The 56958-nt window shown below is 73.7% G+C and carries 52 protein-coding genes and 1 tRNA gene (1 of these 53 only partly in view); 32 read left to right on the top strand and 21 right to left on the bottom strand.

Translation table 11 applies throughout. The features are described 5' to 3' along the window. Positions 1–72, bottom strand: the 5' portion of a protein-coding gene (ypfJ, locus tag ACPYO4_RS13115; RefSeq protein ID WP_425709693.1) for a KPN_02809 family neutral zinc metallopeptidase. The gene continues 825 nt to the left of window position 1, outside the view; only the first 72 of its 897 coding nucleotides appear in the window; the start codon lies at positions 70–72; the stop codon falls past the left edge of the window. A gap of 220 nt (positions 73–292) precedes the next feature. On the opposite strand from ypfJ, the gene ACPYO4_RS13110 reads away from it, so the two are divergent. From ACPYO4_RS13110 to ACPYO4_RS13070, 9 genes are all read left to right on the top strand, one after another. After that, positions 293–748, top strand: coding sequence for an ArsR/SmtB family transcription factor (locus ACPYO4_RS13110; RefSeq protein ID WP_425709692.1), 456 nt, complete (start codon positions 293–295; stop codon positions 746–748). After that, positions 745–1734, top strand: a complete 990-nt coding sequence (locus ACPYO4_RS13105; protein ID WP_425709691.1) for a cation diffusion facilitator family transporter — start codon at positions 745–747, stop codon at positions 1732–1734. Before ACPYO4_RS13110 ends, ACPYO4_RS13105 begins: the two co-directional genes overlap by 4 nt. A 160-nt stretch (positions 1735–1894) precedes the next feature. Further along, the gene (locus ACPYO4_RS13100; RefSeq protein ID WP_425709690.1) at positions 1895–3511 is read left to right on the top strand and encodes an ABC-F family ATP-binding cassette domain-containing protein; all 1617 of its coding nucleotides are present in this window, start codon (positions 1895–1897) and stop codon (positions 3509–3511) included. 187 nt (positions 3512–3698) lie between these two features. Further along, positions 3699–4631, top strand: coding sequence for a formate/nitrite transporter family protein (locus ACPYO4_RS13095; RefSeq protein WP_425709689.1), 933 nt, complete (start codon positions 3699–3701; stop codon positions 4629–4631). 1 nt (position 4632) lies between these two features. Next, positions 4633–7191 (top strand): nitrite reductase large subunit NirB, encoded by a 2559-nt coding sequence (nirB, locus tag ACPYO4_RS13090; protein WP_425709688.1) that lies wholly within the window; start codon positions 4633–4635, stop codon positions 7189–7191. A gap of 5 nt (positions 7192–7196) precedes the next feature. Next, positions 7197–7547, top strand: coding sequence for a nitrite reductase small subunit NirD (nirD, locus tag ACPYO4_RS13085; protein WP_425709687.1), 351 nt, complete (start codon positions 7197–7199; stop codon positions 7545–7547). Continuing rightward, on the top strand, positions 7544–8779 hold the full coding sequence (gene cobA, locus ACPYO4_RS13080; RefSeq protein WP_425709686.1) for a uroporphyrinogen-III C-methyltransferase: 1236 nt from the start codon (positions 7544–7546) through the stop codon (positions 8777–8779). The genes nirD and cobA overlap by 4 nt, the downstream gene beginning before the upstream one ends. Continuing rightward, positions 8776–9891, top strand: a complete 1116-nt coding sequence (locus tag ACPYO4_RS13075) for a uroporphyrinogen-III synthase (RefSeq protein WP_425709685.1) — start codon at positions 8776–8778, stop codon at positions 9889–9891. Before cobA ends, ACPYO4_RS13075 begins: the two co-directional genes overlap by 4 nt. After that, complete coding sequence (locus ACPYO4_RS13070) at positions 9888–10670, top strand: sirohydrochlorin chelatase (protein ID WP_425709684.1); 783 nt, start codon at positions 9888–9890, stop codon at positions 10668–10670. Before ACPYO4_RS13075 ends, ACPYO4_RS13070 begins: the two co-directional genes overlap by 4 nt. A gap of 50 nt (positions 10671–10720) precedes the next feature. On the opposite strand, the gene ACPYO4_RS13065 is transcribed toward ACPYO4_RS13070, so the two are convergent. Both ACPYO4_RS13065 and ACPYO4_RS13060 read right to left on the bottom strand, forming a co-directional pair. After that, positions 10721–11644 carry an SURF1 family protein gene (locus ACPYO4_RS13065; RefSeq protein WP_425709683.1) on the bottom strand — a complete coding sequence of 308 codons (924 nt, stop codon included), beginning with the start codon at positions 11642–11644 and terminating at the stop codon, positions 10721–10723. Further along, positions 11641–12057, bottom strand: coding sequence for a DUF3099 domain-containing protein (locus tag ACPYO4_RS13060; protein WP_425709682.1), 417 nt, complete (start codon positions 12055–12057; stop codon positions 11641–11643). Before ACPYO4_RS13060 ends, ACPYO4_RS13065 begins: the two co-directional genes overlap by 4 nt. Before the next feature lie 264 nt (positions 12058–12321). Between ACPYO4_RS13060 and fabG the strand changes: the two genes are divergently transcribed. The 3 genes from fabG to ACPYO4_RS13045 all read left to right on the top strand — a co-directional run bounded on the left by fabG (position 12322) and on the right by ACPYO4_RS13045 (position 14383). Further along, positions 12322–13047 (top strand): 3-oxoacyl-ACP reductase FabG, encoded by a 726-nt coding sequence (fabG, locus tag ACPYO4_RS13055; RefSeq protein WP_425709681.1) that lies wholly within the window; start codon positions 12322–12324, stop codon positions 13045–13047. A gap of 65 nt (positions 13048–13112) precedes the next feature. Continuing rightward, a complete protein-coding gene (gene fabI, locus ACPYO4_RS13050; RefSeq protein ID WP_425709680.1) occupies positions 13113–13880 on the top strand; it encodes an enoyl-ACP reductase FabI in 768 nt (255 codons plus the stop codon). After that, positions 13880–14383 (top strand): SixA phosphatase family protein, encoded by a 504-nt coding sequence (locus ACPYO4_RS13045; RefSeq protein WP_425709679.1) that lies wholly within the window; start codon positions 13880–13882, stop codon positions 14381–14383. The genes fabI and ACPYO4_RS13045 overlap by 1 nt, the downstream gene beginning before the upstream one ends. An 82-nt stretch (positions 14384–14465) precedes the next feature. Here the strand turns inward: ACPYO4_RS13045 and ACPYO4_RS13040 are convergent, their stop codons facing one another. The 4 genes from ACPYO4_RS13040 to glgC form a co-directional block, all read right to left on the bottom strand. After that, positions 14466–15287, bottom strand: a complete 822-nt coding sequence (locus ACPYO4_RS13040) for a phosphoenolpyruvate hydrolase family protein (protein WP_425709678.1) — start codon at positions 15285–15287, stop codon at positions 14466–14468. A 107-nt stretch (positions 15288–15394) separates the two neighbouring features. Further along, on the bottom strand, positions 15395–16624 hold the full coding sequence (locus ACPYO4_RS13035; protein ID WP_425709677.1) for a Tm-1-like ATP-binding domain-containing protein: 1230 nt from the start codon (positions 16622–16624) through the stop codon (positions 15395–15397). Between the two features lie 106 nt (positions 16625–16730). After that, positions 16731–17753: a phosphoserine phosphatase SerB gene (serB, locus tag ACPYO4_RS13030; protein WP_425709676.1), complete on the bottom strand. Its 1023-nt coding sequence runs from the start codon at positions 17751–17753 to the stop codon at positions 16731–16733. Beyond that, positions 17750–18991, bottom strand: coding sequence for a glucose-1-phosphate adenylyltransferase (gene glgC / locus ACPYO4_RS13025; RefSeq protein ID WP_425709675.1), 1242 nt, complete (start codon positions 18989–18991; stop codon positions 17750–17752). Before glgC ends, serB begins: the two co-directional genes overlap by 4 nt. A gap of 252 nt (positions 18992–19243) precedes the next feature. On the opposite strand from glgC, the gene glgA reads away from it, so the two are divergent. From glgA to ACPYO4_RS12990, 7 genes are all read left to right on the top strand, one after another. Then, positions 19244–20470, top strand: coding sequence for a glycogen synthase (glgA, locus tag ACPYO4_RS13020; protein WP_425709674.1), 1227 nt, complete (start codon positions 19244–19246; stop codon positions 20468–20470). 123 nt (positions 20471–20593) lie between these two features. Beyond that, the gene (locus ACPYO4_RS13015) at positions 20594–21379 is read left to right on the top strand and encodes an ABC transporter ATP-binding protein (protein ID WP_425709673.1); all 786 of its coding nucleotides are present in this window, start codon (positions 20594–20596) and stop codon (positions 21377–21379) included. Positions 21380–21539: 160 nt separating this feature from the next. After that, positions 21540–22079, top strand: coding sequence for an NfeD family protein (locus tag ACPYO4_RS13010; protein WP_425709672.1), 540 nt, complete (start codon positions 21540–21542; stop codon positions 22077–22079). 57 nt (positions 22080–22136) lie between these two features. Further along, positions 22137–23450 carry an SPFH domain-containing protein gene (locus ACPYO4_RS13005; protein WP_425709729.1) on the top strand — a complete coding sequence of 438 codons (1314 nt, stop codon included), beginning with the start codon at positions 22137–22139 and terminating at the stop codon, positions 23448–23450. Between the two features lie 177 nt (positions 23451–23627). Beyond that, entirely contained in the window at positions 23628–25367 is a 1740-nt protein-coding gene (locus tag ACPYO4_RS13000) for an ABC transporter ATP-binding protein (protein ID WP_425709671.1), read from the top strand. Beyond that, a complete protein-coding gene (locus ACPYO4_RS12995) occupies positions 25364–27304 on the top strand; it encodes an ABC transporter ATP-binding protein (RefSeq protein ID WP_425709670.1) in 1941 nt (646 codons plus the stop codon). Before ACPYO4_RS13000 ends, ACPYO4_RS12995 begins: the two co-directional genes overlap by 4 nt. 56 nt (positions 27305–27360) lie before the next feature. Then, positions 27361–28401: an LLM class flavin-dependent oxidoreductase gene (locus ACPYO4_RS12990; RefSeq protein WP_425709669.1), complete on the top strand. Its 1041-nt coding sequence runs from the start codon at positions 27361–27363 to the stop codon at positions 28399–28401. A 93-nt stretch (positions 28402–28494) separates the two neighbouring features. On the opposite strand, the gene ACPYO4_RS12985 is transcribed toward ACPYO4_RS12990, so the two are convergent. Then, positions 28495–30819 carry an FdhF/YdeP family oxidoreductase gene (locus ACPYO4_RS12985; protein ID WP_425709668.1) on the bottom strand — a complete coding sequence of 775 codons (2325 nt, stop codon included), beginning with the start codon at positions 30817–30819 and terminating at the stop codon, positions 28495–28497. A gap of 3 nt (positions 30820–30822) precedes the next feature. Further along, positions 30823–31794 carry a formate dehydrogenase accessory sulfurtransferase FdhD gene (gene fdhD / locus ACPYO4_RS12980; RefSeq protein WP_425709667.1) on the bottom strand — a complete coding sequence of 324 codons (972 nt, stop codon included), beginning with the start codon at positions 31792–31794 and terminating at the stop codon, positions 30823–30825. Positions 31795–31920: 126 nt separating this feature from the next. On the opposite strand from fdhD, the gene ACPYO4_RS12975 reads away from it, so the two are divergent. Together ACPYO4_RS12975 and ACPYO4_RS12970 are read left to right on the top strand one after the other, a co-directional pair. Further along, positions 31921–32202, top strand: coding sequence for a DUF6457 domain-containing protein (locus ACPYO4_RS12975; protein ID WP_425709666.1), 282 nt, complete (start codon positions 31921–31923; stop codon positions 32200–32202). Between the two features lie 76 nt (positions 32203–32278). Beyond that, positions 32279–33124, top strand: a complete 846-nt coding sequence (locus tag ACPYO4_RS12970; RefSeq protein WP_425709665.1) for a TrmH family RNA methyltransferase — start codon at positions 32279–32281, stop codon at positions 33122–33124. A gap of 90 nt (positions 33125–33214) precedes the next feature. Here ACPYO4_RS12970 and ACPYO4_RS12965 read toward each other — a convergent pair whose 3' ends face one another. From ACPYO4_RS12965 to ACPYO4_RS12945, 5 genes are all read right to left on the bottom strand, one after another. Then, the gene (locus ACPYO4_RS12965; RefSeq protein WP_425709664.1) at positions 33215–33613 is read right to left on the bottom strand and encodes a type II toxin-antitoxin system VapC family toxin; all 399 of its coding nucleotides are present in this window, start codon (positions 33611–33613) and stop codon (positions 33215–33217) included. Further along, a complete protein-coding gene (locus tag ACPYO4_RS12960; protein ID WP_425709663.1) occupies positions 33610–33882 on the bottom strand; it encodes a type II toxin-antitoxin system Phd/YefM family antitoxin in 273 nt (90 codons plus the stop codon). The genes ACPYO4_RS12965 and ACPYO4_RS12960 overlap by 4 nt, the downstream gene beginning before the upstream one ends. 106 nt (positions 33883–33988) lie before the next feature. Continuing rightward, a complete protein-coding gene (locus ACPYO4_RS12955; protein WP_425709662.1) occupies positions 33989–35908 on the bottom strand; it encodes a DUF222 domain-containing protein in 1920 nt (639 codons plus the stop codon). 229 nt (positions 35909–36137) lie between these two features. Further along, positions 36138–36551, bottom strand: a complete 414-nt coding sequence (locus ACPYO4_RS12950) for a tRNA (cytidine(34)-2'-O)-methyltransferase (RefSeq protein WP_425709728.1) — start codon at positions 36549–36551, stop codon at positions 36138–36140. Between the two features lie 190 nt (positions 36552–36741). After that, on the bottom strand, positions 36742–37269 hold the full coding sequence (locus ACPYO4_RS12945; protein WP_425709661.1) for a YbhB/YbcL family Raf kinase inhibitor-like protein: 528 nt from the start codon (positions 37267–37269) through the stop codon (positions 36742–36744). Between the two features lie 190 nt (positions 37270–37459). On the opposite strand from ACPYO4_RS12945, the gene ACPYO4_RS12940 reads away from it, so the two are divergent. The 10 genes from ACPYO4_RS12940 to ACPYO4_RS12895 all read left to right on the top strand — a co-directional run bounded on the left by ACPYO4_RS12940 (position 37460) and on the right by ACPYO4_RS12895 (position 50707). After that, positions 37460–38383: a hypothetical protein gene (locus ACPYO4_RS12940; protein WP_425709660.1), complete on the top strand. Its 924-nt coding sequence runs from the start codon at positions 37460–37462 to the stop codon at positions 38381–38383. Beyond that, positions 38380–40068: a DNA polymerase Y family protein gene (locus ACPYO4_RS12935; RefSeq protein WP_425709659.1), complete on the top strand. Its 1689-nt coding sequence runs from the start codon at positions 38380–38382 to the stop codon at positions 40066–40068. The genes ACPYO4_RS12940 and ACPYO4_RS12935 overlap by 4 nt, the downstream gene beginning before the upstream one ends. Before the next feature lie 155 nt (positions 40069–40223). Beyond that, positions 40224–40547, top strand: a complete 324-nt coding sequence (locus ACPYO4_RS12930) for a hypothetical protein (RefSeq protein WP_425709658.1) — start codon at positions 40224–40226, stop codon at positions 40545–40547. 100 nt (positions 40548–40647) lie between these two features. Continuing rightward, a complete protein-coding gene (locus ACPYO4_RS12925; protein WP_425709657.1) occupies positions 40648–41268 on the top strand; it encodes a hypothetical protein in 621 nt (206 codons plus the stop codon). A 105-nt stretch (positions 41269–41373) separates the two neighbouring features. Then, the gene (gene dnaE / locus ACPYO4_RS12920) at positions 41374–44886 is read left to right on the top strand and encodes a DNA polymerase III subunit alpha (RefSeq protein WP_425709656.1); all 3513 of its coding nucleotides are present in this window, start codon (positions 41374–41376) and stop codon (positions 44884–44886) included. A 125-nt stretch (positions 44887–45011) separates the two neighbouring features. Then, on the top strand, positions 45012–46307 hold the full coding sequence (locus ACPYO4_RS12915) for an MFS transporter (protein WP_425709655.1): 1296 nt from the start codon (positions 45012–45014) through the stop codon (positions 46305–46307). 32 nt (positions 46308–46339) lie between these two features. Continuing rightward, positions 46340–46849: a hypothetical protein gene (locus ACPYO4_RS12910; RefSeq protein WP_425709654.1), complete on the top strand. Its 510-nt coding sequence runs from the start codon at positions 46340–46342 to the stop codon at positions 46847–46849. Positions 46850–46965: 116 nt separating this feature from the next. Beyond that, on the top strand, positions 46966–48444 hold the full coding sequence (locus ACPYO4_RS12905; RefSeq protein ID WP_425709653.1) for a hypothetical protein: 1479 nt from the start codon (positions 46966–46968) through the stop codon (positions 48442–48444). A 179-nt stretch (positions 48445–48623) separates the two neighbouring features. Continuing rightward, the gene (locus ACPYO4_RS12900; RefSeq protein ID WP_425709652.1) at positions 48624–49934 is read left to right on the top strand and encodes a gamma-glutamylcyclotransferase family protein; all 1311 of its coding nucleotides are present in this window, start codon (positions 48624–48626) and stop codon (positions 49932–49934) included. 14 nt (positions 49935–49948) lie between these two features. Next, entirely contained in the window at positions 49949–50707 is a 759-nt protein-coding gene (locus ACPYO4_RS12895) for a hypothetical protein (RefSeq protein ID WP_425709651.1), read from the top strand. Between the two features lie 58 nt (positions 50708–50765). Here the strand turns inward: ACPYO4_RS12895 and ACPYO4_RS12890 are convergent, their stop codons facing one another. The 6 genes from ACPYO4_RS12890 to ACPYO4_RS12865 form a co-directional block, all read right to left on the bottom strand. Next, entirely contained in the window at positions 50766–51371 is a 606-nt protein-coding gene (locus ACPYO4_RS12890) for a response regulator (RefSeq protein WP_425709650.1), read from the bottom strand. Continuing rightward, positions 51368–52570, bottom strand: a complete 1203-nt coding sequence (locus ACPYO4_RS12885) for a sensor histidine kinase (protein WP_425709649.1) — start codon at positions 52568–52570, stop codon at positions 51368–51370. The genes ACPYO4_RS12890 and ACPYO4_RS12885 overlap by 4 nt, the downstream gene beginning before the upstream one ends. Continuing rightward, entirely contained in the window at positions 52567–53331 is a 765-nt protein-coding gene (locus ACPYO4_RS12880) for an ABC transporter permease (protein ID WP_425709648.1), read from the bottom strand. Before ACPYO4_RS12880 ends, ACPYO4_RS12885 begins: the two co-directional genes overlap by 4 nt. Continuing rightward, positions 53328–54332 (bottom strand): ABC transporter ATP-binding protein, encoded by a 1005-nt coding sequence (locus ACPYO4_RS12875; RefSeq protein ID WP_425709647.1) that lies wholly within the window; start codon positions 54330–54332, stop codon positions 53328–53330. Before ACPYO4_RS12875 ends, ACPYO4_RS12880 begins: the two co-directional genes overlap by 4 nt. A 144-nt stretch (positions 54333–54476) precedes the next feature. Next, positions 54477–55256 (bottom strand): hypothetical protein, encoded by a 780-nt coding sequence (locus tag ACPYO4_RS12870; protein ID WP_425709646.1) that lies wholly within the window; start codon positions 55254–55256, stop codon positions 54477–54479. Between the two features lie 137 nt (positions 55257–55393). Beyond that, positions 55394–56065, bottom strand: a complete 672-nt coding sequence (locus ACPYO4_RS12865) for a TetR/AcrR family transcriptional regulator (RefSeq protein WP_425709645.1) — start codon at positions 56063–56065, stop codon at positions 55394–55396. A gap of 321 nt (positions 56066–56386) precedes the next feature. Between ACPYO4_RS12865 and ACPYO4_RS12860 the strand changes: the two genes are divergently transcribed. Continuing rightward, a tRNA-Leu gene (locus ACPYO4_RS12860) sits at positions 56387–56471 on the top strand. A 53-nt stretch (positions 56472–56524) separates the two neighbouring features. On the opposite strand, the gene ACPYO4_RS12855 is transcribed toward ACPYO4_RS12860, so the two are convergent. Continuing rightward, positions 56525–56958, bottom strand: a 434-nt coding sequence (locus tag ACPYO4_RS12855; protein WP_425708139.1) for an integrase core domain-containing protein, incomplete at its 5' end; no start/stop codon positions are given.

Raw genomic sequence — 56958 nt, 5'->3', positions numbered from 1 at the left:
GCCGCGGCCACGACCGCGCCGCCGGACGCCCTCGCCACCACCGCTGCCGCTCGCCGAGTCCCGGAACGTCATCGCGGGCTCCTTCCCGTCGTCGCACCTACCACCGGGCGGGACCTCCCCGTCCGGGCCGAGCGAACCTCCGAACAGTAGCGGGGGGCGGCCCGACCGGCGCGCCGTCGGTGTCCGACACGGCCGGTGGGATCGCACGGCCGGCGACCTCAACCAGCACGTCGGTCCGACGGCAGCGAGCCCGGGCATGGCTTTCATCGCCCCTCAGCGGTATCATCGCCATATGACGATGAATGGTGCGGGGGTCGGCGCGCACGCCGCCCTCTTCCACGCCCTGGCCGAGCCCGCGCGGCTCGCCCTCCTCACGCACCTGCGCAGCGGGGAGCATCGCGTGCGGGACCTCGTCGAGCACATGCACCTCGCGCAGTCCACCGTGAGCAAGCACCTCGCGTGCCTGCGCGACTGCGGCCTCGTCACGGTGCGGGCCGAGGGGCGCGCGTCGTGGTTCTCGATCAGCGACCCGGGCTCGCTGGAGGATCTGCTCGCGAGCGCCGAGCGCCTGCTCTCCGCCTCGGGCGCGGCGCGCACGCTGGCGGACCACACCCACGACGACGACGCGAACCACGCGACGACCGACGACGGGACCCCCGACGGGAGCCCGGACGACAGGAGCCCGGGTGACACCGCGCCCGACCGCGAGGCGTCCGGGGCGGAGGTCGGGTCGGGGGTGGCGTCGTGAGCCGGGCCCGGGGGGACGGCGTGCGCGCGCCCGGCGAGCGCGACCGCGACCAGGGCCACGACCACGGCATCGCCTCGGCCGCCGCGGCCGCCGACCCGGCCCTGCGGCGCCGCCTCGTCGTCGCGCTCGTGCTCACGGCCGGCATCGTGGTCGTCCAGCTCGTCGGCAGCGTGGTCACGGGCAGCCTCGCGCTGCTCACGGACACCGCCCACGCGGTGGCGGACAGCGTCGGGCTCGCGGTGGCCGTCGTCGCGGCAACGCTGATGGCGCGGCCGACGACGAAGATGCGGACCTGGGGGTTCGCCCGCGTGGAGGTCGTCGCGGCCCTCGGGCAGGCGGTCCTCCTGCTCGCCGTGGGCGTCTACGCGGCCATCGAGGCCGTGCGCCGCCTGCTCGAGCCCACCGAGGTGGCGGCCACCGAGCTGGTGGTGTTCGGCGTCGTCGGGCTCGCGGCGAACCTGGCCGCGCTCGCGGTGCTGATGGGTGGGCGCGCCGCCAACCACAACATGCGGGCCGCGTTCCTCGAGGTGCTCAACGACGCGCTGGGCTCGGTGGCCGTCATCGTGGCCGCGGTCGTCGTGCGCACCACCGGGTTCGACCGGGCCGACGCGATCGCCGGGCTGTTCATCGTCGCCCTCATCGTGCCGCGGGCGTTCCGGATCGTGCGGGACACCGGCCGGGTGCTGCTGGAGTACACGCCGCGGGGCGTCGACCTCGACGACGTGCGCACCCACCTGGTCGCCCTGGAGCACGTGCGCGAGGTCCACGACCTGCACGCCTCCGAGATCGGCACGGGCATGCCGGTGATCTCGGCGCACGTCGTCGTCGACGACCACTGCTTCGTCTCCGGCCACGCGCCCGAGATCCTGCAGAGCATCCGGGAGTGCGTGCGCGAGCACTTCCCGGTGTCCTTCGACCACGCGACGATCCAGCTCGAGACGGCCGCTGCGCGCGAGCGCTCGTGCTCCGGGATGCAGCACGCCTGACCCCTGACGTCACCGAGGGGGCGGGTCGGGGGTGCCGCACGGAACAGGGACCGACCGATATCCGGTGGAGCCCGCCGTTACGATGGTCTGCGGCCATGCGTCCGGCACGTCGCGCTCGATCAGGACCTCCGCCGGCACGCCCGCACCACGAAAGGCCCCCATGATCACCGCCCGAGACGTCTCGGTGTCCATCGGCGCCCGCGAGCTCCTCCACTCGGCGACCTTCCGCATCGACACCGGCATGAAGATCGGCCTCGTCGGCCGCAACGGCGCCGGCAAGACCACGCTGACGAAGATCCTGGCCGACGCCGGGGCCACGAGCGAGACCATCGTCCACACCGGCGACATCACCCGCGGGGGAACCGTCGGCTACCTGCCGCAGGACCCCCGCACCGGCGACCTCGACGTCCTCGCGCGGGACCGCGTGCTCTCCGCCCGCGGCATCGACACCCTGCTCGGCCGCCTCCGCAAGGCCGAGCGCGAGATGGGCGACCTCGACAACCCCGACCGGGCCGCGAAGGCCACCGAGCGGTACGTCCGGCTCGACGCCGAGTTCGAGGCCCTCGGGGGCTGGGCCGCGGAGTCCGAGGCCGCCGCCATGACGTCGGCGCTCGCTCTGCCCACCCGCATCCTCGACCAGCCCCTGCACACCCTGTCCGGCGGGCAGCGGCGCCGCGTCGAGCTCGCCCGCATCCTCTTCTCCGGCGCGGACACGCTCCTGCTCGACGAGCCGACCAACCATCTCGACCACGACTCGATCGTCTGGCTGCGCGAGCACCTCAAGAGCTACCAGGGCGGGTTCGTCGTCATCTCCCACGACGTCGAGCTGCTGCGCGACACGGTCAACACCGTGTGGCACCTCGACGCGAACCGCGGCGAGCTCGACATCTACAACCTCGGCTGGGACGCCTACCTCAGGCAGCGGGAGGTCGACGAGAAGCGTCGTCGCCGCGAGCGTGCCAACGCCGAGAAGAAGGCGTCCACCCTGCTGGCCCAGGCCGACAAGATGCGCGCCAAGGCCACCAAGGCCGTCGCCGCGCAGAACATGATCCGCCGCGCCGAGCGACTCACCTCCGGCCTCGAGGCCACCCGGGCGAAGGACCGGGTCGCCGCCCTGCGGTTCCCGGACCCCGCGCCGTGCGGGCGGACCCCGCTCACGGCGAAGGACCTGTCGAAGTCCTACGGGTCGCTCGAGGTGTTCGCGGGCGTCGACCTGGCGATCGACCGCGGCTCCAAGGTCGTCATCCTCGGCCTCAACGGCGCCGGCAAGACGACGCTGCTGCGCATCCTCGGCGGCGTCGAGCAGCCGGACACGGGCCAGGTGGTGCCCGGGCACGGCCTGAAGATCGGCTACTACGCGCAGGAGCACGAGACCCTCGACACGGACCGGACCGTGGTGGAGAACCTGCGCAGCTCCGCGCCCGACCTCACCGACACCCAGGTCCGCTCGGTGCTCGGCTCGTTCCTGTTCTCCGGGTCCGACGCCGACAAGCCGGCCGGCGTCCTGTCCGGCGGGGAGAAGACCCGGCTCGCGCTCGCGGTCCTCGTCGTCTCCTCGGCGAACGTCCTCCTGCTCGACGAGCCCACGAACAACCTCGACCCCGCCTCCCGGGAGGAGATCCTCGGCGCGCTGTCGACGTTCACGGGCGCCGTCGTCCTCGTCACCCACGACGAGGGCGCCGTGGAGTCCCTCGGCCCGGAGCGGGTGCTGCTCCTGCCCGACGGCGACGAGGACCTGTGGTCGGCCGACTACCTCGAGCTCGTCACGCTCGCGTAGGCGGGCACGGCCCGCGCGCGCCGCAACGGGCGCGGCGCCCGCGCGCCGAGCGGCGGCCTCACCGGACGGCGGTCGGGTCTGAGCGCACTCCGTAACGCGCCGTCGATCGTCCGTGACACGGGCGAAACCTGCCCTCCATAGCCTCCAGACCACCTCGGACCGTCCGGGAGACTGTGGAGGCGTTCGGATGTCGTACGTAAGACCTGCTGAACTGATCGTCTCGCTGGCGGACGCCGGCGAGTCGAAGATCAGGATGAGGACGTCCGACACGGTCGTCAAAGCCGTGATGGGCGGCGCGTTCCTCAGCCTGGGTGCCGCGTTCGCCGTCACCGTCACGGTGATGACCGGCAGCTCGTTGCTCGGTGCCCTGCTGTTCCCGATCGGATTCGTCCTGCTCTACCTGCTGGGCTACGACCTGCTGACCGGGGTGCTCGTGCTCGGCCCGATCGCCTGGCTGGACCGGACACGCGGCATCACCGCCCGCGCCGTGCTGCGCAACTGGGGACTGGTCTTCGTCGGCAACCTCATCGGCGCGCTCATGGTCGCGGTCCTCATGGGCATCGTCGTCACGTACGGCTTCGCCGTGCCGCCGAACGAGGTCGGTGAGGCGATCGGCGACATCGGCCACGGGCGGACCGTCGGCTACTCCGAGCACGGCGGCGCCGGCATGCTCACGCTCTTCGTCCGCGCGATGATGTGCAACTGGATGGTCTCCACCGGCGTCATCGGCGCGATGATGGCGAAGGACCTGCTCGGCAAGGTCGTCGCGATGTGGCTGCCGATCGCGCTGTTCTTCTTCATGGGCTTCGAGCATTCCATCGTCAACATGTTCCTCTTCCCCTCGGGGCTCCTGCTCGGCGGCGACTTCACGCTCAGCGACTACCTCGTCTGGAACGAGATCCCCACCCTGCTCGGGAACCTCGTCGGGGGACTGCTGTTCTCCGTCGCCCCCCTGGTCCTGCTCTACGGGCGGGCGCCGACGAACCATGCCACCGAGCCGACGGACGGGCTGGACGTCCTGCCCGCACCCGCGCCCGCCGCTTCCCGGGCACCCATGAGCACGACCGCCGTGGCGCCCGAGCGGACCCGCTCGCCGGTGCTCGTCACCGAGGAGGTCTGATATGCCCCGCCACGTCGTCGTCATCGGCGGTGGAATGGTCGCCCACCGCTTCGTCGAGGCCCTGCGCTCCCGCGACGAGGCCGGTCGGTGGGCGGTGAGCGTCTTCGCCGAGGAGCCGAGACGACCGTACGACCGCGTCCAGCTGACGAGCTACTTCTCCGGCCGCGACCCCAGGGACCTGGAGCTCGGCGACGACCACCTGTGGGAGGACGAGCGCGTCACCCTCAGGCGCGACTGCGCGGTCGTCGAGATCGACCGGGAACGGCGAACGGTCACGGACCGGCTCGGCCGCGTGCACCCCTACGACGAGCTCGTCCTCGCCACCGGAGCCGCGGCGGCCGTCCCCCCGATCCCCGGGGCCGACCTGCCGGGCGTGTTCGTGTACCGCGGGCTCGACGACGTGGCGGCGCTTCGGGGGTGGACGGAGGCCGCGCGGGACGGGGCCCCGGTCGCCCGGGGCTGGCAACGCCCCGTGCGCGGGGCCGTCATCGGGGGCGGGCTGCTCGGGCTCGAGGCCGCCGGGGCGCTCACCGCCCTCGGCGCCCAGGCGACGGTCCTGCAGAGTGGCACTCATCTCATGAACGCGCAGATCGACCTCGGCGGCGGCGAGGCGCTGAAGCGGATCCTGCAGGGCATGGGAATAGCCGTGCGGGTCGACGCGAGAACGACACGCCTGCGCGAATCGCGCCGCACGGGCGCGGTCGGCCACGTCGAGCTCGCCGATGGCCGGCTCGACGCCGATGTCGTCGTGTTCGCCACCGGGAACCGGCCCCGGGACGGGCTCGCCCGCGCGGCGGGCCTCGACGTCGGCACGCGGGGCGGCGTCGTCGTCGACGAGACGTGCCGGACGACGGACCCGCACGTCTGGGCCGTCGGCGACGTGGCGAACGTCGACGACGGCGGCTGCGTGGGTCTGGTGGCGCCGGGATACGCGATGGCCGAGGTCGTCGTGGATCGGCTCCTGGGCGGTCGGGCGACCTATCCCGGCGCGGACACGGCCACCAAGCTCAAGCTCCAGGGCGTCGACGTGGCGAGCTTCGGGGACGCGTTCGCGACCACCGAGCGCGCGATGGAGGTCGTGCACGCGAACCCGGTCGCCGGCACCTACGCCAAGCTCGTCGTCTCGGACGACGCCCGCACCCTGCTCGGCGGCGTGTTCGTCGGGGACGCCGGCCCCTACGCCACGCTGCGGCCGCTGCTCGGCACGGAGCTGCCGGCGGACCCCGGGCAGCTCCTCGCCCCCGAGGGCGGCGGCGCGGTGAGTCTCGACCTGCCCGCCGAGGCGGCGGTGTGCTCCTGCAACAACGTGACGGCCGGCGAGATCCGGTCCGCCGTCACCGAGCACGGGTGCACGGACCTGGCCGGCGTCAAGGAGTGCACCCGGGCCGGCACGAGCTGCGGCTCGTGCCTGCCGCTCGTCAAGAAGATCACGTCGGCGGAGCTCGCCCGCGCGGGCCTCGAGGTCTCCGGCGCCCTGTGCGAGCACTTCGAGATGTCGCGCGTCCAGCTCTACGACGCCGTCCGCGTGGCGGACCTGCACACGTTCTCCGACATCCTTGCCCGCTTCGGCGCCCCCGGGGCACGAGGCTGCGACATCTGCAAGCCCGTCGCCGCCTCCATCCTCGCCTCGCAGGGCAACGGCCACATCCTGTCCGGCGATCAGGCCGGCCTGCAGGACACGAACGACCACGTCCTGGCCAACATGCAGAAGGACGGCACCTACTCGGTCGTTCCCCGCATCCCCGGGGGGGAGGTGACACCGGAGCAGCTCGTCGTGATCGGCGAGGTGGCGATGGACTTCGGGCTGTACACGAAGATCACCGGCGGGCAGCGGATCGACATGTTCGGCGCGCGCATCGAGCAGCTGCCCCACATCTGGCGGCGACTCGTCGACCACGGCATGGAGTCCGGCCACGCGTACGGCAAGTCCCTGCGTACCGTGAAGTCCTGCGTCGGCTCCACATGGTGCCGCTTCGGGGTCCAGGACTCCGTGGGCATGGCGGTCGAGCTCGAGCTGCGCTACCGCGGGCTGCGCTCGCCGCACAAGATCAAGCTCGGGGTCTCGGGATGCGCCCGCGAGTGCGCGGAGGCGCGCGGGAAGGACGTCGGAGTCATCGCCACCGACAAGGGCTGGAACGTCTACGTCGGTGGGAACGGCGGATTCACCCCGCGGCACGCCCAGCTGCTCGCCGAGGACCTCGACGACGCCGCCCTCATCCGCACGATCGACCGATTCCTCATGTACTACATCCGCACGGCCGACCGGCTCCAGCGGACGGCGGCCTGGCTCGAGGAGCACGAGGGCGGGCTGGAGGCGATCCGGGCGGTCGTCCTCGAGGACTCCCTCGGGATCGGGGCCGACCTGGACGCCGCCATGGCACGGCACGTCGAGAACTACGCCGACGAATGGCGGGAGGTCCTCGACGACCCCGAGAAGCTGCGCCGGTTCGGGTCGTTCGTCAACGCGCCGGACGTCGCGGACCCCACGCTCGCGTATGTCACCGAGCGGGGGCAGATCCGGCCCGCGACGGCGAACGACCGGCAGGGGGCGGCGCTGTGATCCGCGTGTGCACCCTGGACGACCTGCTGCCCGAGCGCGGGGCCGCCGCGCTGGTCGACGGGGAGCAGGTCGCGCTGTTCCGGCTGGCGGGGGACACCGTGCTCGCGGTCCAGCAGCGCGACCCCTTCTCCGGTGCGAACGTCATGTCCCGAGGCGTCGTGGGCAACCGCGGCGGCCGCATCACGGTCGCCTCCCCGATGTACAAGCAGGTCTTCGACCTGGAGACCGGCGAGTGCATCGACGATCTCGGCTCCCTGCCGGTCCCGGGCGCCTCGCCCCACCTGATCGCGTGGAGCATCCGGGTCGACGGCGGCGCCGTCCACGTCGGGGAACCCGTCGAACGGAGGGTCACGTGACGTCACTGCTGGGAATCGACCTCAGGGGCCGCGACGTGCTCGTCGTCGGCGGCGGTCGCGTCGCCGCCCGCCGCGCACGAGCGTGGTCGGATGCGGGCGCGCGGGTCCACGTCGTGTCGCCGTGGACGGTCCCGGAGATGCGTGAGCTCCTCGAGGTCTCCGGCCGTTGGACCGACCGGGACGCACGCGAGGAGGACCTCGACGGGGCGTGGCTCGTGCTCGCCGCGACCGACGACAGCGAGGTCAACCGGATGATCGCCCGCTCGGCCGAACGCCGCCGCGTCTGGTGCATCGTCGCCGACGACGCCTCCGCAGGGACGGCGCGAACTCCCGCCCTCGCGCGCAGCGGCGACCTCGTGGTGGGCGTCGTCAGCGACGGGAGCTCGGATCCGCGGAGGGTGGCCGCCGTCAGGGATGTCCTCGCCGACCGGCTCCGGTCCGGAGTCGACCAACGACGACGCCGGTCCGGGCCCGGGAGGGTGACGCTCGTCGGTGGGGGTCCGGGGGCGGTCGACCTCCTGACCGTCCGCGGCCGACGGGCGCTCGCGGAGGCAGACGTCGTCGTCGATCGGCTGGGGCCGGTCGCCGTGATCGACGAGCTGCCCCCGGACGTCGAGGTCATCGACGTCGGGAAGGAGCCCGGCCGGCACGCGGTGCCCCAGGAGGAGATCAACGCGCTGCTCGTCGAGCACGCGCGCGCGGGCCGCAGCGTCGTTCGGCTGAAGGGCGGGGACCCGTTCGTGTTCGGCCGCGGTGGCGAGGAGGTTCGGGCCTGCCGGGCCGCGGGCATCGACGTCGAGGTGGTCCCGGGGCTGTCGAGCGCATGGAGCGGACCGGCGCTGGCGGGGATTCCCCTCACGCACCGTGGCGTGGTCGGGGCCGTCCACGTCGTCGCAGGGCACGACGGCCTGGAGCCATCGACGCTCACGTGCCTGAGGGAGAGGACCGCGACCGTCGTCGTCCTCATGGGGGTTGCGGCACTCGGCCGGATCGCCGGACAGGCCCTCACCGCGGGGGCGGACCCGGGGCTCCCGGTCGCCGTCGTGGAACGCGCCTCGATGGTCGACCAGCGCGTCACCAGGGCGCCCCTTCAGGACATCGCCGCGCGGGCTGCGGCGGCGGGCGTCACCTCGCCCGCCCTCATCGTCCTCGGCGATGCCGTCGCGACACTCGAGGAGTCGCGGGCAGCCGGGCGACCCGAGCTCGTCGCGGAGTCGGAGGCCGCCGGATGAGCCGGCCCGAGCTCGGCCCCGTGCTCGCCGGCTGCACGATCGTCGTGACCGCGGACCGCCGGGCGAACGACCTCGCGGCGGCACTCGGGCGCCGGGGCGCCGACGTGCGCCACGCCGCCGCCCTGTCGATGATCCCCACCTGGGACGACGACGAGCTCCGCGCCGCCACGGAAAGGCTCGTGGCGCGACCGCCGGACGTCGTGGTCGTCACGACCGGCATCGGATTCCGGGCCTGGCTGGAGGCTGCCGACGCGCACGGGCTGGCGGGCCGGCTCACCGCAGTGCTCTCGTCCACGAGGCTGATCGCGCGCGGGCCGAAGGCGCGAGGAGCGATCCAGGCGGCGGGACTGACGCCCGACTGGGTCACCGAGTCGGAGACCTCGGCCGAGATCACGGAGGTCCTCACGCGGGAGGGGGTGGCGGGCCTGAGGATCGCCGTCCAGCTGCACGGCGCCGGGGCCGACGGGCTGGACGCGGCCCTCGCCGCCGCGGGAGCCGAGGTGGTCCTGCTGGCCGTGTACCGGTGGGGCCCCTCGCCCGACCCGCGAGCCCTGGAGGACTCCGCGCACGCCGCGGCGAGCGGCGACGTCGACGCCGTGGTCTTCACCTCCGCGCCGGGGGCCGAGGCCTGGCTCTCCACCGCCGAACGGCTGCCGACCTGGGAGGCGGTCGAGGCCCGGTACGCGAGCGGCGACCTCGTGGCGGCCGCCGTGGGGGAGGTGACCGCCGGTCCGCTGAGGGCCCGCGGCATCACGCCCTTGATCCCCGACCGCGGCCGACTCGGAGCACTGATCCGCGGCCTCGTCGCCCACTTCTCCCCGCCCTCGCCCCGTGCGGCCGCCACGATCGCCGGTCCGCTCGAGGTGCGGTCGGGCGGCGCCGTCCTCTCCGGCGAGCTGGTGCCCCTGACCTCCGGCGGGCGGGAGCTGCTCCGGCTGCTCATCGCCCACGGCGGCCGGACCGTCGACCGGGCCGCACTGCTCGAGGCCCTCCCGGCCGCGACGAGCGCTCATGCGGCGGAGGTCGCGATCGCGCGCCTCCGCGAGGCGCTCGCCGCCCCTGGGCTCATCTCGACCGTCGTCAAACGTGGCTACACCCTGGAGATGGCATGACGTCCACCGTTCTCATCGGGTGTTCGCACGGCACGAGCGACCCGGCCGGCCGTGCGGCGATCCGCGCGATCCTCTCGGGCGTGCGATCCGCGCGCCCCGGCCTCGCGGTTCGCGAGGCGTTCGTCGACGTCCAGCGCCCCGAGGTCTCGGACGTGGTGCGCGACGTCGTCGCGCCCGTCGCGGCCTCCACCCCCGCCATGTCCGTCGGGTCTCCGGCGCGGGGCCGCGTGCCGGCCATGGACGCGGTCGTGGTCCCCCTGCTCCTGTCGGGCGGGTACCACGTGAACGTCGACGTGTCGGAGGCGGTGCGTGCGCGGCCGAACTGGGCCGGTCGCGCTGCCGCCGCGCCCGCGCTCGGCCCGGATCCCCGTCTCGTCGAGATCGCACTCGACCGCATCGCGGAGGCCGGCGCCCGGCCCGGAGACGCGATCGTGGTCGCCGCCGCGGGGTCGAGCCGACCCGAGGCGGCCCGCGACGTCGACGCGCTCGTCCGCGAGGTCGGCAGGAGGCACGCGGGCCCCGTGAGCGTGGGCTACGGGGCGATCGCGACGCCGAGCGTGGCGGGCGCCGTGCGGGACGCCCGGTCGGGTGGCCGCCGGGTGGTCGTGCTCGCCTACCTGCTCGCGCCCGGGTTCTTCTACGACCGCGTCGCGGAGGCCGGGGGTGACGTCGTCACCGCGCCCCTCGGGCCCGATCCTCGCCTCGTCGACATCGTCCTCGACCGGTTCGACCGCGAGGTCGCGGCACGTGTGCCTGACGCCGAGGCCGTCGAGTCGTAGGCGCGCGGTCACACACGGCGCCCGACGGTCCGGCCGGGCCCGCGCCGGAACTATCGCGCGGCGTCGAGGAGCGCGTCCTCCTCCTCGGCGTCGGAGACCTTCCTCCCCGGCCGCGACGAGAGCTCGCCACCGCGCGCGTAGGGCGTCCCCGCGAGCAGCTCCTCGTCGGCCTCGTCCACCTCGCGGCGCGCCAGCAGCGGCACGATGAGGAGCGCGCCGATCGCGAAGATCCACCACTGGAACGCGTAGCTGAGGTGGTTGCGCAGCGAGACGTCCGGCGCGGGGAGCGCGCGGAGCTCCGTGGGCGGCGCCGGGTCGGCGTCGAGCAGCTCGCCGTACCCGGCGAGGACGACGCCGCCCCCCTCCGCGAGCTCCCGGACCGGCGGCGGGGGGTCGGGCAGCGCATCCAGCGAGGTCCGCAGCGCGTCCTCCTCGATCGCGTAGAGCCACCCCGCTGCGGGCTCCCGGTCGCTCGGCCCCTCCGCCGGACGCAGGCGGAGCGTCACCGTCACCTCCCCGTCGGCGGGGCGCGGGAGGTCCGCCGGCGACATCGAGATCTCCGACGGCACCCACCCGCGGTCGACCGGCACGACGACGTCGCGCCCGTCGAGCTCGGTGGCGAGCAGGTCGACGACGTGGACCGCGGGGGTGCCGTCCACGGGCCGGTTGCGCAGCCCGAGCGTCGTGCCGTCGACCCACTCGCCGGTCACGGTGACGTACCGCCACGTGTCGGACCCGTCGACCAGGAGGTCGCCGAGCAGGTCCTCGGCCTCCACGGCGGGCGTGGCCTCGGCCTGCTCGACGGCGTCGCGCCGGTCCACCTTCTCCTCGTGCCGGTCGAGCTGCCAGGTGCCGAGCCACACGCACGCCAGGGCCGCGAGCACGCTCATCGCCATGAGCCCCAGCCAGCGCGGCGTGCGCAGGAACGCCCAGCGGCCGGCGCCCGGGGCGTCGGCCCTCCCGCCTCCGCTCATCGCAGGAACTCCCCGGGACGCACGTGGTAGGTCGGCCGACGTCGGGGCTCGCCGGTCTGCTCCGGGCCGTCGTCCGGAGCGCCCAGGCGCACGAGGCCTTGACCCGCGTGCTCGGCGGGGGTCGGGCCGCCACCCTCCCGGCCGGCGTTGGCGACGAGGACGGCGAGCAGCGGTGCGGTGAGCGCGCAGACGATGCACAGCCACCACCACTGGCGCGGCACGACGGCCATCGAGGCGAGGAACGCGACCCGCAGCCCCATGAGCAGCCAGTAGCGGCGCATCCGCCCGCCGAGGTCGTCGTGCAGGGACGGTGCGGCGGCCGTGATGGAGACGGACTCGGCGCGGCGGCCGCCCCGCAGGCGCTTCGAGACGTGCGTCGCGGGTGCGGCATCGGTGCGCCGGACCCTGGTCATCCCACCAGGCTACGCCGGGCCGGCGGCGGGTGGCCGCGGCGCCGACGGGTGGACGGGACGGGCGGTCCGCCGGACGGGACGGGGCGGTCGGCCGGACGGGGCGGTCGGCCGGACGGGACGGGCGGTCGGCCGGAGGGGTCAGGCCGTCGGACCGACGGGGGGTGGACGGCCGGGACAGGCCTGCCGGCCGGACCGCTGTCGGGACCGTCGGGGTCGATCGGCTAGCGTGGCCCGCGTGCGTACGCCAAGCATCGGGGAGATGACGTGACCGCGACCAACGGGTACGAGCCGCGCAGCATCCTCGTCACCGGGGCCTCCCAGGGCATCGGGGAGGCGATCGCGCGGCGTTTCGTCGACCTCGGCGACAAGGTCGCGGTGCTCTCCCGGTCCGGCCGCGGGCCCGAGGGGACGCTCGCCCTCGCGGGCGACGTGGCGAGCTCCGACGACGTCGACGCCGCCTTCGCCGCCGCGGAGGAGGCGCACGGCCCGGTCGAGGTGGTCGTGGCCAACGCGGGTGTCACCCGCGACCAGCTGCTCATGCGGATGAGCGACGACGACTTCGACACCGTCCTGCAGACGAACCTCGGCGGCGCCTTCCGGGTGGCCCGCCGCGCCTCGAAGGGCATGATCCGCCTGCGCCGCGGCCGGATCGTGCTCATCTCGTCGGTCATCGGCATGTACGGCGGACCGGGGCAGGTCAACTACTCCGCCGCCAAGGCCGGGCTCGTCGGGATGGCGCGCTCCATCACCCGCGAGCTCGGTAAGCGGTCGATCACCGCGAACGTCGTGGCGCCGGGCTTCATCGACACCGAGATGACCCGCGTGCTGCCCGAGGCGCAGCAGGAGACCTACCTCGGCGCCATCCCCGCCGGACGGTTCGGCGAGATCGACGACGTCGCGGGCGTCGTCGAGTTCCTCGCCTCGCCGTCCGCGGCCTACGTCTCGGGCGCCGTCATCCCCGTCGACGGCGGTCTCGGCATGGGGCACTGACCCCGACCCACCCTCGCGCCGGCGGCGCGGATCCCCCCGAACGAAAGACACAGAGAAGAGGACTCATGGGACTGCTGGAGGGCAGGACGGTGCTCGTCACCGGCGTGCTGAAGAACAACTCCATCGCCTTCCACGTGGCTCGGCTCGCACAGGAGCAGGGTGCCCAGGTGGTGCTGACCTCCTTCGGCCGGCAGATGCGGCTCACCGAGGTGACCTCCCGGCGCCTGCCCACCGAGGCGCCGGTGGTCCAGCTCGACGTCACGGACGCGGGAGACCTCGAGGCGCTGGAGGGCCGCGTGCGCGAGCACGTGGACCATCTCGACGCCGTGGTCCACTCCATCGGCTTCGCCCCCCAGTCGGTCATGGGCGGCAACTTCCTCAGCGGCCAGTGGCCCGACGTCGCCACCGCGCTGGAGGTCTCGGCGTTCTCGCTGAAGTCGCTCGCGGTCGCGGCGAAGCCCCTCATGGGCCCGGGCTCCGCCGTCGTCGGCCTCACGTTCGACGCCTCCTACGCGTGGCCGGTCTACGACTGGATGGGCGTGGCCAAGGCGGCGTTCGAGTCCACCGCCCGCTACCTCGCGCGGGACCTCGGCCCGGACGGCATCCGCGTCAACCTCGTCGCGGCCGGCCCCGTCCGCACCACCGCCGCGACCTCGATCCCCGGCTTCGATCAGATGGAGTCGACCTGGGACGCGCGCGCACCGCTCGGCTGGGACAACACCGACGCCGGACCGACGGCCCGCACCGTGCTGGCGCTGTGCTCGGACTGGCTGCCCGCCACCACCGGCGAGATCGTGCACGCGGACGGCGGCGTGCACGCCATGGGCCAGTGATGTCGAGGACGCTCGTCCTCCTCAGGCACGCGAAGGCAGCCCAGATCGGCAGGGCCGGTGACGCCTCGCGCGAGCTCTCGGGGCGCGGTGAGCGTCAGGCGCGCGCGCTCGGCCCGCTGCTGGCGGACCAGGTGGGCGCGATCGACGTCGCACTCGTCTCCACCGCCGCCCGCGCGGCGAGCACCGCCACGCTGCTGGCGCAGGGCGCCGAGGTCCGTGAGCGCCGCGACGTCCCGGAGATCTACCAGTACGCCGCCCGCGGCCTGCTCGACCTCGTGCGGGACACGGACGGTGACCCGGGCGTGCTCCTCGTGGTCGGCCACGAGCCGACGATCTCCTCGCTCGCCGCGTTCCTGCACGACGAACGCAACGACTCCCTCGCCCTGCAGGTCTCCCTCGGCGTGCCGACGGCCACGGCGTGCGTGCTCGACGTCCCCGGCCCGTGGGCCGAGCTCGACGGCGGGTCGGCGCACCTGCGCGCCCTCGTGCGTCCTTCGGCCTGAGGTCCTGGGAGCCGCGCGCCGGCGACTACCGCCCGGCCCGCCAGCGCTCGCCGGCCGATCGCAGGCCGACCGCCGGCACCCGTCAGAGGCGGATGCTCGTGAAGTCCTCGGTCTGCTTGCGGATCGCCACCTCGGTGGGGAGCCGCTCGATCGACGAGGCGCCGAAGAACCCGACGACCCCCTCGGTGTGGTCGAGGATGTACTGCGCGTCCTCCGGCTCCGCGATCGGGCCGCCGTGGCACAGCACGAGGATGTCGGGGTTGACCGCCTTCGCGGCGTCGTGCAGCTCCTGCACGCGCGTGGCGCACTCCTCGAGGGTCAGCGCGGTGGTCGCGCCGATCGTGCCCTTCGTCGTCAGCCCCATGTGGGGCACGAGCACGTCGGCCCCGGCGCGCGCCATGTCGGCCGCCTGCTCCGCCTCGAACACGTAGGGGGTCGTCAGCAGGCCGCGCTCGTGGGCCGCGGCGACCATGTCGACCTCGAGCCCGTACCCCATGCCGGTCTCCTCGAGGTTCTGCCGGAAGACGCCGTCGATGAGGCCGACCGTGGGGAAGTTCTGCACGCCCGTGAAGCCGACGCGGGCGATCTCGTCGAGGAACGGCCCCATGAGGCGGAAGGGGTCGGTGCCGTTGACCCCGGCGAGGACGGGGGTGTCCCGCACGACGGGGAGCACCTCGCGGGCCATCTCCATCACCACGGCGTTCGCGTCGCCGTAGGCCAGGAGGCCGGCGAGCGAGCCCCGGCCGGCCATCCGGTAGCGCCCCGAGTTGTAGATGATGACGAGGTCGATGCCGCCGGCCTCGGCGGACTTCGCCGACAGTCCGGTGCCGGCGCCGCCGCCGATGATCGGTCGGCCCGACTCGACGGTGGCTCGCAGGCGGGCGAGGGCGTCCTGACGCTTCATGGTGCGGGTGCTCCTTCGTGGGTGGGGGCCGGGTGTCGTGGTCGTCGCGGAGGTGGCGGCCGCCGTGGGTGGTGGCGCCGTCCCGGGCCGGGTCGGTGCGCTCCGCCTCAGCGGGCCGAGCGGATGAGCTCGTGCAGGGCGTCGGCCGCCCCTGTGCCGAAGCCCGGGTCGTTGACGGCGAGGTCGACCTCGCGCACCGCGACGTCGGAGCCGGCAAGGCCCGCCCGGATCGCGGCGAAGCACGCCGCGTCGGCCTCGGGGTCGTGGAACGGTCCGCCCTCGACGTCGATGCCGGACACGCCGCGCAGCGGGAGGTGGACCTCGACCGGGCCGCTCGCTGCGCGCAGCCTGGTGGCGATGCGTGTCCCGAGCTCGGCCATCTCCTCGGCCGTGGTGCGCATGAGCGTGACGGTGGGGTTGTGGACGACGAAGCTGCGGCCGGCGTACCGCTCGGGGACGGTCGCCTCGGGCCCGAAGTTGCACATGTCGAGCGCGCCGACGCTCACCACCTGCGGGAGGCCGGCCGCCCCGGCGGCCTGGAGCCGGTCGGGCCCGGCGGACAGCACGCCGCCGAGGAGGTCGTCGACGAGCTCGGTGGTCGTGAGGTCGAGGACGCCGTCGAGGAAGCCGTCGCGCACGAGGGTCTCCATCGCCCGGCCGCCCGCCCCGGTCGCGTGGAAGACGAGCACCTCGTAGCCGAGCTCGGACAGCCGGGCCCGGGCCTCGTCGACCGCGGGCGTGGTGAGCCCGAACATGGTGGCGCCGATCAGGTGCGCCTCGTCGCTGCGCTCGGCCGCCGCCCGCTCCTCGAAGCCGCGCGCCATCGCCGCCGCGGCGGCCACCGCGTTAGACAGGACCTCTCGCGAGATGCGGTTGATGCCCGCGACGTCGACGACGGACGGCATGATCGTCACGTCCGTGGCGCCCACGTAGGGGCTGACGTCGCCGGCCGCCATGGTCGTCACCAGGAGCTTCGGCACACCGACGGGGAGCGCCTGCATCGCGCGGGAGGCGACGGACGACCCGCCGGACCCACCGATGGCGAGCACGGCGTGGAGCTCGCCCGCCGAGTACAGGCGGGAGACGACCGCGGCCGCGCCCTCGCTCATGGCGGCGATGGCGGCGCCCCGGTCGTCGGCGCCGCGCAGGGTCTCGACGTCCGTGCCGGCGGCGGCCGCGACCTCGTCCGAGCCGATGTCGGCGATGCCGCCGCCGTCGGAGAACGTGCCGACGTCGATCAGGCGGGTCTCCACGCCCGCCGCGTGCAGCCGCTCGCGCAGCCAGGTGTGCTCGTCCCGCTTGGTGTCCAGCGTGCCGACGAGGACCACTGTGGTCATCTCTCGCTCCTTCGCGCAGATCGGTGTCCCGCACCCAGCCTGGCGCACCTGCCGGTGGGCCGCCAGGCCGGAGGCCCTGGAGCCGGTCGTCGCTCCTTGCGGGTCGCTACTCCTCGCCGGCTGCCTCGTCCGCCACGCCGGTGAGCGCGAGGGCGGTGTCGAGGCGGTCGCCCGTGATGAACGCGTCGGCGTTCTCCCGGACCACCGGGCGGCCCCCGTACCCGACGCCCAGGCCGGCCGCACCGAGCAGGTCGAGATCGTTCGCGCCGTCCCCGACGGCGAGGACCCGCGCCATCGGGACGCCCACCTCGCCCGCCCACCGCCTGGCGCGGTCGGCCTTGGCGGCCCGGTCGACCACCTCGCCGACGGTCCGGCCGGTGAGCCGGCCGTCGCCCGCGACCTCGAACGTGTTGGCCGCGACGAACCGCGTGCCGAGCGGCTCGACCGTGGGCGCGACGATCTCGACGAACCCGCCCGAGACCACGCCGGTCGGCACCCCGGCGTCCCGGGCGCGCAGGAACATGTCGGCGGCGCCGGGGGAGAGCTCGACCGCCGCCCGGACCGCGTCGAGCACCGCCGCGGCGTCGAGGCCGGCGACGAGGGCCACGCGCTCCTCGAGGGAGGCGCGGAAGTCGAGCTCGCCGCGCATCGCGCGCTCCGTGACGGCCGCGACCTCGTCCTCGACCCCGGCGTGCGCCGCGACGAGCTCGATGACCTCGCCCGCGAACAGCGTGGAGTCGACGTCGGTGAGGATCAGCCCGGGGCCGAGCTCGGCCAGCTCGCCGGTGGTCACCGCGACGTCGACGCCGAGCGCGGTCGCCGGGCCGCGGATCTCGTCGCGCAGCTCCCTGGCCGTGCGGGTGAGGGGCATGGGTGCGTCGTCGGGGGCCGTCTCCGCACCCGAGGAGCCGGGCAGGCGCAGCGCCCAGCCGACGGTGCGCAGCGGGCCGAGCGTGCCGTGGGCGGCCGCGACGTCGTCGGACCGGCCGGCGAGCAGGTCACCGACGTGCGTGACGAGCGAGACCGGCACGGGCCGCGGGGAGACGAGCGTGACGCGCAGCGCCGTGCCGCCCCCGGCGGGGACGGTCGGAACCGGCCGCAGGCCGGCCGACGAGGGGCCCGCCGTCACCTCGTGACCGTCATCCCCTTGGGGACGACGGTGATGCCCCCCGGGGTGATGGTGTAGCCGCGCGCACGATCGTGCTCGTGGTCGACGCCGATGGTTGCGCCCTGCTCGACGACGACGTTCTTGTCGAGGATCGCCTTGTTCACCGTGGCGTTGCGGCCGACCTGGACGCCGTCGAAGAGGACGGAGTCCCGCACCGAGGACCACGAGTTCACCCGGACGCCGGGGGAGAGGATCGAGCCGACGACCTCGCCGCCGGAGATGATGACGCCGGGGGAGATGATCGAGTCGAGCGCGTGGCCCAGGCGCTCCTGGTGCCCGTAGACGAACTTCGCCGGGGCGAGCCCGTGGTAGCCGGTGTGCAGGGGCCACTGATCGTTGTAGAGGTTGAACACCGGGACCACGGAGATGAGGTCCATGTTGGCCTCGTAGAACGCGTCCACGGTTCCGACGTCGCGCCAGTACGCCTTGTCCCGGTCGCTGGCCCCGGGGACCTCGTTGAACGTGAAGTCGTACAGCCCCGCCCGGCCCTCGGCGACGAAGCTCGGCACGATGTTGCCGCCCATGTCGTGGTTCGACCCGGAGTCGTCCGCGTCGGCGATGACGGCCTGGCGCAGGGCGTCGGCGTCCATCACGTAGTTGCCCATCGACGCGAGGATCTGGTCGGGCGCGTCGGGCAGGCCCTCGGCGTCCTTCGGCTTCTCGAGGAAGCTCTCGATCTTGTGCGGGTCGTCGGCCGAGGCCTGGATGACGCCGAACTGGTCGGACAGCGACAGCGGCTGCCGGATCCCGGCCACCGTGAGCGGGAACCCGGACTCGATGTGCTGGTCGACCATCTGGGAGAAGTCCATGCGGTAGATGTTGTCGGCACCGACCACCACCACGATGTCCGCCCGCTCGTCGTCGATGAGGTTGAGCGACTGGTAGATCGCGTCGGCGGAGCCGAGGAACCAGTTCTTGCCCTTGCGCTGCTGGGCGGGTACCGGCGCCACGTAGTTCCCGAGCAGGTTCGACATGCGCCAGGTCTGGGTGATGTGGCGGTCGAGCGAGTGCGACTTGTACTGCGTGAGCACCACGATCTTCAGGTACCCGGAGTTGACGATGTTCGACAGCGCGAAGTCGATGAGCCGGTAGGTGCCCCCGAAGGGGACGGCCGGCTTGGCCCGGTCCGCGGTGAGCGGCATGAGCCGCTTACCCTCGCCGCCGGCCAGGACGATCGCGAGCACGCGTGGGGATGCCATGGGCTCAGCCTAGGCGGTACCTGTGATCCCGAGCACGCGGTCCGACGGGCGGAGCGCGATCGTCCGGCACGCGGACCTCGACGGTCGGGGTCGCGCACCCCGGTCGGGCGCACCTCGGGCGCACCTCGGGCGGCCCGGTGGCGCGGCCCCTGGCCCGCACGACGTGGTGCGTTGCCGTGGCTTGGCGTTGTCGGCAGAGTGGGGCCGTGCGCGGACGCGCGCCCCGATCGTGCCGCAACGAGGAGGCCCACCGTGAGAGTCGACCTGATCACCCGCGAGTACCCGCCGCACATCTACGGCGGCGCGGGCGTGCACGTCTCGGAGCTGGCCCGCGTCCTGCGCCCGCGCATCGACGTGCGGGTCCACGCGTTCGACGGCCCCCGCAGCGAGGACGGACCCGGCGGCGTGCCCGTCACCGGCTACGGCGAGCTGCCCGAGCTTGAGGGCGCGAACGCCGCGCTGCGCACCTTCGGCGTGGACCTGCAGATCGCCGACCGGCTCGCCGGTACCGACCTCGTGCACTCCCACACCTGGTACGCGAACCTCGCCGGGCACCTGGGCGGGCTGCTCAACGGGGTGCCGCACGTGCTGTCCGCGCACTCGTTGGAGCCCATGCGCCCGTGGAAGGCCGAGCAGCTCGGCGGCGGGTACGCGCTGTCGAGCTGGGCCGAGCGCACCGCCTACGAGGGCGCGGCGGGCGTCGTCGCGGTCTCGAACGGTATGCGGGAGGACATCCTGCGCGCGTACCCGGGCGTGGACCCGGGCAAGGTCCACGTGGTGCACAACGGCATCGACCTCGACGAGTGGGCCCGCCCCACCGGCCCCGACGGCGAGGCCGCGATCGCCGCTGCCCGCGAGCGCCACGGCATCGACCCGGACCGGCCCGCCGTCGTCTTCGTCGGTCGGATCACCCGGCAGAAGGGCCTGCCGCACCTCCTGGCCGCCGTCGAGCGGCTCCCGGAGGAGGTGCAGGTCGTCCTGTGCGCCGGCGCCCCGGACACCAAGGAGATCGCCGCCGAGGTCTCCGGCGCCGTCGCCGAGCTCGCGCAGCGTCGCACCGGCATCGTGTGGATCGAGGAGATGCTGCCGCGCGAGCAGCTCGTCGCCGTCCTGGCCGCCTGCGACGTCTTCGTCTGCCCGTCCGTGTACGAGCCGCTCGGCATCGTCAACCTCGAGGCCATGGCGGTCGGCCTGCCGGTCGTCGGGTCCGCCACCGGCGGCATCCCGGACGTCATCGTCGACGGCGAGACCGGCACGCTCGTGCCCATCGACCAGCTGCAGGACGGCACGGGCACGCCGACGGACCCCGAGCGGTTCCACGCCGACCTGGCCGCGGCGCTGACCGATCTGGCGACCGACCCCGGGCGGGCGCGCGCCCAGGGTGTCGCCGCCCGGCGCCGGGTCGAGGAGCACTTCGCCTGGAGCGCCGTCGCCGAGCGCACGATCGCCGTGTACGAGCAGGTCCTCGCCGGGCGGTAGCCGGGCCGCGGCGGGGGTCCGGCCGGGCGGCGACGCCGTGGGCGCCCGCCGGCAGCCTCGCGAGGCCGAGCGGCCGGGCGGGTCGGGCCGCCCGCCCGACGGCGGCGACCTACGCTGGGTGCCATGGGTGATGTCCTGACGCTGTCCGACGTCCGTGTGCGCCGCGGGCAGGCCGAGCTCCTCAAGGGGGTCGACTGGTCGGTCGACGACGGTCAGCGCTGGGTGATCGTCGGACCCAACGGCGCCGGCAAGACGACGCTCGTCTCGCTGCTGGTCGGCCAGGTCTTCCCGACCACCGGCACGGTCGACGTCATCGGTGAGCGCCTCGGGCGCGTCGACGTCGCCGAGCTCCGCCAGGTCGTCGGGTTCGCCTCCTCGGCGGGCGAGCGGCGCGTGTACGCGTCGGAGACCGTGCTCGACGTCGTGCTCACCGGCGCCTACGGCATCCAGGGGCGGTGGCGCGAGAGCTACGAGCAGCTCGACACCGGCCGGGCCCGCGCCCTGCTCAGCTACGTCGGCATGAAGGACCTGCGCGACCGCACGTTCGGGACGCTGTCCACGGGCGAGCGCAAGCGCGTCCAGATCGCCCGTGCGCTCATGCCGGACCCCGAGGTGCTCGTCCTCGACGAGCCCGCCGCCGGCATGGACCTCGGTGGTCGCGAGGACCTCGTCGCCTCGCTCGCGCGGCTCGCGCGCGACCCGCGAGGCCCGGTGATGATCCTCGTGACCCACCACCTCGAGGAGATCCCGCCCGGCTTCACCCACGCGATGCTCATGGACGAGGGGCGGGCCGTCTCGGCCGGTCCCATCGAGGAGGTCCTCACGGCCGAGGCGATCTCCTCGCTCTACCGCATGCCGCTCACCCTCACCGTCGACGAGGGGCGCTACCACTCCCGCCGCAGCGTCTAGCACCGTCCGCGGCGGCCCGACCAGCCCGCGGCCTCGGACCCGCCGGCAGCGGCTCGCACCGCCGGCTGCCCCGGACCCGTTCCGTCCGGGTCAGATCTGCCCCCGTGGCGCGGACGTCGCACCGGTAGACTGGCCGTACCTACAGGGAGGAGGTCGGACCATGTGGTGGATCTGGCTGGTCACGGCGATCGCGCTCGGCATCGTCGAGATGCTCACCGTCGACCTCATCTTCCTCATGCTGGCCGGCGGCGCCGCCGCCGGCACGCTCGTCGCGCTCACCGGCGCCCCGATCTGGGTGCAGGCGGTCGTCGCCGGTCTCGTCGCGCTCACGCTGCTCTTCGTGGTGCGCCCCTGGGTCAAGGAGATGCTCGCGCGCTCCACGCCCGACACGCCGATGAACATCCGCGGCCTGGTCGGACAGATCGCGCACACGCTCACCGAGGTCACCGACCGGGAGGGTCGCGTCAAGCTCCACGGCGAGGTGTGGTCGGCCCGCACCGCCCCCGACGTCCTGCCCCGCCCGGCCGACGAGGACGTGCGGGTCGTGGAGATCGACGGGGCGTTCGCCGTCGTCGCGCCGCTCGACGTCGTCGGCGACCCCTACGGCACCGCGCCGCCGGCGCGACCCTGGAACGCCGGCTTCGGACCGGGTGACCAGGTGCCACCCACGTACCGGCCCGGGCCCGCCCCCGGCTACTAGACCCGTCGGCCGGCCGCGGCCGTCGTTCCCACGACACAGGAGAGATACGTGGACAGCATCACCGAGTGGATCATCCTCGGCGTCATCGTCATCGCGGTGGTGGTGATCCTCAGCAAGGCGGTCGTCATCGTCCCGCAGGCCGGCGCCCTCATCGTCGAGCGGCTGGGCAAGTACCACTCGACGATGTTCGCCGGGTTCCACGTCCTCATCCCGTTCTTCGACAAGGTGCGCGCCCGGGTGGACCTGCGCGAGCAGGTGGTCTCGTTCGCGCCGCAGCCCGTGATCACGTCGGACAACCTCGTGGTCTCGATCGACACCGTCATCTACTTCCAGGTGACCGAGCCGGGCGCGGCCGTCTACGAGATCGCGAACTACATCACCGGTATCGAGCAGCTGACCGTCACCACGCTGCGCAACGTCATCGGTTCGATGGACCTCGAGCAGACGCTGACCTCGCGCGACCAGATCAACAGCCGGCTGCGCGGCGTGCTCGACGAGGCGACCGGCCGCTGGGGCATCCGCGTCAACCGCGTCGAGCTCAAGGCGATCGACCCGCCCCAGTCCGTCCAGGGCGCGATGGAGCAGCAGATGCGCGCCGAGCGCGACCGCCGCGCCGCGATCCTCACCGCCGAGGGTGTCAAGCAGTCCGCGATCCTCACCGCCGAGGGTGAGAAGCAGTCCCAGATCCTGCGGGCCGAGGGTGAGGCGCAGTCCGCCGTCCTGCGGGCCCAGGGTGAGTCCCGCGCGATCCACGAGGTCTTCCAGGCCATCCACTCCGCCGACGCCGACGACAAGGTGCTGTCCTACCAGTACCTCCAGACGCTGCCGGAGATCGCGAAGACGCAGTCGAACAAGATGTGGTTCATCCCCGCCGAGGTCACCGGTGCGATGGCCTCCCTCGCGAGCGCCTTCGGCCCCGAGGGCGGCAGCGGCGGCGGGTCGTTCCGCGCCCCGACGCCGCCGCGTCCCCCGCGGCGCGGCGACGGCGACAGCGCGGAGAGCGGGCCCTCGACGTCGACCCCGCCGCCGTCGACCGCGTTCGACGCGCCGAGCCTGCAGGACCCGCAGGAGGCGCTGCGCGAGGCGCGCGCCGACGTGGCGAGCGCCGAGAGCGAGGTCAGCGAGGAGCCCGGCATCGGCGGTCGCCGGGCGACCCGGTCCCGGGCCGCGGGCGACGCCGGCGCTCCGCCGGTGGGCGGTGCGGCGCCGGGTGGTCCGACGACCGGTGCGCCCGGTGCGCCCGCGGGTGGTGCGCCCACGGGTGGGCCCGCGACCGGCGGCCCCGCGACGGGTGGCCCCGCCCACGGGCAGGGCCCGGCCGGCACCACGCGCGCCTGGAACCCGGGCGGCCAGCCGCCGTCGCGGGCCTGACCCACGGCCCGCCAGGCTCCCTGACGACGGAGCCCTCGCGGTACCGACCGACCGCCGGCCCCGGCAGCCCCCGCGCTGCCGGGGCCGGCGTCGTTCGTGGCGGCTGCCCGCTGCGCGCACGGCCGGTCGCTGCGCACCGATGACGACGAGCGGTCGGTGCAGTGCCAGGATGTCCGGGTGCTCCTGCGCCTCCTGAGGTACTACCTACGTCCGCACGCCCGCACGCTCGGCGCGATCCTCCTGCTCCAGCTCGTCTCGACGCTGGCCGCGATGATGCTGCCCAGCCTCACGGCGGACGTCATCAACGACGGGCTGCTGGCGGCCGACTCCGGCGCCGTGATCCGCATCGGGCTCGTCATGCTCGGCATCTCGGCGATCCAGATGGCCGCCCAGATCACGACCGCGTTCCTCGCCGCCCGCATGGCGGCCCGCGCGGGCGGCGCGATCCGCCGGTCGGTCTTCGCCAAGGTCCAGCGACTCTCGGTGGCCGAGGTGTCCACCGTGGGCGCGCCGTCGCTGGTGACCAGGTCGACCAACGACGTCCTCCAGGTCCAGATGCTCACCCTCATGGGCTCGATGTTCCTCGTCATGTCGCCGATGATGATGGTCGGCGGCATCGTCATGGCGGTCCGCGAGGACCCGCCGCTGTCGTGGCTCATCGTCGCCGCCGTACCGGCGCTGCTGCTCGTCATGCTCGGCGCGATCCTGCTCGCCCGGCCGATGTTCGAGGTCGTGCAGAAGCGCATCGACCGCATCAACCGCCTCATGCGCGAGCAGGTCTCCGGCGTCCGCGTCATCCGGGCCTTCACCCGGCAGGGCACGCAGCGGGCCACGTTCGACGTCGCCTCGAACGAGCTCGCCGGCACGCAGCGGCGCATCGGCGTGATCTTCGGGATCACCTTCCCGCTGGTGCAGCTGCTCATCATGGGCGGCCAGGTGCTCGTCGTCTGGTTCGGCGGCCTGCGCGTCGACGCGAACCAGATGGAGATCGGCTCGATCGTCGCCTTCCTCAGCTACCTGATGTTCATCTTCATGTCCGTGATGTTCTCGGTGATGCTGCTGATGATGGTGCCGCGCGCCGCGGTCTGCGCCCGGCGCATCGTCGAGGTCCTCGACATCGCCCCCGCGATCGCCCCGCCGGCGCAGCCCGAGCCGATCGGCGACCGCGCGGAGGGGCGCCGCGTCGATCTCGTCGACGTGACCTTCGGCTACCCCGGCGCGGACGAGCCGGTCCTCGACCGGATCTCCCTCACCCTCGAGCCGGGCACGACGACGGCGGTCGTCGGCTCCACCGGGTCCGGCAAGACGACGCTCGTCAACCTGCTGCCCCGGCTGCTCGACGTCTCCTCGGGCTCGGTGCGGATCGGCGGCGTCGACGTCCGCGCCGCCGCCCTGCCGGACGTGCGCTCGCGCATCGCGCTGGTCCCGCAGCAGGCCTACCTGTTCGGCGGGACCGTGCGGTCGACGCTCTCGCTCGGCTCGGGCGAGGTGCCTGAGGAAAGGCTGTGGCAGGCACTCGAGGTCGCGCAGGCGGCGGAGTTCGTCTCGGACCTCGACGACGGCCTCGACTCCGCCGTCGAGCCGGGCGGGCAGAACTTCTCCGGCGGCCAGCGCCAGCGCCTGGCGATCGCCCGAGCCCTGGTCCACGGCGGTGAGATCTACGTCTTCGACGACGCCTTCTCCGCCCTCGACATGGCGACCGACGCCCGCCTGCGCGCCGCGCTGCCGCAGATGACGACGGGAGCGACGGTGCTCGTCGTCGCCCAGCGCGTCTCCACCGTCCGGGACGCCGACCAGATCGTGGTCCTCGACGCCGGTCGCGTCGTCGGCCGGGGCACGCACGAGGAGCTGATGGGGGCCAGCGAGACCTACCGCGAGATCGTGCTGTCCCAGATCTCGGCGGAGGAGGCGGCATGAGCCGGCAGGACCGGCCGATGCCCGGGGAGAGGCCCGCGAACTTCGGCGCCACGATCCGGCGGCTCCTCGCCGAGATGCGACCCGAGCGGCTCGCCCTGGTCGCGGTCGTGCTGCTCGGCATCGTCTCCGTCACCCTCTCCGTGCTCGGCCCGCGCTACCTGGGTGAGGCGACCGACGTCGTCGTCGAGGGCTTCGCGAGCCGGCTCGTCCCCGAGGGAGTGACCCTCGACCAGGCCATCGCCGGCCTGCGGTCGTTCGGGCAGGACGAGATGGCCGACATGCTCGCCGCCATGCCCGGCCTCGAGCCCGGAGCCGGCCTCGACCGCACCGAGCTGGCCCGCTCGCTCGGGATCGCGCTGGGCGTGTTCGCCGGCGGTGCCATGGCGATGGCCGCGAACATGCTCATCCTCAACGTCGTCGTCCAGCGGGTCGGCGTCCGGCTGCGCGCCAAGGTGCAGGCCAAGGTCGACGCCATGCCGCTCGCCGAGCTCGACCACCGCTCGAGGGGCGACCTGCTCTCCCGGCTGACGAACGACATCGACAACATCACGCAGGCCCTCAACCAGACGCTGTCCCAGCTCATCACGTCCGTGCTGACGATCGTCGGCGTGCTCGCGATGATGGTGTGGATCGACTGGCGCCTCGCGATCGTCGCCGTCGTCACCGTGCCCGTCTCGGCCGTCATCATGGGGATCGTCGCCAAGCGGGCGCAGCCCCACCACGTGGCGAACTGGACGGCCACGGGCGAGGTCGGCGGCACCGTCGAGGAGGCCTTCAGCGGACACCAGCTCGTCCAGGCCTTCGGCGCGGAGGACGAGTTCGGCACGCGGTTCGTCGAGCAGAACGACCGGCTCGTCGCCGCCGCCGACCGCTCCCAGTTCCTGTCCGGCACGATGATGCCGCTCATGCAGTTCGTCTCGAACATCTCCTACGTCCTCGTGGCGGTGTTCGGCGTCCTGCGCGTCTCGCAGGGCGGGGTCACCATCGGTGAGGTCCAGGCCTTCGTCACCTACTCGCGCCAGTTCGGGCAGCCCATCGGGCAGCTCGCCGGCATGGCCGCGCTCGTCCAGTCCGGCGGGGCATCGGCGGAGCGGGTCTTCGAGCTGCTCGACGCCGCTGAGATGGAGCCCGATCACCGGGACCCCAGGCGGGTGAGCGACGTGCGCGGCGACGTGCACTTCGAGGACGTCGACTTCCGCTACGTTGACGACGTGCCGCTCATCACCGGCCTCGAGCTGCGGGCGAGGCCGGGGCAGACGGTCGCGATCGTCGGGCACACGGGTGCGGGCAAGACGACGCTCGTCAACCTGCTCATGCGCTTCTACGAGGTGCGCGGCGGACGGATCCTCGTCGACGGCATCGACACCCGCGAGATGACCCGCGACCACCTGCGCAGCCACATCGGCATGGTCCTGCAGGACACGTGGCTGTTCGAGGGGACCGTCGCCGAGAACATCGCCTACGGCCGCGACGGCGCGACGCGCGAGGAGATCGAGGCGGCCGGCGAGGCGGCGGGGGTGGAGCGGTTCGTCCACTCCCTGCCCGACGGCTACGAGACCCTCATCGAGGAGGACGGCGGAGGCGTGTCCGCGGGGGAGCGGCAGCTCATCACCATCGCGCGCGCGTTCCTCGCCGACCCCGCGATCCTCGTCCTCGACGAGGCGACGAGCTCGGTCGACACCCGCACCGAGGTGCTCGTCCAGGAGGCGATGAGCCGGCTGCGCGAGGGACGTACCGCGTTCGTCATCGCCCACCGGCTCTCCACCATCCGCGACGCCGACGTCATCCTCGTCATGGACAAGGGGGCGATCGTCGAGCAGGGCACCCACGAGGAGCTGCTCGCCGCCGAGGGACCGTACTTCCGGCTCTACCGGTCCCAGTTCGTCGGCGCCATGGTCGGGGACGTCAACGAGGTGGGGCAGGACGCGGGGGAGTAACGGGCGAGGGGTAGTCGCGGGGGAATACCTCGCGGAGTGATCGCGCTGTCCCGACAGTGAGCACCGATTCCGCCGCGCAGCGTCCCGATCTGTCCGTCCTCGAGCTCGTCGGCCGTCCGGAGGGGTCCTCGCCGGCGCAGGCGGTCGAGAACGCCATGCGCGCCGCCGAGGAGGCCGACCGGCTCGGTTACTCGCGGTACTGGTTCGCCGAGCACCACAACACGGCCACGTTCCTGTCCTCGGCCACCATGGTCCTCATGGCGCTCGCCGCCCAGCGCACGAGCCGCATCCGCATCGGCTCCGGCGGCGTCATGCTCCCGAACCACCCGCCGCTGTCGGTCGCGGAGCAGATCGGCACGGTGGCCCAGGTGGCGCCGGGCCGCGTCGACCTCGGCCTGGGCCGTGCTCCGGGCACCGACCAGCTGACGGCCTCGCTCCTGCGCCGCGGCGAGGCGGACCCGCAGTCATTCGCCCGCGAGATCCTCGCCCTGCGCGGCTACTTCTCCGAGGCGAACACGGCTCCCAGCTCCCGGGTCCGCGCCGTCCCCGCCGGCGGTACCGAGGTGCCGATCTGGGTGCTCGGCTCCTCCCTCAACGGCGCCTCGATCGCCGGCCAGCTCGGTCTGCCGTTCTCGTTCGCCTCCCACTTCGCGCCCCAGGCGCTCGCCGAGGCCGTCGGCGTCTACCGCGCCCAGTTCTCCACCGAGGCCCCGACCGCGCAGATCGACGCCCCGCGTCTCATGGTGGGCGTCAACGTCGTCGTCGCGGACACCGAGGCCGAGGCGCAGCGGATCTTCACGACGCACCAGATGATGGCCGCCGGGATCGTCACCGGCGCCCGCGAGCTGCTCCAGCCGCCGGTCGACGACATCACGAGCGTGGTGCCGCAGCGCGTCCTCGACGCGACGTCGAACATGCAGGCCGTCTCCGCGATCGGTACCCCCGACCAGGTGCTCGAGAAGCTCGACGGCATCGCGGAGGCCACGGGAGCCGACGAGATCATCACCGTCACCTACGCGTACGACCCCGAGGTACGCCTGCGCTCGATGCGGATGCTCGCCGAGGCGTGGGGGCTGGACGCCGCAGCCGCGGCCTGAGCGCCGGCCGCGGGACACCCTCGCCGAGATCGACGGATCCCGTGCGACCTCGGCGCGTCGACGTCGATCGTGGTGGGTCGACGTCGCCGGCGGTCAGACGGTGACGGGGCGGCCGACCCCGACCGGGGTGCTGGACGGCTCCATGCGGATGATGATCGCCTTCGACACGGGGGTGTTGCTGCCGAGCGCCACGGAGTCCAGCGGCACGAGCGCGTTGGCCTCGGGGAAGTAGGCGGCGGCGCAGCCCCGCGCCGTCGGGTAGGCGACGGTCCGGAAGCCCCGCAGGACGCGGTCGGGCTGGCCGGGCCACTCGCTGAAGATGTCGACGATCTGGCCGTCGGCCAGTCCGAGCTCGGCGAGGTCGTCCGGGTGCACGAAGATGACCGACCGCCCCTTCTTGATGCCGCGGTAGCGGTCGTTCAGGCTGTAGATCGTCGTGTTGAACTGGTCGTGCGAGCGGACGGTCTGCAGGATGAGCCGGTCCGGCGGGCACTCGATCGGCTCGAACGTGTTGACCGTGATGCGTGCCTTGCCGGTGGCCGTGTCGAACCGCCGTTCGTCGCGCGGCCCGTGGGGGAGCACGAAGCCGTCGCGGCTGCGGGTCCTGGCGTTGTAGTCGGCGCAGCCGGGCACGACCCGGGCGATGTGGTCGCGGATGACGTCGTAGTCGTCGATCATGGCGAGCCAGTCGATGTCGTGACGGTCACCGATGGTGGCGTGCGCGATGCCGACGACGATCGCCACCTCGGAGCGCACGTCGTCGGAGATGGGTGGGATCTTGCCGTGCGAGGCGTGCACGGCACAGACCGAGTCCTCGACCGTGACGTACTGCGGACCGGTGGCCTGCAGGTCGACCTCCGTGCGTCCGAGGACCGGCAGGATGAGTGCCTCGTCGCCGGTGATGACGTGGCTGCGGTTGAGCTTCGTGGACAGCTGGACGCTCAGGCGGGTCCTGCGCATGGCCGACTCGGCGAGATTCGTGTCCGAGATGGCGCCGAGCAGGTTGCCGCCGAGCGCCATCCAGACCTTGATCCTCCCCTGGTCGAGCGCACGGATGCCGTTGACGGCGTCGACCCCGTGCTCGCGCGGCGCCTCGAAGCCGAACTCGTCGCCGAGGGCCTTGAGGAACGACTCCGGCATCTTCTCGGCGACGCCCATCGTGCGGTCGCCCTGCACGTTGGAGTGCCCTCGGATGGGGGAGGCGCCCGCGCCGGGCCTGCCGATGTTGCCGCGCAGCAGCAGAAGGTTGATCATCTCCTGGATCGTGGCGACGCCCTGGCGGTGCTGGGTGATGCCCATGGCCCACGCGATGATGACCTTGTCCGCGGCGATGTAGCGGTCGGCGAGCTCGTCGATCTCCTCGGCGGAGAGCCCCGTGACCCGCTCGACCTCGAGGTCGTCCACGCTCGCGATGTGCTCGGCGAAGGACGTGAAGCCGTCGCAGTACGTGTCGATGAAGTGGTGGTCGAGGACCGTCCCGGGCGCTGCGGCCTCTGCCGCGAGGACGCGTTTGGCGACGGCCTGCATGAGCGCCATGTCGCCGCCCGACCGGATCTGCAGGAACTGGTCGGCGATCTTCGTCGCCTTGCCGAGGTAGCCGCGCACCCGCTGCGGGTCCTTGTAGCCGATGAGGCCGGCCTCGGGCAGCGGGTTGATCGCGACGACCTGCGCCCCGTTCTCCTTGGCCTCCTGCAGGGCCGTGAGCATCCGGGGATGGTTGGTCCCCGGGTTCTGCCCCATGATGATGATGAGGTCGGACTCGGCGAAGTCGTCGTAGTGCACGGTCGACTTGCCGATCCCCACCGAGTACGTCATGGCCGTGCCGGTGGACTCGTGGCACATGTTCGAGCAGTCCGGCATGTTGTTCGTGCCGAACGCGCGGGCGAAGAGCTGGTAGGCGAACGCGGCCTCGTTCGAGGCGCGGCCGGAGGTGTAGAAGGCGGCCTCGTTCGGGTCGTCCAGCGCACGCAGGTGGTCCGCGACGATCCCGTAGGCCCGCTCCCAGGTGATCGGCGCGTAGTGGTCGGAGTCCGCCGCCTTGTAGTACGGCTCGGTGAGTCGGCCCTGCATGCCGAGCCAGTACTCGGTCTTGTCCTCGAGCGACGTCAGGGAGTTGTTCGCGAAGAACGACCTCGGCACCGTCAGCGGCGTCGCCTCCCACGTCACGGCCTTGGCGCCGTTCTCGCAGAACTCGGCGACCTTGCGGTGCGCGGGGTCCGGCCACGCGCAGCTCATGCAGTCGAAGCCGTCCTTGTGGTTGATCGCCGCCATGAGCCGGGCCGTGCGGGCAGGTCCCATGGTGCGGATCGCCGGCTCCATCGAGTGCCGGACGCCGTCGAACCCCGCCGCGAAGTCCTTCGGCTCGGAGATCTCCAGGTCGGCGTCGGAGAAGTCCTCGATCGGTGCCTTCGGCGTCATTGCTCAACCACCTTGTCTCATGCTCGAGCGCTGAGGCTCGACAACGCTGGTTCCCGACGATACCGCCGTCCGGGCAGGGGGCTCCGGTTCGTCGTCGGCGGACTCGGCCAGGGGTTCGGCCACGGGTTCGGCCTGGGGTTCGGCCACGGGGTCGTTCGTGATCCGGTCCGGCCGGGCGTAGACGACCATCGAGTCGCCGCGCAGGAAGCCGACCAACGTCAGGCCGGCCTCCTCGGCGAGCTCGGCCGCGAGCGAGGAGGGGGCCGAGACGGCCGCGAGCACGGGGGCGCCCGCCATCAGGGCCTTCTGCGTGAGCTCGAAGCTCGCCCGGCCCGAGACCATGAGGACGAGTCCTCTGCCGGGGATGAGGCCCTGCAGGAGGGCCCAGCCCATGACCTTGTCGACCGCGTTGTGGCGGCCGACGTCCTCGCGCAGGACGAGCAGCTCGCCGGTCGCGCCGTCGAACAGCCCCGCGGCGTGCAGCCCGCCGGTGCGGTCGAACACCGCCTGCTTCTCGCGCAGGAGGTCCGGGAACGTGATGAGGCGGGATGCGTCGAGGGTGAGCGGGTCGTCGTCGACGGTGAACCGGCTCTGGGTGCGTACCGCGTCGATGCTCGCCTTCCCGCACAGCCCGCACGACGACGTCGTGTATAAGTTGCGTTCCAGGCTCGGGTTGGGCGCGGGGACGTCCGGGGCGAGGGTGACGTCGAGGATGTTGTAGGTGTTCGGCTCGCCGTCCGACGCACAGTGGATGCTGCCCGCGAAGTGCTCGGCGTGGTGGATGACGCCCTCGGAGAGGAGGAAGCCCGCGGCGAGCTCGACGTCGTGTCCCGGGGTGCGCATCGTGACGGCCAGGGAGGTGCCGGACACGCGGATCTCCAGCGGTTCCTCGACGGCGAGGTGGTCCTCCCGCCGGCGTGCCGGTCCGCCCGCGGTCAGGCGGGTGATGCGGCGGCGGGCGGCGATCCGGGACATCGACCCTGGATAGCACCGAAGCTCGGTCGGGACAATGCGACCGCTCGGGTGTGGGCCGGTGGGGCCTCGCGCAGCGATACGCTCCGGGACCAGCCAGTCGGGCCAGGGCGTACGAAGGAGGAACGCGTGTCCGGAACGAAGCGGTTGCCTCCGGAGATCCTCGACGAGTGGCTCGTCGAGGCCGCCGACGAGCTCGGGCTCGACCCGGACGACGTCGACATCGACGTGGTGCTCGACCTGACGCGGGACGTCGCCCACGACGTCGCACGGCCCGCCGCGCCGCTCACTGCCTTCCTGCTCGGCCTGGCGGCAGGGCGCTCGGGCGACCCTGCCGTCGTCGAACCTCTCGTCGGCAGGCTCACCGAGCGTGCCGCCGCGTTCGGCAGGGCGCGCGAGCAGCAACCGTAGCGGGGCGTGACCAGGCCGACCCCGCGCCCGCGGGCACGGACGACGCGAGCGGGCGCCGGCGTCGGAGAATGTGTCAGTGCTCCTCACCGTCACCGACCTCGCCGACCCGCGCCTGACCGACTACCGCGACCTCACCGACGTCGCGCTGCGCGTGCGGACCGAGGAGCCCGCGGGGCTCTACATGGCGGAGTCCACGAACGTCATCACCCGCGCGCTCGAGGCCGGGCACCGCCCGCGGTCCCTGCTGACGGCGCCGCGGTGGCTCGACGACCTCGCGCCCGTCCTCGAGCGCGCCACCGGCGCCGGCGACGGGGGAGAGGTCCCGGTGTTCGTCGCCGAGGAGGCGGTGCTGCGCGAGATCGTCGGCTTCCGCCTGCACCGCGGGGCGATCGCGGCCATGCACCGTCCGGTGCCGCTGCCGCTGGACGAGGTCCTCGCGCCCGCGGACCGTCCGGCGCCGCGGCGGGTCGCGGTGCTCGAGGACATCGTCGACCACACCAACGTCGGGGCGATCGTGCGCAGCGCGGCGGCCCTCGGCGTCGACGCCGTGCTCGTCACCCCCAGCTGCGCCGACCCGCTCTACCGGCGGGCCGTGCGGGTCTCGATGGGGACGATCTTCCAGGTGCCGTGGACGCGGCTGACGTCGTGGCCGCACGGGCCCGGCGGCGTGGACGCGTTGCGCGCGGCGGGCTTCACCGTGGCCGCCGCGTCGTTGTCGGAACGGTCGGTCCCACTCGACGACGTCGCCGCGGACCCGCCGGAGCGGCTCGCCATCGTCCTGGGCTCGGAGGGGCATGGCCTCAAGCCGGCCACGTTGCGTGCCGTCGACCTCGAGGTGGTCATCCCGATGAGCGGCGGCGTGGACTCGCTCAACGTGGCCGCGAGCTCGGCGGTGCTGTTCTGGTCGACGCGGGTGCGGTGAGCTGCCGAGATCGCATCGACTCGGTGACTGCGCGCGAGCACGTCTTTGTCGCGACGACGCCCTGAACCTGCGACTCGGTGGCCCGGCGACCTACGGCACAGTGCCGATGCCCATGGCCTGCCCCACGTCGCGCATCCTGGAGTCGTCGGTCAGCAGCTGGACCTCGTCATCATCGGAGCTGAGCGTGGCGGCCGTCGCCAGGTGGATGGCGTCCAGGGTCCGCAGGTGGAAGGGCAGCTCGCCGGCCGAGTCGAGGATCGCTCGCGTGACGTCGACGAGATGGACGTATGCGAGAACCCTCGTCACCGAGGGCAGGGGAATCGACTCACGGAAGGCGATGCGGTGCATCTCCGTGCGCAGGAGGCGTGACGAGGCCAGAACGCTGCGCCCGTGCTTAGCCGCGCCGAACAACTGCTGGACCCGGTCGGTGCCCTCCTCCTCGAGCAAGAGCTTCAGAGCGGAGGATGTGTCGACGTAGATCACCGTCATCGCTCAGCGCGCGAGTCATCGACCAGCTGCGCCGCCGACGTGTCGTGCCGCTTCGGGGTCGGGAGGTCGGGAAGGTCGGCTGCAGGGGGCTCCACCCGCCCCTCGGCGAGCAGGCGCTCCAGCGGGGAGCGCTCGTCCGGTGGCGGTACGAGCATGGCGACGACCGTGCCGTGGTCGGTCACCTTGACGGGGCCGGTGCGCGCGACGGACCGCACGACCTTGCCCGCGTGCTGATTGAGCTCCCGGATGCTGACGGTGCGCTCGTTCATCGCTCCAGAGTAGCCGTTGTTCTACATGTAGACCATGGATCCGACGATCCCTGGGGAGCGTCCCCGTGATCGCGGTCCTGTGGGCTTCGCCGAGCCCGCCGCTCCCTCAGCCTTCGTGATCGATGGGGTCTGGGCCGGCGGCGATGGCTGACACGGTCCTTGGTGCGTGGATGCGTCGGCCGTTGCGGTCGTGGAACTGCCATTCGCCGGATCGCCGGGTGATGCTAATCGAGCGCGCGTGGACGAGGTCATGGTGGTGCCAGCACAGGAGGATGCCGTGCTCGACGCTGGTGGGACCGTTGTCGCGGGCCCACTGCAGGGAGTGGTGGATCTCGCCGAAGCCGGGTGGCTCGCCGCATGCCGGGAACTGGCAGTGGTGGTCGCGGGCGTGGATGGCTCGGGTCATGTTCGCGGGGAAGATGCGTTGCTCTCGACCGACGTCCAAGACGGTGGAGTCGGGTCCGAAGATCACCCGGGACAGTGCGCTGTCGCAGGCCAGACGGGCGAGCATCGCGGGCGGGATGGGGGTGCCGTCGTCCAGGGTCGCCGGGGTCGCGCCGGTCATCACCTGGTGGTCGATGGCGGTGGAGATGACGTGGTCGTCGCCAGGGGTCCAGCCGTCGAGCCAGTTCTGAGCCTCGTCGGAGAGGTCGACGAGGGTGGGGCTGGTACCGGGTTCGCGGGGTCCCCCGGGCCTTCGGAGTGCCGCGCGGTCGGAGTCGGGCGGGTACCGGGAGTCCGACGGTCCGGCGACCGGGCTGGGGTCGGTGCTGGGGCCCGTCGGGATGTCGATGACCTGTTCTGCGCCCGGCAGCCGGCTCCTGCCCGTGCTGCTGTCGGCCGGCGCGACGGCGTCCGGTGGGACGACGGAGCCGGTGGCTGCGGCCAGGGCGCGGAGCGTAGTGATGTCGACCGTGACGGTGAGGTGGGGTCGGACGCGGGCGTGGGCGCCCTGCAGGCCGGTGTCGAGGGACTGGTGGGCCAGGGAGACCAGGGCGGAGGCGCGTCGCTGGGCGGGGGTGCGGGTGTCGTCGGCGGCCTTGGTGCCCATGTGGGCGGTGAGTGCCTCGTCGACGATGCGGCCGGAGAGCTCGTCGAGCCAGCCGTGGACGTGGTAGCCGTCCATGGTGGGGGCGATGGTGAGCTCTTCCTTGGCGTCGGCCTGGCGCCAGGCGCGATCAGCGGCGTCGGGGTCGGCCATCGTGGCCCAGGCGGTGACGACCTTGTTGAACTCGTCGGCGGTCATGACCTGTGCCTGTGCGAGGAGGAACTCCTCTCCGATCTCGTCGTCGAGGAGCTGAGCCGTGAGCGTCGTCGTGCGCAGGGCGTGGCGGAGCAGCACGTTGACGTGCTCGATGCCGATGAGGCTCTCGCCCAGCGCGGTGCGGGTGCGAGGGAGGTGGTCACGCAGCGCGCGGGAGCGGGCCACCTCCTTGCCTGCCGCATGGTTCGTGGTGCCGGTGGTGTGCCGGACGAAGGCCGTGAAGGTCCGCCACCCCTCGATGGCCCACAGGCCGTTGGCCTCGGCCGCGGTCAGCACGCCGGCCCTGGCGGCCCCGAGCTTGCGCTCGACCTGTTCGAGCAGCTGATGTGCCTCGTGCACACGGCTTCCCGGCAGGGTGTGCCAGTCCGTGCCCGTGACCGCCTCACACGCTGCGACCACCTGCGCCAGCACGCCCACCGGGTCCGGCTCGGTGCCCGCGGCGGCGCTGTCGGCGAGGGAGGTCGTGCCAAGGACCGGAGTCGTGCTGTCGGTCGGCGCGGTGCCAGGACGCGCGGCCGGGTCGATCGTCACGGCCGTGTCGACCCCGGTGGTATCGAACGGCTCGTGCTCCGTGTCGGGGACGAGGGACTCTGTCATCCAGCTGCGCAGGTCGGCCTCGCTCAGGGTCATCTGGTCGAGGTCCTCGCCGGCAAGCGGATCCTCCGCGGCCCAGTCCCGCAGGGCCTGCACTTCGTACCAGTCGTCGAGCGCGTCGGAGAGCCTGTGGACGTCGATCTGCTCGATGTCAGTGGTCGTCGGCATCATTGCTCTCACCCCCTCGAAGCGCTGTGAACCTCAGCATAGTCGAACTGGTGTTCGAGCACAAGAGGTGTGGGGACGTGTTTCCGGCATCGGGGAGAGGGTGGGCGAGCCCCCGCCGATTGCGACAGGGCGGTTCGCCGATCCCGTGACGGGGCTGCACGGCTGGACCCTCGCCTGGGACGAGACCACATCGAGATGAGGATCGCTCTCGCCTCGGCCGGCACCGGCGTCAGGCGCCCCCGGGATAGCCGAGCTGCCGCCACGCCTCGTACGTGGCGACGGCGGCCGAGTTGGACAGGTTCATCGACCTGACGCCCGGCCGCATGGGGATGCGCACGCGTCCCGTCACCCCCGGGTGGGTGAGGACCTCGTCGGGCAGGCCGGTGGTCTCGGTGCCGAACATCAGCGCGTCGTCGGGGCCGAACCGCACCTCGCCCAGGCCGAGCTCGCCGCGGCCCGTCATCGCCCAGACCGACCCGGCGCCGGCGTCGTCGAGCGCCACGAAGCACGCCTCGACGTCCGCATGCACCCGGGTGTCGGCGAGGTCGTGGTAGTCGAGCCCGGCCCGGCGCAGGTGCGCGTCGGTCAGCTCGAAGCCGAGCGGCTCCACGAGGTGGAGGCGGGCGCCGACGCCGGCCGTCATGCGGATGGCGTTGCCCGTGTTCGGCGGGATGAGCGGGTGGACGAGGACGACGTGCAGCACCGGTGCATCCTCGCAGCACGCGACGACGCCCGGCAGGGCGGACCCGCCAGGCATCGTCGTCGGAGAATGTGTGCGGCCGGGCCTCGCGGGCCTCGGCGCTGCCCCGCTGGTCTCAGCCCTGCCGCGCGCCTCAGCGCTGGAACGTCGGCGTGATCAGGCCTCGGGCGATCGTGTGGAACACCGCCTGGAACGACACGGCCGTCGGCGTGGTGTCCTCCTCCACCTCGAGGGTGTCGACGTCGAGGGCGTGCACCGCGAAGACGTACCGGTGCGGCCGGTCACCCTCGGGCGGCTGAGGGCCGAAGTAGGACTGCTCGCCGCCGTCGTGCCGGACGTGGAACGCGGCGCCGGGCAGCATGAGGTCGGACTCGCCGGACCCGGCGGGCAGCTCGGTCACCGAGCTGTCGAGGTCGACCACAGTCCAGTGCCAGAACCCCGACGGCGTCGGTGCGTCCGGGTCGAAGCAGCTGACGACGAAGCTGCGGGTCTCGGCGGGGAAGCCGGACCATGCCAGGTGCGGCGACACGTTCTCGCCCCCGCCGGCGAACCGGGCGTCCATCGGCTGCCCGTCGGTGACGTCGGTGGACGTCACCGTGAAGTCGGGCACTGCGGGCAGCTTGTCGTAGGGGTGCTGGGCGAGCGGGCGGTCGAGGTTCATGACGGTCCTTTCCCTCCGGGGCCGCGCGTCGAGGCGCACCTCCAACCTAGGGGGAGCGGAGCGGGCAGGGGGCCAGCGACGCGCATGCGAGACGCGGCCCCCTGGTGCGGTGTCGGTGCCGCGTCCTAGCATCGTGTTCGAACAGACGTTCGGCGAGCGGGCCGATCGTGGGGAGCGGAAGGGGTGCGCGATGACGGAGCAGGTGGACCGGCTCGCGGCGGCGCGGGCCGCTCTCGTCCGCGCCGAGACCGCGACCGGCCTGCGCACGCGCCTGCGGGTGGTCGGCGGCTCCGAGGCACCCGACGGCGGTGCTCACCCGGGTGGGAACGTTCCCGACGGCGGGGCGCACCTCGTCGCCGACCGGCCGGCCGCGCCGGGGCGGGCCCGGGCGGAGGAGTCGCTGCCGGAGCGGGCCCGGGCGACGACGTCGGGCGACGCCGAGCACCTGCCCGTGCCCGCGGCGCTCGCGCCCCTGCTGCCCGCGGGCCTGCCGCGCGGCACGGTCACCCGCGTGACGGGCTCCGCCGCGCTCCTGCTGGCGCTCGCCGGGGCGGCGTGCGGGCAGGAGGGCTGGGCCGCGCTCACGGCGATGCCCGACGTCGGGTGGCGCGCCGCCGCGGCCGCCGGGCTGCCGCTGGACCGGGTCGTCGTCGTCCCAGACCCGGGGCCCGGGGCGCCGGCGGTGCTCGGCGCGCTCGTCGACGGCGTCGAGGTGCTCCTGGTGGGCCGCTGCACGGCGATGGCGCCCCGGGACCGGCGCTCGCTGCTGTCCCGGCTCAGGCTGCGCGGCTCCGTGCTGCTGACCGCGCACGCCTGGGAGGGGGCTGACGCCGTGCTGTCCGTCCACGGCCGGACCTGGCAGGGGCTCGCCCCGGGGCGCGGGATGCTCACCGCCCAGGAGGTCGACGTGTCGATCGACGGCCGGCGCGGTGCGGCCGCGGGCGGCTCCGTGCGGGTGCTGCTCGGGGCGGACGGCGTCTCCGCGCTGCCCGGGGACGCGGGCGTCCGCGGCGGGGCGCGTGCCGACGGGACACGAGGCGCTGTGGGCGACGACGTGCGGGACGGCGGGCGCCAGGTCGCCGGTACGGCCGCGTTGCGGGCGGTGGGCGCGTGAGGACCGGGACCATCGCGCCCACGGAGGCGATGCTCGACCTCTCGGCCCGGGAGGAGGCCGAGCCGGACGTCGCACCGCCGGCCGTGCGGCGGGTCGTGCTGTGGGTGCCGGACTGGCCGGTGGCCGCCGCCGTGACCGAGGGGCTCGTCGGCGTCGGCGACGCCGTGGGCATCCACGACCAGCGCGCCGTCGTCGTCACGTCCGTGGCCGCGCGGCGCGCCGGGGTGCGCCGCGGGATGCGGCGGCGCAGCGCCCAGCAGATCTGCCCCGGGATCACCCTGATCGCCGCCGACCCCGTCCGCGACGCCCGGGCCTTCGAGCCGGTCGCGCAGTCCGTCGAGGACGTCGTCGCCTTCGTCGAGGTGCTGCGCCCTGGGCTGCTCACCTTCCCCGCCCGCGGGCCGGTGCGGCACGCCGGCGGCGAGGAGGTGCTCGCCGAGCGGCTGGTCTCCGCCGTCGCGCAGGACACCGGTGCCGAGTGCCAGGTCGGGCTCGCCGACGGCACGCTCGCGGCCACCCTCGCTGCCCGGGCCGGGGTCGCCGTCGGCCCCGGCGAGCGGGTCACGCTGGAGTTCCTCGCCGCCCAGGACGTCGGCGTCCTCGCCTACGCCGCCACGAGCGCGCCGGCCTCCCGGGCCACCGCCGAGCTCGTCGACGTCCTGCGCCGCCTCGGCCTGCGCACCCTCGGGGCGCTCGCCGCCCTGGACGCCGCCGACGTCTCCGCCCGCTTCGGCCCCGTCGGCCTGACCGCCCACCGCCTCGCCCGCGGGCTCGACGCCCGGCCGCCCGCCGCGCGTCGGCCGCTGGAGGACGTCACGGCGTCGACCGTCCTCGACCCGCCCGCCGAACGCAGCGACGTCGCCGCCTTCGCCGCCCGCGCCCTCGCCGAGGACCTCGCCGAACGGATGCGGCGCCGCGGCGTCGTGTGCCGTCGCCTCGAGGTCCGCGCCCGTACCGAGGACGGCGCCGAGCTCATCCGCACGTGGGGGCTCGACGGACCGCCGACCGCCGCCGAGCTCACCGACCGGGTGCGTTGGCAGCTCGAGGGCTGGCTCTCGGGCCGCTCGGGCCGCCCACCCTCGGCGCCGCTCAACCGGCTCTCGCTCGTCGCCCAGGAGGTCACCCCGGCCGGCGCGCTGCAGGACGTGCTGTGGGGGCCCGGGCGGCGCGGCCGCCTCCAGGCCGAGCGCGCCGCCCTGCGCGTCCAGGGGCTGCTCGGCCCCGAGGCCGTCCTCGTCCCCGTCCTCCAGGGCGGCCGCGACCCCCGCTCGACCACGCGGCTCGTCGCGTGGGGCGACGACGCCTCGCCCCTGCGCCGCCCGGACGCCCCCTGGCCCGGGGCCACGCCGGACCCGTGGCCCGCGACCGTGCTCGACGAGCCCCGCCCGGTGCGCCTCCTCGACGCCGACGGCGCGGACGTCCGCATCGGCGCGCGGGGCCTGCTCAGCGCCGACCCTGCGCAGGTGCTGCTGACCGACGAGCCGCGCCGGATCGCCGGCTGGGCCGGGCCGTGGCCCGTCGTCGAGCGCTGGTGGGCCAGGCCCGGGCACGGGGCGGCCGGCGCCGGGGACGTCACCGACCGTGATCGCGTCTACCTGCAGGCCCGGCTCGTCGGCGACGAGCCCCAGGCCGTGCTCCTCGTGGGGACCTCCGCCGGCTGGCTGCTCGACGCCGTCTACGACTGAGCCCCACGGGCGCGCGGCGCGCCAGGGAGAGGCGGAGATATCCTCCGCCGTGACGAGGGTCGGACCGGGCGGTGCCGTCTGCAGGTCCGTGCCGGGTCGCCAGGGAGACGACGGAGCACGCGGCTCGGTGCAGAGCCGGTGAGGTGGTGGTGTACATGGAGGTCGCGCTGCTCGTGCTCATCGGCGTGCCGCTGCTGCTGCTCGCCCTCGGCATCTCGATCACGGCGCGGGCGGTCGCCTCGCTCCGGGAACGCTCCGTGCCACGCGCCGCCGGGATCCTCCGGGTCGTCGCCGGCGTCGGCGTGGTGGTCTGCGCGCTGCTGCCCGCGCTCGTCCTCGTCACCGAGGTGCAGTACGGCGTGGTGGCATTCCCCGTCCTCGGTCTGGTGGGCGCGGCGGTGTGGGGGAGTCTGTTCCTGGCCGCGGCCGCCGTCGTGGAGGGTGTGGCGCGTCGCCGGAGGCCGTGGCACGAGCGCTGAGCGGTGCACGCGGGCCGCGCGCCCGTCCTGGCCCGTTGCGACAGCGTGCGGCGCGGGGGGATAGCCTCGGCGGTACCCGTCATCCGCCAGGAGGAGAGCCATGACCCAGCAGAACGCGACCGCTCCCTCGGGCTCCGTCGTCGGGCGTCAGGACCCCGACGCCGTCCGCCCGCCGCACGCCTCGTCCCCCGACTCGGCGGGCCGGCCGACGCTGCCGGGTCGCGTCGGCGACGCGAGCTCGGCCTGGGCCCCCGCATCCGCGGCCACGCCCCTGCGCGCGGAGGACGCGCGTCACGGCGAGGCCGCCGCTGACCTGCCCAGCGCCGCGATCGCGGGCGGCGCCGTCGCCGCGTGGATGGCGCTGCCGGACGTCCTGCACGGGCGGGGCGCGCGCGCCGTCCTCAAGCTCGGCATCCTCGGCGGGGTGACGGCCTGGACCGTCGTCCAGTCCCGCGCGCACAAGGCGAAGCTCCCGAAGGGTGTCGTGACGTTCGGGTCGAACCGTCCGCGGCCCCACGCCCCGGACCCGCAGTCCCGCGGCGCGCGCATCGCCCGCACCGCGGTCTACGGGGGAGCGGCGTTCGCGGCGCTCGTCGTCGTCGACTCGCTCGGGCACCAGGGCGCAAAGTTCCTCGGCGCCCGTGGGATCCCCGCCCCGCACACCTTGCTCGGCCTCGCTGCCGGCGCGGCGACGGCGGTCGGCGTCACCTCCCGACGCTGACCCCGGCAGGGCGCCCCCCGCCCGTTCGACGACGTCTGACCTCCCCGCTAGTCTCGAACGCACGTTCGAGATCCGAGCGTCGTCGCGTCGATCGGGGAGGTGGCCGTGGGTGCCCGCTACGCCGAGCTGCACGCGCACTCGGCCTTCTCCTTCCTCGACGGCGCCAACCTGCCCGAGGACCTCGCCGCCGAGGCCGCCCGCCTGGGCCTGGAGGCGCTCGCGCTGACGGACCACGACGGGCTGCCCGGCGTCGTCCGGCTCGCCGAGGCCGCCCGCACCCTCGGCCTGCCCACGGTCGTCGGCGCCGAGCTCGGCGTCGGGTCGACCGGGCGGACCTCCGCCGCGGCCGGCGGCGGCACCCACGGGCTCGGCGGACCGGCCGACCCCGACGGCACGCACCTGCTCGTCCTCACCCGGGGCCGCGAGGGGTACGGGCGCCTGTCCGCCGCCATCTCGCACGCCCACCTCGCCACCGGCGTCAAGGGGCGGGCGCGCTACGACCTCTCGGAGCTGGCCGACACCGCCGACGGGCAGTGGGTGATCCTCACCGGCTGCCGCAAGGGAGCCGTCCGCCGCGCGCTCGAGCCCGAGCGCGGCCGCTTCGCCCCGGCCGCGGCCGCCCGCGAGCTGGCCCGCCTCACCGAGATGTTCGGGCGGGACAACGTGGCCGTGGAGATCAGCGACACCGGGGACCCGCTCGACCAGGTCCGCTGCGCCGCCCTCGCCCAGCTCGCCGAGGACGCGGGCCTGCGGCTCGTGGCCACCGGCGGCGTGCACTGCGCCCGCCCGCAGGACGCGGCGCTCGCCCACGTCATGGCCGCCACCCGGGCCCGCGCCTCGCTCGAGGAGATCGACGGCTGGCTGCCCGCCGCGCCGGCCCACCTGCGCTCCGCGGAGGAGATGCTCCGCATCCACCGGCACCACCCGCACGCGGTGACCGCCGCGGCGGACCTCGCGGCCGAGCTCGCGTTCGACCTGCGGCTCGTCGCCCCGGACCTGCCGCCCCACCCCGTGCCGCACGGCCACACCGAGGCCACGTGGCTGCGCGAGCTCGCCCACCGGGGGGCCGAGCAGCGCTACGGGCCACGCGGCGCCGAACGCATCCCCGGCGCCTGGCAGATGATCGACCACGAGCTCGGCATCATCGACGAGCTCGGTTTTCCCGGCTACTTCCTCATCGTCCACGAGATCGTCCAGTTCTGCGTGGACAACGGGATCCTGTGCCAGGGCCGCGGCTCGGCCGCCAACTCCGCCGTCTGCTTCGCCCTCGGCATCACCGCCGTCGACGCCGTCACCCACCGCCTGCTGTTCGAACGCTTCCTCTCGCCCGGCCGATCCGGTCCGCCGGACATCGACCTCGACATCGAGTCCGGCCGCCGCGAGGAGGTCATCCAGTTCGTCTTCGAGCGTTACGGCCGTGAGCATGCCGCCCAGGTCGCCAACGTCATCGCCTACCGGCCCCGCTCCGCCGTCCGGGACGCCGCCCGCGCGCTCGGCCACGGCACCGGCCAGCAGGACGCCTGGGCCAAGAGCGTCGAGCGGTGGGGGTCGCTCCGCACCCCCGACGCCGGCGGTGAGGTCACCGGCGCAGCACCGGGCCCCGACGCCGCAGCCACCTCCGCGGGGCCACCCGGTCCGGGGGAGCGCACCTGGTGGACGGTCGAGACCGTCGGCCGCAGCGGCGTCGCGCCCACGGTCGCCTCCACGCCCGCCCCCGAGACCGCCCCGCCGTCCGCACCTGCCCCGGGCGCCGACGACGTCTCCGCCATCCCGGACGACGTCGTCGACATCGCCGAGGAGCTCCTACGGCTGCCCCGCCACCTGGGCATCCACCCGGGCGGGGTCGTGCTGTGCTCGCGCCCCGTCGTCGAGGTCTGCCCCGTCCAGTGGGCCACCATGCCCGGCCGCACCGTCCTGCAGTGGGACAAGGACGACTGCGCCGACGCCGGCCTGGTGAAGTTCGACCTCCTCGGCCTGGGCATGCTCACCGCCCTGCGCCTGGCGTTCACCGAGCTCACCGGCCGGGGCGTCCTCGGCGTCGACGGTCGCCCGCTCGGCCTGCACAACCTCCCGCAGGACGACGACGCCGTGTACGACCTGCTGTGCGCCGCGGACACCGTCGGCGTCTTCCAGGTCGAGTCCCGCGCCCAGATGGCCACGCTCCCCAGGCTCCGGCCGCGCACCTTCTACGACCTCGTCGTCGAGGTCGCGCTCATCCGCCCCGGCCCCATCCAGGGCGACTCCGTCAACCCCTACATCAACCGCCGGCTCGGCCGGGAGCCCGTCACCTATCTCCACGACCTGCTGCGCCCGGCCCTGGAGAAGACCCTCGGCGTCCCGCTGTTCCAGGAGCAGCTCATGCAGATCGCCATGGACGCCGCCTCCTTCACCCCGGCGGAGGCCGACCAGCTCCGCAAGGCGATGGGCTCCAAGCGGTCCGAGGAGCGGATGGAGGCCCTGCACGCCCGCCTGCTCGACGGCATGGCCGGCAACGGCATCGCCTGCGACGTCGGCGAGCAGATCTTCCACAAGCTCAGGGCCTTCGCCGACTTCGGCTTCCCCGAGTCCCACTCGTTCTCGTTCGCCTACCTCGTCTACGCCAGCGCGTGGCTCAAGGTCCACCACCCCGAGGCCTTCTACTCCGCCCTGCTCGGCGCGCAGCCCATGGGGTTCTACAGTCCGCAGACCCTCGTCGCCGACGCCCGGCGGCACGGCGTGCGCGTCGAGCGGGCGAGCATCAACGGCTCCGGCGTGCACGCGAGCGTCGTCGACACCACCCCCGACGGCGGACGGCCCGACGACGAGACCCCCGACGACGAGACCCCCGGCGGCGTCGCCCCCGTCGAGGCCGTGGCGCGCCTCGTGCGGCCCGACCCCGGGCTGGCGATCCGCCTCGGCCTGGCCCCCGTGCGGGGCGTGGGGGAGGAGGCCGCCGAGCGGATCGTCGCCGAGCGCACCCACGGCGGCCCGTACGCGAGCATCGCCGACCTCGCCGGACGGGTCGACCTCACCGCCGCCCAGCTCGAGGCCCTCGCCACCGCCGGTGCGCTCGACCTCGGCGGGGACCGGCGCCAGGCGCTGTGGACGGCCGGTGCGCTCGCGGGCGCGCACGGCACCACCCGCCGTTCGTCGTCGGGGGAGCGCTGGGTCCAGCCGCCCCTGCCGGGCACCACGCCCGGCATCACCGCTCCCGAGCTGCCGGCGATGACCGAGGTCGAGACCGCCGTCGCCGACGTGTGGGCGAGCGGCGTCTCCCCGGGCACCTACCCCACCCAGTACCGCCGCGCCGACCTCGACGACGCCGGCGTCCTGCGCCTCGCCGACCTGCCCCGCGCCGAGCCGGGCCGCCGGGTCCGTGCGGCCGGCGTCGTCACCCACCGGCAGCGCCCGGGCACCGCGCGCGGCGTCACGTTCCTCTCCCTGGAGGACGAGACCGGGCTCGCCAACGTCGTGTGCTCCGCGGGCGTGTGGGCTCGGCACCGGCAGGTCGCCCGCACCTCCGCGGCCCTGGTGATCCGCGGCATCGTCGAGAGCGCCGACGGCGTGACGAACCTCGTGGCCGACCGCATCGATCCGTTCAGCCTCAGCGTCGCCACCACCTCCCGCGACTTCCGGTGACGCCCGGCGGGCCTGCGACAGGCGTCCCACGCGCACCGCGCGGGAGCGGGCCGCGCGTGACCGTTACCCCCGCCACCCAGTGGCCGCTCGGCCGAACCGCGGGCCGGCCGTCCTAGGGTGACCGGGTGAGCAGCCCCTCGGTCGGCCACCGCAGCGGTGAGCCGGCCTTCCGCCGCGCGCTGCTCGCCCTGTTCGCCATCGGCATCGGCACGTTCGCGATGATCTACTCCGTCCAGCCGCTGCTCGCCGTGGCGGCGACGGACCTCGACGTCTCCGCCGCGTCGGGGACGATGCTCATGACCGTCACCACCTTCGCGCTCGCCGTCGCGGTCCTCCCGCTGGCCCGCCTCTCCGAGTGGTGCGGCCGCAAGCCGATCATCATCGGCGGGCTCGCCGTCTCCGTCGTCACCGGGATCGCGAGCGCGATCGCACCGAGCTTCGCCCTCATCCTCGTCCTGCGCGCCGTTCAGGGTGCCGCGCTCGCGGGCGTCCCCGCCGCGGCGCTCGCGTGGGTCGCGGAGGAGATCCACCCGAGCGCCATCACGCGCGTGGGCGGCCTGTACATCGCCGGCAACACGCTCGGCGGCATGGGTGGGCGGGTGCTCGCCGGCTTCGCCTCGGAGCTCGTCGGCTGGCGCGGCGCGATCATCGTCGTGTGCATCCTCGGTGCCGTGGTCGGCCTCGCCGCGCACCTCCTCCTGCCGACCGCGCAGGCGTCGCCGGCCCGCAGCTCCGGCGCGGCGCTCGCCGCCAGGCCCGACTCCGCCGAGGCGCGGCGCAGCCGGCTCGTCCTCTACGGCCTGGCGTTCCTCGGAATGGCGACCTTCGTCGGCATCTACAACGTCCTCAGCTTCCGCACCTCCCTGCCGCCGTACTCGCTCGGAGCCGGCCTGGGCTCGATGTTCTACCTGTCCTACATCGCCGGCACGTTCACCTCGACGTTCGCCGGCCGCCTCGCCGACCGCACAGGAATCAGGGCCGGTGTCCTGCTCGGCCTCGCGGTCTGCGTCGGGGGAGTGCTCATCACGCTCGCCACCTCGATGGTGCTCATCTGGGCGGGACTGTTCCTCCTGGCGGGCGGCTTCTTCGTGGTCCACTCGCTCGCCTCGGCCAACGCGGCCCGGCTGAGCCCCAGGCCGTCGGACGGGTCCGGGAGGTACACGCTCTTCTACTACCTCGGGTCCTCGGTCGGCGGCGTCCTCCTGGGCCTCGCCTGGGACCTGGGTCAGTGGGGCGCGACGGCCGCCGGCGCCGTCGTCCTGCTGGTGCTCGCCACGGTGCTCGCGCTGTGGCTGCCCAGGCGTCCGCCCGCCGGAGCGCCGCCCGGCGGGGCGGCTCCTGCCGGAGCTCCGCCTGGAACACCGCCCAGCGCGGCGCCCGGCGCACCCCCGCCCGGCACGGCGCCGCCCGCGTCCGCGTGAGACGCTAGGACCCGCGCACAGAAAGGGAGTCCATGGCCCGCATCCCGCTCGCCAAGCTGCTCAACATCGCCGTCGTCGCCGGACCGGCCATCTGGAAGATCGTCTCCCGGTACGGCCCCGTCCTCATCGACATGCGGAACAAGAATCCCGCGGCGTTCGACAAGGTCGCCGGCTCGGTCAAGGGGCTCGCCGGCTCGGTGCGGCCCGGCCCGGGGAACCTCACCTCCCAGGCCGAGGTCGTGCGCAAGCAGATCAACTACCTCGTGGCCTCGGCGGACGACGACGCCGAGCTCGCCCGCGTCGGCGGCTGGCGCAAGCGCCTGGAGAAGATCGAGGCCGCGATCCCGCTGCTGGACGCCATGAGCCCCAAGGTCCGCAAGACCCAGCTCAAGACGCTGCGCGCCCAGCTCGACGCCCTCGCGGCCGAGGTCCTCGACGCCTTCATCGGCGAGCAGGCCGAGGACGCCGGGCTCACGCAGGCGGGACCCGCGCCGGCCGGAGCCGCGCAGATCGACCCCGCGCCCCCGCCGTCGGACGGCTGAGCCGCAGACCCCGACGCCCGCGTAGCGGGGGTACCTCGCTCGTGAAGCATGGGTACTTCTCCCCGAAGGCAGGAATATCACGCGTGCCGTCGGAGCAGCGTGATTAGATCGGGGGTATGACGAACCCGCCGAACCCCGGCTCGCCCGAGTACCCGGGAACCCCTCAGCCCGATGACAACCAGCCGGAGGCGGCGGACGACGACGTCGAGGCGACCATGCTCGCCCGCCGTCCCATGCCGACCTACGGGCAGCAGCCGCCCGCTCAGCCGCAGCCCGGCGGCTACGGTCAGCAGCCCGGTCAGCAGCCCGGTCAGCAGCCGCCGGTGCAGCCGGGTGGCTACGGCCAGCCGTCGCCGTACGGCCAGCCGCAGCCCGGTGCCCAGCAGGGCGGCTACGGCCAGCAGCCGCCGGCTCAGCAGCCCGGTCAGCCCTCCCCGTACGGTCAGCCCCAGCAGGGTGGCTACGGCCAGCAGCCGCCGGCTCAGCAGCCCGGTCAGCCCTCCCCGTACGGCCAGTCGCCCGACCAGGCCTCGCCCTACGGCCAGCCGCAGGCCGGCGCGCAGCAGGGCGGTTACGGCCAGCAGGCGCCGGCTCAGCAGCCCGGACAGCCCTCGCCCTACGGCCAGTCGCCCGAGCAGGCCTCGCCGTACGGCCAGTCGCCCGACCAGGCCTCGCCCGCCTACGGCCAGCAGGCCGGCTACGGCTCGGCCGCCGGGTCCCCGAACGCCTACGGCTCATCGGCGTCGGCCCACGAATCGGCGGCGTCCGCCGGTCACGCCGCCGGCTACGGCCAGCAGGGCGGCTACGGAGCCCCGGGCCAGCAGCCCGGTCAGTACGGACAGGCCGGCGCCTACGGCGCGGCGGCGACGTCCTCGAGCGCCGGCGCCGGCATCGGCCCGTTCAAGCTCTTCCCGCCGGCCATCGCCGGGTGGGTGATCCTCGGGATCGGTGTGCTGTCGTTCGTCGCGACGCTGCTGCCGTGGTGGTCCGTCGAGTACACGATGTTCGAGACGACGACCAGCGAGAGCGGCAACGGCTTCGGCGACTACACGGCCTACGCCATCCTCATTCTCTTCGCGGCGATCGCCGCCGGCGTGGGCGGGTTCTTCATCGCCCGCCGCATGATGACCGGCATCGGCACGCTGGCCGCGCTGGGCGGAGCGGCCGTCATCTTCCTCTTCGGCCTCATCGGATTCTTCGACGCGAACGGCGACGTCGGCACCGCGAGCGACGCGTTCGCCGGTGGCTCGGGCGGTGCGAGCCTCGGCTTCGGCGTGATCCTCATGCTGATCCTCGCGATCGCGGCGCTCGGCGTCGGCGCGTGGATCGCGCTGACCTCGCTCGGCGTCATCAAGGGCGGGGAGACGCCGACCGGTCAGCCGGCCGGTGGCTACGGTCAGCAGGGTGGCTACGGCGGTGGCCAGCCCGGCGGTTACGGCCAGCAGGGCGGCTACGGCGGTGGCCAGCCCGGCGGTTACGGCCAGCAGGGCGGCTACGGCGGCGGTCAGCCCGGTGGCTACGGCCAGCAGGGTGGCTACGGCGGCGGTCAGCCCGGTGGCGGCTACCAGCCCGGTGGCTACGGCCCGCAGGGCTGACCAGCTCCCACCGCCCGTCGTCGTGCGGGCACGTGACGGAGCCGGGAGACAGCTCCACGCCCATAACGCCTTGCTGATTCCACCGGTCGGCTGGTTCACTACGCCTGTTCCCCCTCGCGCGACCGGTGTCCGGGCCGTTCGCGCGCCGTCCCACGACACCGAGGCAGGTGGACGCGCCGATGCGTTCAGGACGATCCAGGACCGAGATCACGACGCACGAGGACCCACGCCGCGGCCGGCGATCGGCGCCCGCACGCCGACGACGACGCTGGACCGCACGGGCGGCCGCGGGACTGGCGGGCGCGACCCTGCTGGGTGCCGCCGCCGTCGCCCCGGCCACCGGCCGTGCCACGGGAGGTGAGGTCGGCGGCGAGGGTGACGACTACTTCCTGTCCAACAGCATCAGCACGGTCGGCGAGATCGAGTTCAGCTACGGGCGCCCCGGCGACCGCCTCTACGTCGGCGACTGGAACGGTGACGGGACCGACACCCTCGGCGTCCGCCGCGGTCGCACCTACTTCCTGCGCAACTCGCTGACCCCGGGCCCGGGCACCGTCATCGCGTATGGCGCCGCGGACGACGTCACCTACGTGGGCGACTGGGACGGCGACGGCCGCGACTCCTTCGCCGTGCGCCGCGGGTCGGTCTTCTACATCCGCAACGCCGCCGGCTCCGGCGCGCACGACGCGACCCTGGCCTACGGCCGGGCCTCCGACGACGTCCTCATCGGCGACTGGGACCGCAACGGACGTGACGACGTGGCAGTGCGCCGTGGCAACGAGTACTTCTTCCGCACCTCGCCCGGCGACGGTCCCGCGGACCGCGTGGCCACCTACGGTCGCGTCGGCGACGAGGTGCTTGTCGGTGACTGGAACGGTGACGGCTTCGACACCCTCGGCGTCCGCCGCGGTCGCACCTACTTCCTGCGCAACGCGATCAGCACCGGCGTCGCCGACGTGACGATCGACTACGGCCGACCGGACGACGTGGCCATGGTGGGCGACTGGGACGGCAACGGCACCGACACGCTCGGCGTGCGCCGCCCGTCACCGCCCCCGCCGCAGCCCGTCCAGTACCCGATCGCCTCCTACGGCACCCTGCGCACGGGGCAGCCGGCGCACCACGTCGTCCACTCCGACGCCGTGCGGGAGCGCACCCTGCGCCTGCCGGGCTTCGACCTGTGGCTCACGCCGCGCACCGAGTTCGACTGGCCGTGGGCGATCCCGAACGGGGCGAACACCAGCGGCATCGTGGCGGAGGCGTTCTGGTTCGCGCCGGGCGAGTACAGCCGGATGATCGCCAAGGTCGACCGGTGGGAGGGCTACGACCCGTCGCTCCCGCTGAGCCGCATGAACTACACGCGTGAGCTGCGGGGCACCGACGTCTCGGGCCAGCTCGCGTGGGTGTACGTCGCGACCCCCTGGCGGGTGGCGTACGCGCACGACATCGGGTGGATCGTCCGCAGCGGCGACTACGTCAACAGGTACTGACGGGGGAGACAGGCATGCGACCGATCACGAAGACCCTGCTCGCGGGAGGCGCCGCCCTCGGCGTCGGGCTCCCGCTCACGCTGACGCTGACCGCCGGTGCCGGGCCGGCCCGCACCTCCCCGGTCGACGACGCCGGGGACCCCGTCCCGCTGTCCCTGGCAGAGGAGGTCCCGGTCGACGCCGGCTCGCTCCTGCCGGACGGCGTCGCCACCACCACGGGCGACCGGCCCGCCGCGCCGGGAACCGACTCGTCCACGGACTCCTCGTCCGACGGCCCCGACGACGGCGCGTCCGGCGACGCCGCGCCCGAGCTCGTCGGCGACCACCTGCTGCGCGACGTCGGCCAGGTCGCGGGCCTCGCCGACGACGACGGCGAGCCGCTCGTCGAGCTCGTCGTCACGTCGATCGAGACCGCGCAGAGCTGCCCCAGCCGCGTCGACGAGCAGTTCGACCCGGTCAACGGGCACTTCCTCGTCGTCGAGGTGACCGCGGCGATGGCCGAGGCGGCGGGCGCGGAGGCGGAGAACCCGGAGGACGTGTTCCTGCCCCTCGCGGCCGACTTCTTCACCGTCCTCGGCCCGGACGGCACCGAGCAGCCCGGGACGCTGACCGACGCCTCGTGGTCCTGCTACACGCTCGACGAGCTCGTGGCGCCCTCGCTGCTGCCCGGCGAGACGGACTCCGGCTACGTCGTCCTCGACGTGGCCGCCGAGAGCGGCACGCTCGTCTACGACCCGTCGGGCACCGGGAGCGGCTGGGCCTGGGAGTACTGACGCGGCCGGACCGGACCAGCGCACGCCCGGAGCCTGCCCTGCTCCGGACCCGCCGGCCTCAGAGCCAGCCGCGCTCGCGGGCGACCTGTGCCGCCTGGGCCCGGGTGCTCGAGCCGGTCTTGCCGATCGCGCTCGAGAGGTAGTTCCGCACCGTCCCGGGCGAGAGGTGGACGGCGGCCGCGATCTGGGCGACCGGCGAGCCGTCGAGGGTCGCGCGCAGCACGTCGCGCTCCCGGTCCGTCAGCGGGTTCGCGCCCGCCGCGAGGGACTCCGACGCGAGCGAGGGGTCGACGACCCGGAGCCCAGCGTGGACCCGGCGCACGGCCTCGGCCAGCTCGCCCGCGGGGGTGTCCTTGACGACGAACCCGCTCGCGCCCGCCTCGAGCGCCCGCCGCAGGTAGCCGGGCCGGCCGAAGGTCGTCACCACGAGCGAGCGCGTGGTGGGCAGCTCGGCGGCCAGCGCCCGGGCGGCCTCGATGCCGTCGAGCCCGGGCATCTCGATGTCCAGCAGGCACACCTGCGCCTCGGACGTGCGGGCGGCGGCGACGACCTCGTCACCGCTCCCCACCTGGGCGACGACCTCGATGTCGCCCTCGAGGTCGAGCAGCGCGGCCAGCGCGCCGCGCACGAGTGCCTGGTCGTCGGCGAGCAGCACCCGGATCACAGCAGGACCTCCAGCCTCGTGCCGGTCCCGTCCGGCCCGGGGCCGACCGTCACGGTGCCGCCTGCCTGGCGGACCCGCTCGCGCAGCCCCCGCAGGCCGTTGCCCTCGCGCCCGGACGTGCCCCGTCCGTCGTCGTCGACGACGAGGCTCGACCCCGACCAGCGCACGGTGCACCTGCTCGCCCCCGAGTGCCGCACGACGTTGGTGACGGCCTCCCTCAGGGCCCACGCGAGGGTGATGCGGTGCCGGGGGTCGACGACGTCGGCGTCGCCGGGCAGGTCGACCGCGATGCCGGCGCCCGCGAGGGCGACCTGGGCGGCCTCGCGCTCGTCGACGAGGCGGGCGACCCGCAGGCCGGCCACGGTGGCCCGGATCTCGGCCAGCGCCTGCCGGGAGAGCGAGCGCACCTGGGCGATCTCGTCCTTCGCGCGCCCGGGGTCGACGTCGACGAGCCGTTCGGCCAGCTCGGACTTCACGGTGATGACGGTGAGGGAGTGGCCGAGCACATCGTGCACGTCGCGGGCCACGCGGTCGCGCTCGGCGGTGATCGTCAGCTCGGCCTCGAGGCGGCGCTGCCGGTCGGCGCGCTCGTCGAGGCGCACGGGGATGAAGCAGGCGACCGCCACGAGCAGGATGATCGGGCCGAAGAGCCACCAGGGTTCGTCGGCGGGCGCGATCAGCCAGGGTCCGAGCGTCGCCGCGAGGAGCACGCCGGCCGTGAAGATCATCCCGGGCAGCGGGGGGAACGTGTAGATCGCGAGCGCCACGAGGTAGGTGCACATGGCGAACGCGTTGAATCCCAGCGAGAGGCCGACCGTCACGGCCAGGACGACGAGCACGGCGAGGTACCTGATGCCGTGCCGGACGCGGTCGGGACCGGCGCACTCGGGGAGCGTGCGGAACGCCCAGCAGTAGACGACCGCGAAGACGGCGATGAGCACGAGGTCGAGCACCTGGAGCAGCACGGGCTCGACCTGGTCAAGCACGGCCAGGACCGGGAAGATGAGGAAGACCAGCCAGATGGCGGCCATCAGCCAGCCGATCTGGTCCCACGGGTCGGTCGACGACCGGGCCTCGTCCACGTCCGAGGTCCCGGCGGGCGTGGGCGAGCGGTCGGCCGGTTGCGCGGGGGCGGGCCGGGGGTCCGCGACGTGCGGCGCCCCGGACCTCCTGTCCTGCTCCTCGCGTTCGTCGATCATTGGCGCGCCCGTCCGCGCCGCACGTTCCACACCGCCAGGGCGGCGAACACGATCGTCCACACGACGAGGTTAACCACGGGTACCCACAGGGGTTCCGCGGGACCGGGGTCGCCCATCCCGGTCTGGAGCGGGACACCGTCGGTGACGGGCCGGCGGGCGAGCGCGACGTAGCCGTAGAGCGGCGTGAACGTGGCGATCTGCAGCATGATCCCGGACAGCGGGAAAAACACGTTGCCGAGGAAGGCGAGGACGACGAGCAGGCCCGACGCTGCGCTCACCGACGCCTCGCTGCGGAAGATCTGGCCGACGGCGAGGCCGAACAGCGCGAACGTCACGGCCCCGACGACGATGACCGCGGCGGACAGCACCCAGGCCGCGGGGTCGCCCGAGGCGCCCGTGACCGCGCCGAGGACATAGATGAGTGTGACCGGGACGAGCGAGACGACGAGCGCGACGGAGGCCTTGACTGCGACGAACCCGGTGTCGGTCATCGGGGTCAGCCCCAGCTGCCGGCCCCAGCCCTGCATCCGCTCGACCGCGGCCATCCCGCCCAGGCTCGTCGTGGCGGTGACCGCGCCGTAGGCGGCCATCGCGATCATCACGGTCATCGCCACGTTGCCGTGCGCGAGCTCGATCTCGCCGTAGGACTGCACGGCGCCGAAGATCACGTAGAGGACCGCGGGCAGGATCCCGACGAAGAACAGGGCCGTGACGTCGCGGCCGAGCCGCGTCATCTCGATGCGGAAGTAGGTGGCGTTCATCGCGTGGCTCCGAGTGTCGAGGCGCGGGCCCCGGCGACGTCGTCGCCGTCCGGACTGTCGAGCGGGGCGCGACCGGTGATCGAGACGAACGCGCTCTCCAGCGAGCCCGAGGTGATCTCGAGGCTGCTTCCGCCGAGCTCGGTGAGCAGCGTCCGTGCGACGAGGTCGGTGTCGGTCGCACGTACGGCGACCCGCGTGCCGTCGGCCCCGACCGAGTGCACGCCCTTCAGCGCCCGCAGGCCGGCGACGGTCGCGTCGAACCGGGCGGGATCGACGTCCGCCGTCACCGTCCGACCCGACGCGCGCGACCGGATCTGCGCCGTCGTGCCGTCGGCGACGATGCGGCCGTCGGCGACCATGACGATCCGGTCGGCGAACGCGTCGGCCTCCTCGAGGTAGTGGGTGGCGAAGACGATCGTGCGCCCGGCGTCGGCGTCGTCGTGCATGGTCGACCAGAAGTCGCGGCGGGCGGCGACGTCCATTCCGGCGGTGGGCTCGTCGAGGACGATGAGGTCCGGGTCGGGCAGCAGGGCGAGCGCGAACCGCACGCGCTGCTGCTCGCCGCCGGAGCACTTGGCGATCCTTCGGCCCGCGATGCCCGAGATGCCGGCGCGCGCCATGACGTCGTCGACCGGCTCGTGGGACGGGAACGTCGACGCGACGAGGGTGACCGTCTCCCGCACGCTGAGGTCCCGCAGCAGGCCGCCGGACTGGAGGACCGCGGAGACTCGCCCGGCGGCGACCGCCTCGCGCGGGGGACGGCCGAACACGCGGGCGGTCCCGGCGCTCGCCTCGGTCAGGCCGAGGACGATGTCGAGCGTCGTCGTCTTGCCGGCACCGTTGGGGCCGAGGAACGCGACGACCTCGCCCGGGGCGATCGTCAGGTCGAGCCCGTCGACGGCCCGGACGACGCCCTGTCCGGTGCCGAACGTCCTGCGCAGGCCGACGAGCTCGACGGCGGGCGGGACCGACGGCGGAGCGGCGGGTGCAGGTGCGGTCATGCCCCGAGCATGGGCGTGGCGCGGGCGAGTTCGCGATGGGGTGGTGTCACGAGGTCCGTGTGACACCTGTCAGGCGGGAACGGTCGCGCGGGACGAGGGGCGCGGGACGAGGTGCCGGGGCGAGGGAGCAGGCGGGATCCGCGCCTACTGCCGCTTCCGCGGGGGCAGGCGGAACTCGACCCACAGGCGCTCGTCGCCCCGGACGAGGACGCCGTGCTGACGGCGGGGGTCGCCGATCGGCGCCACGTGCAGCCACCACTCGCCGAGGATCCCGAACGTGGTCATCGTCCCGGGCCGACGCCCGGGCCGGAAGTGGATGACCGGCACGGCGCTGGGCCTCGGATCGACCACCCCGGGGGCCGGGTCGACGAGGCGCACGGTGGCCCGCCCGCGTCCGAGCTGCTTCACCCGGACGCGGACGGGCGGGCCCAGCGGAGCGGTCCGTGCGGCGAGCAGGCGTCGTCGCCGGCCCCGGTTCATGAGGATCATCGCCGCGCCGCTCCCTGCGCCGGCCAGCGCGAGGAGAACACTGCCGACCAGGAGGCCGGACCGGAGCTCGGTAGGGGACTCGGGCGACATGGTGCCGTTCGGTGCGACCCACACCTGGACGGAGTCGCCCACCGCGAGCCGCTCGTCGCACCGGGAGTAGGACCCGTGCCCGGAGGTGCCGTCGACCGTCCAGCTGACCTCCACGTCGAGCCGGTCGACCGGCCGCCCCCGGCAGCTACCGTCGGTCTCGACCCGCTCGACGCGCGCGGTGACCTCCTCGCTGTTCCCGAGCAGGTGGTCGAGATTGCCGGTGACGACGTAGATCCCGACCGGGACGAGAGCGACCAGCACCGTGACGAGGGCGACGACGAGCCACTGGCGCCGCGTCCGGCGGCCGCCCGCGTCACGGAGCGCCTCGATCTCGTCCGGCCGCACGGGTCAGTGCCCCCGGGCCGCGACGGCGCGCCGGGACGGCATGGGCACGGGGGAGGGCACGGGCAGATCCTATGGCCGGGCCCGGCCGGTGCCGCGTCGCCCTCCGGTGAGGACTGCGCGCTTGCCGTTGAGGCTGGTCACGGCGTCTCTCCTTGAGAGTCAGTGCTGGTGGAGGCCGGGTCCTCCGGCGGCCGGAGCCCGCGTTCGACCACGGCCATGACCGAGTCGAGGATCTTCTCGGGGAGCCCGTGCTCGGGCGACCGCGGTGGCCCGGGCTCGTCGGCGTCGCGCTCCCTCATCACCCAGCGCATGCCGACGAGCTCGCCGACCCCCATGAGGGCCCAGGCGACGGCCTCCGGGTCGAGGTCGGCGGCGACCTCGCCGCTCGCCTGGGCGGCGCGCAGGCCGGACGTGTACCCGCGGGCGATGGTCTCGTAGTGGATGTGCAGGACGTCCGAGGCGACGAACTCGGCCTGCCGCATGATCCGGTACAGCGCGGGGTTCTCGGCGGTGAACCGGAAGAAGGCGGCGAAGCCCGCGCGCTCGGCGGCGAGGCGGTCGTCCTCCTCCGAGCTCGCGGTGAACATCGCGCGGCGGACCCGGGAGTTGAGGTCGCGGACGACCTCCTCGAACACCGACAGCTTGGTGTCGAAGTACAGGTAGAACGTCCCCTGGCCCACGCCGGCGCGCTCGGTGATCCGTGCGACCGAGGCGTCGTGGTACCCGTGCTTGGCGAACACGTCCGTCGCGGCGGCGAGGATCGTGGCCCTGGTCCGGGTGCCGCGGGCGGTGGTGGGGCGGGCGCTCATGCGAGCCTCCTCGGATCGGTGGGGCCGGCAGACCGCGAACCTGACAAGCGATTCAGGTGTCGGTATCGTCCGGTCGAGCGGTGACGCTGTCAAGCCCGACCCGCCAACCCCGGTTCGCCGAGTGTGCGGTTGGTGGTCGTCGAGTGTGCGGTCGGCGGCGGGCGGACCGGGTGTCGACGGCCCCGGTCGGGGCGCGCACGAGCGTGCCGCGACTCACGTCCTGGTGGCCCGGCACGACCGTGGATCGGCGGAGGCCGCGTGTTAGAGTTTCCGTCGTTGTTCAGGTGACGCGGAGCGATCCGGGAGCCGAACAGACACCCTGTCCGGGTGGCGGAATGGCAGACGCGCTAGCTTGAGGTGCTAGTGCCCGTATTAGGGCGTGGGGGTTCAAGTCCCCCTCCGGACACGCATGTGATGTCCCAGGACATCGTGAACGGCTGAACCCCCGGTGACGGGGGTTCAGCCGTTTTTTCGTTGGTAGGTGTGTGCGGGGTTCAGGGTGTGTTCGCTGAGGATCTCGCCGGTGGAGGCGTCCAGCACGGTGGCGTGGTCGTTGTGGACCAGGCAGGTGATCTCGGTGCGGGCGTGGGCGCGGCCGATGCCGAGGTGCAGCATGCGGCCGCTGTGGCGCAGGCTGATCTTTCCGTCGCGGTCGACGGTGTCGTAGCGCACTCGCCACAGGTCGGGGTCGCCGGGCGGGGTGGGGGTCGCCGGGGGGATGAGCTGGTAGGCGTGGGCGGGGGTCTGTCGGCCGATGCCGCGATGAGGGCGGTCGTTGTTGTAGTAGTCGCGGAAGTCGTCGAGTTCGTCCTGGAGGTGGGCGAGGGTGTCGGCTGGCCGGGTGGCGAGGCGCTTGTTCAGGGTCTGCCAGAAGCGTTCGATCTTGCCCTGGG

This window comes from Georgenia sp. Z1491 (assembly GCF_049856175.1).
Lineage (GTDB): Bacteria > Actinomycetota > Actinomycetes > Actinomycetales > Actinomycetaceae > JB111.
Note: the sequence above shows the minus strand (reverse complement) of the source record. Positions and strands in the feature narration are given on the sequence as shown.

Coding starts and splice junctions, on each gene's coding strand:
- ACPYO4_RS12865 (WP_425709645.1), bottom strand. CDS start 56,065: ATGAGCGCCCGCCCCACCACCGCCCGCGGCACCCGGACCAGGGCCACG.
- ACPYO4_RS13065 (WP_425709683.1), bottom strand. CDS start 11,644: ATGAGCGGAGGCGGGAGGGCCGACGCCCCGGGCGCCGGCCGCTGGGCG.
- ACPYO4_RS12900 (WP_425709652.1), top strand. CDS start 48,624: ATGCGTTCAGGACGATCCAGGACCGAGATCACGACGCACGAGGACCCA.
- ACPYO4_RS12965 (WP_425709664.1), bottom strand. CDS start 33,613: ATGACGGTGATCTACGTCGACACATCCTCCGCTCTGAAGCTCTTGCTC.
- ACPYO4_RS12930 (WP_425709658.1), top strand. CDS start 40,224: ATGGAGGTCGCGCTGCTCGTGCTCATCGGCGTGCCGCTGCTGCTGCTC.
- ACPYO4_RS12875 (WP_425709647.1), bottom strand. CDS start 54,332: ATGACCGCACCTGCACCCGCCGCTCCGCCGTCGGTCCCGCCCGCCGTC.
- ACPYO4_RS12985 (WP_425709668.1), bottom strand. CDS start 30,819: ATGACGCCGAAGGCACCGATCGAGGACTTCTCCGACGCCGACCTGGAG.
- nirB (WP_425709688.1), top strand. CDS start 4,633: ATGCCCCGCCACGTCGTCGTCATCGGCGGTGGAATGGTCGCCCACCGC.
- ACPYO4_RS12940 (WP_425709660.1), top strand. CDS start 37,460: ATGACGGAGCAGGTGGACCGGCTCGCGGCGGCGCGGGCCGCTCTCGTC.
- ACPYO4_RS13095 (WP_425709689.1), top strand. CDS start 3,699: ATGTCGTACGTAAGACCTGCTGAACTGATCGTCTCGCTGGCGGACGCC.
- ACPYO4_RS13035 (WP_425709677.1), bottom strand. CDS start 16,624: ATGACCACAGTGGTCCTCGTCGGCACGCTGGACACCAAGCGGGACGAG.
- ACPYO4_RS13110 (WP_425709692.1), top strand. CDS start 293: ATGACGATGAATGGTGCGGGGGTCGGCGCGCACGCCGCCCTCTTCCAC.
- ACPYO4_RS12885 (WP_425709649.1), bottom strand. CDS start 52,570: ATGATCGACGAACGCGAGGAGCAGGACAGGAGGTCCGGGGCGCCGCAC.
- ACPYO4_RS13070 (WP_425709684.1), top strand. CDS start 9,888: ATGACGTCCACCGTTCTCATCGGGTGTTCGCACGGCACGAGCGACCCG.
- ACPYO4_RS12880 (WP_425709648.1), bottom strand. CDS start 53,331: ATGAACGCCACCTACTTCCGCATCGAGATGACGCGGCTCGGCCGCGAC.
- ACPYO4_RS12960 (WP_425709663.1), bottom strand. CDS start 33,882: ATGAACGAGCGCACCGTCAGCATCCGGGAGCTCAATCAGCACGCGGGC.
- ACPYO4_RS12910 (WP_425709654.1), top strand. CDS start 46,340: ATGGCCCGCATCCCGCTCGCCAAGCTGCTCAACATCGCCGTCGTCGCC.
- fabI (WP_425709680.1), top strand. CDS start 13,113: ATGGGACTGCTGGAGGGCAGGACGGTGCTCGTCACCGGCGTGCTGAAG.
- ACPYO4_RS13010 (WP_425709672.1), top strand. CDS start 21,540: ATGTGGTGGATCTGGCTGGTCACGGCGATCGCGCTCGGCATCGTCGAG.
- ACPYO4_RS13100 (WP_425709690.1), top strand. CDS start 1,895: ATGATCACCGCCCGAGACGTCTCGGTGTCCATCGGCGCCCGCGAGCTC.
- ACPYO4_RS13015 (WP_425709673.1), top strand. CDS start 20,594: ATGGGTGATGTCCTGACGCTGTCCGACGTCCGTGTGCGCCGCGGGCAG.
- ACPYO4_RS13075 (WP_425709685.1), top strand. CDS start 8,776: ATGAGCCGGCCCGAGCTCGGCCCCGTGCTCGCCGGCTGCACGATCGTC.
- ACPYO4_RS12925 (WP_425709657.1), top strand. CDS start 40,648: ATGACCCAGCAGAACGCGACCGCTCCCTCGGGCTCCGTCGTCGGGCGT.
- ACPYO4_RS12955 (WP_425709662.1), bottom strand. CDS start 35,908: ATGCCGACGACCACTGACATCGAGCAGATCGACGTCCACAGGCTCTCC.
- glgC (WP_425709675.1), bottom strand. CDS start 18,991: ATGGCATCCCCACGCGTGCTCGCGATCGTCCTGGCCGGCGGCGAGGGT.
- ACPYO4_RS13040 (WP_425709678.1), bottom strand. CDS start 15,287: ATGAAGCGTCAGGACGCCCTCGCCCGCCTGCGAGCCACCGTCGAGTCG.
- ACPYO4_RS12905 (WP_425709653.1), top strand. CDS start 46,966: ATGACGAACCCGCCGAACCCCGGCTCGCCCGAGTACCCGGGAACCCCT.
- ACPYO4_RS12950 (WP_425709728.1), bottom strand. CDS start 36,551: ATGACGGCCGGCGTCGGCGCCCGCCTCCACCTCGTGGAGCCGCTCGGC.
- ACPYO4_RS12945 (WP_425709661.1), bottom strand. CDS start 37,269: ATGAACCTCGACCGCCCGCTCGCCCAGCACCCCTACGACAAGCTGCCC.
- fdhD (WP_425709667.1), bottom strand. CDS start 31,794: ATGTCCCGGATCGCCGCCCGCCGCCGCATCACCCGCCTGACCGCGGGC.
- ACPYO4_RS12995 (WP_425709670.1), top strand. CDS start 25,364: ATGAGCCGGCAGGACCGGCCGATGCCCGGGGAGAGGCCCGCGAACTTC.
- ACPYO4_RS12895 (WP_425709651.1), top strand. CDS start 49,949: ATGCGACCGATCACGAAGACCCTGCTCGCGGGAGGCGCCGCCCTCGGC.
- ACPYO4_RS13045 (WP_425709679.1), top strand. CDS start 13,880: ATGTCGAGGACGCTCGTCCTCCTCAGGCACGCGAAGGCAGCCCAGATC.
- ACPYO4_RS13060 (WP_425709682.1), bottom strand. CDS start 12,057: ATGACCAGGGTCCGGCGCACCGATGCCGCACCCGCGACGCACGTCTCG.